Here is a 52,822-nt window from a genome sequence, read left to right on the forward strand (position 1 = left end):
TTCTTTGCTATATGGCACAGTTCTTTTATAGTTTTGTAGTCTTCCTTTGAAAGATGCTTTACTTGTTGTTTTACGGTAAGATGCATACAGCTTTCCCCTTTCTAAAGACTAGGAAACAGGATTTCCTGTATGTATATTATATCATATCCCTAACCGCCATTCATCCCACGGCCCAAGGGCACGTGGGTTTTCTGTCGGGAACTTTATAAAAATAATCTATAGAAAAGTGAAATATATCGATTATATCAATATATTTCACTTTTTTCTTTTGTAACTGTAAAGCATCAAAATGATAAATAAGGAAAAAGAGGTCTGCATAGCAGACCTCAAATATAAAGACAAATCTTTTTATTATCTTGTTAAATCGACATAGAGATCACGATACTGTCTTGCACTAGATTCCCAGCTTACATCCTTGTCCATGTTACGCTGTACCATCTCATCCCAGCACCATCTATTTGTGAAATAGAGTGTCTTCGCTCTGTTAATAGCATCCAACAATAATCCAGATTCATAACGGTCAAATGTGAAGCCATTGCCCCAGTTTGTAAATTCATTGTAAGGTTCAACAGTATCCTTTAAACCACCAGTTTCTCTGACAATAGGAATATCTCCATAGTGCATTGCAATTAACTGTGTTAATCCACATGGTTCAAAGCGAGAAGGCACTAGTAATGCATCTGCTCCTGCATAGATATGGTGTGCTCTTGTTTCATCATACATGATATTTGAACATACTTGTCCTTTATAAGCATTTTCATAATATCTAAAGCTATCTTCGTACTGAGCATCACCTGTACCAAGGATAACAATCTGTGTATTACCATCAATAAGCTGAGGTAAGATTTCATTGACTAAGTCCAAGCCTTTCTGGTTAGTCAATCTTGAAACAAGACCAATCACAAACTTACCATCATCAACTTCTAAGCCTAATTCTTCCTGTAAAGCTTTCTTATTTTTACGTTTTTCTGTTAAGACATTACCTAAATCATAGTTATTCGCAAGTCTAGGATCAGTTGCCGGATTCCAGATATCATAGTCAATACCATTGACTATACCTCTTAACTTGCCTGAATGATATCTTAAGTGTGCATCAAGATCTTCACCATATTCAGGTGTCTGAATTTCCCATGCATATGTGCCAGATACTGTTGTAATTGCATCTGCATAAGTAAGACCACCCTTAAGCATATTAGCATCCAACCATTTTACAGTTAAGGCATCTTTATTGAAGACATAGTCAGGAAGTCCAGTCCAGTAAGAAATCATCTTCTTGTCATAAACACCCTGGAAACGCAAGTTATGAATTGTTAGAACTGTTTTTGCTCTACCAATAGGTGTATCTTTAAACATTGTATCAAGATATACAGGAACCAGTGCAGCCTGCCAGTCATGGCAATGGATGATATCTGGTTCCCAATCCATATAGTTCAATGCAGCTAAAGCAGCTTTTGAGAAATAACAGAACTTTGGAATATCATCAATTAAGTTCGTATATGGATTACCATTTGTAAAGAATTCCTGGTTATCAATGAAGTCATAAACAACGCCATCCCATACATATTCCATAATTCCGACATAGAATGAACGACCATCACTACATAAGTTCATATCAAATGATCCACGATAAACCATCTTATTCTGATATTTTTCAGGAATACAAGCATAACGAGGTAAGATAACCTTAACATCACAATTTTGCTTAGCTAATTCCTTAGGCAATGCATACATAACATCCCCTAATCCACCAGTCTTCACAAATGGATAACATTCAGAACCAATGAATGCCACACTTCTTCTTGGCTGTGGTAATTCTCTTACAGGTTCTTCTTTCTTCTCTTCAACAGGCTTTGTTTCTACCTTAGTTTCAGCTTTCTTTGCAGCTGGCTTTTCTTCCACCTTAGCTTCAGCTTTCTTTTCAGCTGGTTTCACTTCTGCCTTAGTCTCAGCTTTCTTTTCAGCTGGTTTTGCTTCAACCTTAGTTTCAGCTTTCTTTTCAGCTGGTTTTGCTTCTACCTTAGCTTCAGCTTTCTTTGCAGCTGGTTTTACTTCCGCCTTAGTTTCAGCCTTCTTTGCAGCCGCTTTTGCTTCTGCCTTAGCTTCAGCTTTCTTTGCAGCTGGTTTTGCTTCAACCTTAGTTTCAGCTTTCTTTTCAGCTGGTTTTGCTTCTACCTTAGCTTCAGCTTTCTTTGCAGCTGGTTTTACTTCCGCCTTAGTTTCAGCCTTCTTTGCAGCCGCTTTTGCTTCTGCCTTAGCTTCAGCTTTCTTTGCAGCTGGTTTTGCTTCAACCTTAGTTTCAGCTTTCTTTTCAGCTGGTTTTGCTTCTACCTTAGCTTCAGCTTTCTTTGCAGCTGGTTTTACTTCCGCCTTAGTTTCAGCCTTCTTTGCAGCCGCTTTTGCTTCTGCCTTAGCTTCAGCTTTCTTTGCAGCTGGTTTTGCTTCAACCTTAGTTTCAGCTTTCTTTTCAGCTGGTTTTACTTCTGCCTTAGCTTCGGCTTTCTTTTCAGCCGGTTTCACTTCTGCCTTAGTTTCAGCCTTCTTTTCAGCTGTTTTTTCTTCTGCCTTAGTTTCAGCTTTCTTTGCAGCTGGTTTCACTTCAACCTTAGTTTCAGCTTTCTTTGCAGCTGGTTTTACTTCCACCTTAGCTTCAGCTTTCTTTGCAGCTGGTTTTGCTTCTACCTTAGTTTCAGTTTTCTTTTCTGCTGTTTTAACTTCAGTCGCAGTTTTTACTGTTGTTTTTATATCATCGGCTGCTTTAACAGGACTAGCAGTCGCAACTTTTGTATCATTTTTCACAGACTTTACAGCTTTTCTCACTGCACGTGTCTTCTTTTTTCTCGTAGATTTTGCTGGCATAATATTCTCCTCCATTTAATCATCGAAGACATTATATCACATTATCAATCATGAAAAAATCCCAGTTCAAATTCTCTTATAAAAAACAATCATCTTTCATATTTTGAAAATAAAAGAACCAGGTGCAATAAGTATCCTGGTTCAAAATATTCTAATTATTACAACTATTTGTGGCATTCATTTTTGTTGGAGCAGGAGAATCCCAAATAGCATATAAGTCATATACCTTACAATCATCACGATTATAGACTGGACTCATATCCGTTGGAAGATATGTCTTACCTGTACCATCCTGCTTCGTATTCCAATATAAGAAAGTATGACCTTCACGAACCGGTTTATAAGCAGATAGTTTTGATGCCTTCCATCCACAGATATCAAATTCCGATACAGTATAATCGAATGGATCATCATACTTACTTCCAGTTCTACTATATGTATATGTTCCACCATTCATATGCAATCTTACAATAGAGCCCATTTGATATGATTGACCATTAATAATGCCTGTAAACTTATTGAATACAGGGATAGGATATTGGAATGATGTATACTGGAACATTGCATTATTATCATTGTCTTTAAATAGCTCAACAGGTAAATTCCTGTTCTTAATACCAGAGATATCTTTAAGATAATATGCTCCAGTCAACATTCTCCAACAACTCTTTACATTATGGACATCCCAATTTTTTAAAGCATCCAGGTTACGCAAACTTAGACATCCTATTTTTGGTGTGTCTACTCCCCATTGATTTGGTGTCCAGTTCGCACCACCAAATAGCCAATTGAGGTTTGTGACTTTTGAAGTATTCCATTTTGCAATAGGAGATATATTCGATAAAGATGGACAAGAATAGAATAACTCACTAAATGATGTTGTTCTGCTTGTATCCATGTCTGCAAGCCCACTTATATCCTTTAGTTTCCATAGACAACTAAACATTGAACCAGCATCCGTATTCATATAAGTAGGTTCACCATCAGCAGTTGCTTCACTCCACCAATATAGCGTACCTTCTCCATTAGGCTTATCTTCAACAAACCATGCATAGATTTTATAATCAGAGTCTTGTGTTGAAACAAGATTTGTGCTTGTCTTATATTTTTCTGGTATTTGTGATGCATGTTTAATGGCTTCAATGTTTGTATTGACCATTCTATAGCTACCCGCACTAAAACTGTTCCCTTTTGCGTTATGTGATAGACTTAGAATCTTATCATGGAAAGCTGGACCATCTATAAATGTTGCTTCTTTCTTCTTCCACACTGCATAAACATCAATATCATCAGTTATCTTTGCAGTATTTATATCAAAAGTTTTACCTGTACCATCAGGAGTGTAGTTCCAGCTCATCAAGCGATATGTTTTTCTACTAGGATCTTGATACTCATATCCTTTGGCAACATCATTTTTATTCGTTTTATCATTTTGTATATAGCCAACAATATGAGTATCTTTGCCTCCTGCAAATACTGCGTCTTTCGCGTTCGCATGATATGTAACAACTGGTGGGCGGAAGCTATAAGTATAAGTAATATCTTTTGTTATTTCAGTGGATGTATCCGGTATTGCTGGACTCCAGCTTCCATGAGCTGTATAGCCAGCAGCAGGCTTCATATTTGTTGGAATTTGATTTAGAGATAACGTTTTTCCATAAGGCACACTAAATGTAATAGGATCTGTTGATCCATCTTCAAATGTACCATACTCAACAGTAAAAGTTACTGTCATATTCTTTCTCGCAATATATGTTATATCTTGCGTATTAGAGCGGGTTGTAGAATATGCAAATACACTGACTTCACAAAGAAGCATCATCACAAAAATAGCAGCAAGAGATGCAAGAAAACGTGTTATTTTTTTCATTACTATTCCTCCCCTCTGTGATTTTTAAACAAACGCATCATTTCATAAATAATAGCACCACTAGAAGCAACTAATATCAAGACATAAAGAGCTATTTGTGTATTGTCACCAGTTTTAAGCAATTTCGTCTTCTTTGCTGGCTGATGCGTATTCTTCATGTTTGTTGATGAGCCATTTGTTTTTGCAGCTTTAGTAATGACTTGTGCTTTATCTTTCCATGGTTCATCTTTTGAGTAATCAGCTTTATCAACTTCACTTGCATTAACAGCTTCAGCATAGGCACTTATTTTAACCTTTGATAATGAAACATCACTATTTTTCAATGTAACATCAACAAACATTGGCGTTGAAATATTCTTTGATGCAAGTGCAGGTTCAAAATAATAATATTCCCCACACTTCTTCCAGTTTTCACCTTTAACATGAACGTCATAAGAAGCACCTGTTTTTAAATCCGAAACAGTGGCAGAAATACGTACATATGATATGTCACTGCCATTGTTCTTAACACTCAGCTTATATTGTTGCGTCTTCCCAAACTCTGTCTCAACGACCTCTTGTGCAGGTTCCTCCAACAAGGAAATAGCTGATCCAGATGCGTAGACAGGCGCACTAGAAAAAGCTAGGATGCCTGCCATAGCCAGCATTAGACAACATATCTAGTATAGCTTTCTAAATGTAGACATAAATTTCAATCTCCCTTCATAGTATTATCCCAAATGATATATCTACATCTTTATTTTATTTTTTTATAACATTTCAAGTTAAATAGAATACACATAACATGAATTTATATAATGTATACTTAATATTCGTCACATAATCACAATATCATCAACATAATGGTATATATATCACTAACGTTTTATTCTAGATTTTTATAGCCAAAACAACTTGTCCTATGTAAAATCCGCATTAAAAAAAGCCACGAAGATTTCTTCGTGACTCTAAAAACTACCATGCAGTAGCGATATCTAATTGTGTTGGATTACGTAATGCGAATGATCCCGTATCAACGACAATACCCATACCTAATGATGTAGGAAGGATAGTGCCCTTTGGACGAATGGATAAGTTAGCTGCCACCATGACATAGTCACCAAGCATCTTTACACCATCTTCTCTTACCCAATATCTTGCATTGTTGCCTCTAGCGCGCATAGCACTGACAACGTTATTCATATTCATATTATAAAAAGATTCTTTACCACTTGGGCCATTGAATACACCGGCACTTCTTGTAAGTCTGCCACCACGACTAACGTAGCGTGTTGTTTGTACCTGTGCTTTTGCCTGAGATGCTGCTTTTGCCTTTGCTTTAGCTTCTGCTTCAGCCTTAGCTTTTGCTTCAGCTTCTGCTCTTGCTTTTTCTTCAGCGGTTTTTCTTGCTGCTTCTTCAGCTGCTTTCTGGGCATCAATTTCTGCCTGAATCTTTGCAGCTGTTTCTTTTACAACATTGGCTGTCTCTTCATGAGCAACCTGTAAGCTATCTTTTGTTGAAGCTGCCTGTGATGCAACATCAATGGTAATTAATTCTTGTTTTGTTTCCTTAATATTTTCAGCGTTAACTTTTGACACTTGTACGCTAGAGATTAAAGCTAAGCTTAATACTAACGCACTTAATTTCTTTCAATTCATCATAAATTTACCTCGCTTTTTAAGTTCTGTTTTACTATACACAACTTAAGAATTTTTGTCAAATATTTTATTGATAAAATCAACATTTTTTGAGTTTCTTAATTATTTCTTAAGCAATTTCTTAAGAAATTAAGAATCTTAAGAAATAGAAAAAACGCCCATTATATGGACGTTTTTTGAATTTAAATTAATTGTTCTAGAGAGACCATTTTTACGACTGTCGCAAAGACTTCAGCAGCTAATTTTATTTCATCAAGTGGCGGTAATGTAGGTGCAATACGAATATTTGCATCATCTGGATCCTTGCCATATGGGTATGTTGCGCCTGCTCCTGTCATCACAACACCAGCTTCTTTCATCTTACCAACAATTGCCTTTGCAGTGTTCTTATTGCCAGTAAAGGAAATGAAATAGCCACCTCTAGGTTTGCTCCAGCTGCCAACACCTAAGCCTGTTAATTCACGATCAAGTATTTCTTCAACAGCTTCAAACTTAGGTCTGATAATATCCGCATGTTTTTTCATATGTTCCTTTAAGCCATTGATATCTTTAAAGTAAAGTACATGTCTTAATTGATTAAGCTTATCATGACCAATCGTCTGATGTTTCATCTGGTTAAGGATATCTTTCTTGTTGTCCTGTGATGTTGCTAGGGCTGCAATACCAGCGCCAGGGAATGTAATCTTGCTTGTTGAACCAAATTTATAGACAAGATTAGGATGTCCTGCTTTTTTACATTCTTCTAAGATATCATGAATATTGATTTCTTCATAGAGATGATGTACACAATAGGCATTATCCCAATAAATTCTAAAGTCCTTGGCAGCTGGTTCTAGTGCTGCTAGGCGTTGAATCACTTCATCACTGTATACGACTCCACCTGGATTAGAATACTTTGGTACACACCAGATACCTTTAACTGTAGGATCTTTGACATATTCTTCAACCATATCCATATTTGGACCATAATCATCCATCGGAATATTAATCATCTCAAAGCCAAAGAACTCCGTAATACCGAAGTGTCGATCATAGCCAGGTACTGGGCATAGCCACTTAATTTTGCCCTGCTTACAAAATGGCATTTCACCCATCACACCAAAACTATAGCTACGAGAAATCTGGTCATACATGATATTCAATGAGGAATTACCATAAATAATCATATCTTCAGGCTTACTATCCATCATATCAGCCATGAGCTTCTTAGCTTCCATCAAGCCATCAAGACAGCCATAGTTTCTTGCATCCGTGCCATCCGATGCTGTTAAATCAGATTCTGCATTAATGACATCCAACATACCTCTTGACAAATCAAGCTGATCACTTCCTGGCTTACCCCTTGCCATATTAAGTGATAAATTCATATCAAGATATTTCTGATATTGAGCTTTTAAACGAGATAATTCTTCTTGTCTTTTTTCTTTTGATAAATCTTTATAAGCTTTCATCTATTCTCTCCTTTTTGCATTTATTATACACATGAAATAATTATCTCACAAGATTATAAGAGCACTTCAAAGGTAATCACATTGTCTTTCCAGCTGACACTGATTTTTCCTTTGCATGCTGCAACGATCGATTCAGCCATCGACAAGCCAATCCCATAGCCACCCTTACCAATATGCGTATGGGAACTATCTTCACGATAGAAGCGCTCAAAGAAACGTGAATAATCGATATTGGCACCATTACGATAATCATTGGAGACAGTTAATCTTACACGTCTGCCCTTACTTAAGGTAACTAGGACAGTACCATTCTCATCACAATATTTAATCGCATTATCAACAAGAATATTGGCAAGTTCATGTAGACGCTTTTTATCCGCCTTGACAAAAACAAGATCTTCAATATCCGTTTTCAGCGTTAAGTTCTCACCAGCAGCCACTGACTTGAAATCCTGAGCGACACTCTTGACTGTTTCTGAATAATCAAAGTGTTCCAGCATAATATCTTCACGTTCATCAAGACGTGCAATCGTGACAAGCTCTGAAACCAAACCTGATAAGCGCTTGACCTGCTTCATCGTACTCTCCGTCCATTCATTCTTGCCATTCATCATTTCCATGACTTCAGTATTAGCACTAATTACGGCAAGAGGAGTTTTGAGTTCATGACCGGCATTGGTAATGAATTGTTTTTGTTGCTGCTGGGAGCGTATGATGGGTTTAATAGCCTTGCCTGAAAGCAAGCATAATAAGCCAAAGAATACGACAAAGGAACCAAAACCAAGCCATAAGCTCATTGACAACATCGAAGAGGCAAAGCTTGACTGATTTGTTCCATCGATAAAGACAATCATCCTGCTGCCATCTTTCTTATTTACCACTTTATAAAAATACGTGAGATCCGCATATTTTATATGTCCTCTATCATTATCCACCTGCCTCGTTAAAGCAATGGCATCTTCTTTTGTAATTGCAGCAACCTTGTCCATGGAAGCCTTGGCAAGCGTACCATCTTTATTGAAAACAATGGTGAAATAACGTGTCTCATAGGATGTCTCCGGTGTAAAGTACTCATTGTCATCACTTTGACCTTTGACTTTAGGCAAATAGCCATTATGCGCAACGATATAATCCAGGGTTGTATAAATACGGTTGTAGGCACGTTCATGGATGGCTGAATTAATAATGCCAATAATAGTAACAAGAACAACAAGCAAAGCTACTGAAGCTGAACCAATAAATCGCCACCTTAATCTTCTAATCATAAACTCACCACCTTATTTCTGCACTAAATGATAATTTGCACCTTCTTCACCTTCAATGACAATACTTGCTCCAATCGCACTAAGCTTGCTGTTGAGATAGGAAACATAGACATAAACAAGATCAATTGAAGCATCCTCATCGTCCTTCCAGACATGATTGAAGATATTTTCTGTCGAAAGCATCTTCCCCTTGTTCAACATAAAATATTCCATCAATTTAGCTTCCTTACCACCAAGTCTTACAGCATTCTCACATTTTATTTCCTGTTCATCAATATCCATAATGACATTGCCAGCTTCAAGCACTTTAGGTGTATATGTTTCTAGACGCCTTGTCAGACTCTTAATACGGGCTATCAGCTCACCGATTGCAAACGGCTTAGTCAGATAATCGTCCGCCCCAGCATCAAGGCCATTAATGCGATCCTCGACTTCAGCTTTGGCTGTTAGAAAGATAACGGGTGTTCGATCACCAGCTTCACGTATTTTACTTAAGGCATCCATGCCATTCATGACAGGCATCATGATATCAAGCACCATGCAGTCATAAGCATTCATTGAAGCAAACTTTACAGCCTCAGCCCCATTTTCCACCGCATCAACATCATATCCACTATGCGTCAGCACAGCGACCAAGGCTCTTTTTAAATCATGTTCATCCTCAGCTAATAATATTCTCATACAAATCAACTCCTATTAATAAGATCTCTGATTGTCTGCATCGAAAGATCACAGCTCGCAAGTTCATCCGTAACTCTCTTTAATTCAGATGAAATGAGTTCGCGATTTTTTATATTCTTCTTATAGCTCATCTGATGTTCCAAAGCAGCCCATGAATCCATGGCAATTGTTCTAATTTGAATTTCCACATAGAAGGATCCAGGCTGATGTCCTAGAACATCTTTTTGATGACTTGTGACTTGAATAATCATATGGTAGGAACGATAGCCATTTTCTTTCGCATGGGAGATATAGTCTTTCTCTTCTACAACGTTGACAAATTCCAAACCTTTTATAAGACGCACGACTTCAAAGACATCATCTACAAATGTTGTGACAATACGTAAGCCAATGGCATCCTTTAATGTCACCAAGGCATTATAGGTTGTTGCTTCTAGATGTTTTCTCTCAAGTTTCTCAAGCATGGACTCCTCACTCTTAATACGATAATTTAAATGTTCATAGAGCGGTTCTCCATGTTCTTTTTGATAAGCTTCATTAAAACTTTCTATTCTACCTACAATTCTCTCCATCACTTCTTTTAGAGCAGGCAAGTATTCACCATAAATAGACATTTTTTAACACCTCAAAAATATTCTAACACAGAAGTATGACGGAATTGTTTCATTTTACAATTTCAAACAAGAAAAAGAGCTTGCTTACACAAACTCTTTTCCAACATATTTCTGCATCATTTCCACAAGCTTTTCAAGAGTAACAGGTTTTTCAAGAAAATCGTTCATCCCAGCTTGCTGACATTTTTCCATGTCCTCTTTAGAAGTATTCGCACTAAGAGTGATGATAGGTTTACGATAGCCCATTCGTCTTAGCTCTTTGGTCGTCTGCAAGCCATCAAGACGGGGCATCTGCATATCCATCAAAATCATATCATAACTATGCGCTGTAGCTTTTTGTAAGCCCACGAGCCCATCTTCAGCAATGTCCGCTTCTACATTCTGACTTTCCAGCATTGACTTGACAATCATGGCATTAATGGCCACATCCTCACAAATAAGCACACGTCTGCCTGACAAATCCTGCATTTTCTTTTCTTTCTTTTGTTCCTCACCATACCCAAAAGGAATGCGTAAGATAAATGTTGTCCCAACACCAAGCTCTGAATGGCAGGTAATGCTTCCCCCAAATAAATCAACAGCCTTCTTCACAATCGAAAGCCCTAATCCATTGGATGTACGGGACTTCGTCAAGGGATTATGTTCCTGCGTGAATGGTTCATAGAGCTTTGTTTCTACAAAGTCTTTTGAAATACCAACTCCATTATCGCGAATTTCATGTTCCATGATCATCTGACCATTTTCTTCAAAGATATTCTCATGCCACTCAATTCTTCCTCCATCATACGTATATTTAATGGCATTATTTAAGATATTGATAAGAATCTGCATCAGCCATTTACGATCAATAAGAATCTTACCAACATCCTTCTTGACATCAAATACAAATGTATGTTTGTTGCGATCAGCAGAAGGCTTAACAATATTATAGATTGAAGACATGATAGCATCATGATCCCATATATCTGCATAGAGTTTCATCTTGCCGCTATCAAACTTCTCACTTGAAAGTACATCATTGATTAATTCCAATAAATAACGAGAGGCATCCATAATCTTGGACATCGTTTCTTTATCTTGATATTTATCTGATTTTAATGCCAATTCACTCAGGCCAATGATTGTCGTTAGAGGCGTACGCATATCATGGGACATTCTTGCCATGAATTCACTCTTTGCCTTATTCGCCTTTTCTTCATTCTTCAAAGCTGTCTGAAGGGCACCATTGAGCTTCTGTATTTCTTTTTGTTGGCGATATTCTGAACTTACGTCTTCAAAGCTCCCTACCAATCCAGCAATCTCGCCATCAATATAGAGTGGTGCCTTTGAGGCAACAATATCGCATTCACGTCCACGAATGACACATTTACCATGAATACGATGGGTGCTTTCACCATATTTGATAACACGTTCCTCATCATTTTTGAATGGGCCAGGATCATTATGCCAGCCCATATCTTCATCCGTCTTGCCAAGAATGTCATCAAGTGAAGTAAAGCCATAATATTGGAGAAAGGCTTTGTTGGCACCAAGGAATCTTCTTTCATTGTCTTTCCAGAAGATATTTGTCTGGGTTGTATCAAGAATCTTTTCAAGCAAGGCATGTGATTGTACTGAACTTTTGATTGCACTACGCAATTCCCTTTGTTCATTTTCAATATTATGCAATTCAATCATCAGATAGCTATCTTCCTGATTATTGAGATACTGGCCATAACTCATAAACCAGACATACGGATCTTCTTGTCGTAAATGAAAGCGAAAGCGCACACGCATCTCTTCATTACGATGATCATAAATGTAGCGTAATCCCATTCTCATGGCATAAAGATCTTCATCATAGATAAAATATTCAGGATAGAGCTTAAAACGTTCAATATAGTTCTCAATATCATCATCACAAAGTCCCATATAATCCTTGAGTCCTTTAGAGAGAAGTACAACTCGTATTTTACGATGAGTTGTATCAAGAACGACAAAAGGACATAGTGAACTTTCAATAAACGCTCTGCTCTCTTCAAAATGACGCATATCACTCACCATCCTTTTGTATAAGTATATCGCATTTTAAGCTTTCATCCACCTTAGAAAAGATATTCATTAGAAAAAAAGTTAGAGAAATCTCTCTAACTTCGAATAGAATTACTTAATGTGATATATAATTCTTCAGGATCTAGTGGTTTTGTGATATAGCCATCCATTCCAGCATCAGTACTGCTCTGATAATCTGCTTCATAGACATCGGCTGTCATGGCAATAATAGGAATGATGCTTGACTCTGGATGAGTTGAATAACGAATCTTCTTACAAGCTTCAATACCATCCATAACTGGCATACGAATATCCATCAAGATGGCATCATAAGTATGGGGCATGGCATGGGTGAACATCGCAACACCTTCAGCACCATCTTTCGCATAATCCATCATCATGCCTTCCTTTTCAAGAATGGCTCTGGTAATTTCTGCATTCATCTCATTATCTTCTACAACAAGAATGTTCTTTCCGCGAAGAATGGAGAAGTCACGTTTTGTTGAAGCATAGCTGTTTTTATGACAATAAGCCCAGTTAAACTTTACAACAAATTCACTGCCTTCATTCTCCTTGGATGTGCATGTAATTGTGCCTTTCATCTGATTAACGAGCGAAGCAACAATTGCCAGTCCTAATTCATAATGCCCTTCATTGAATTTCTGGTTAGGATCTTTCTTGAAGAGATTATTGAGCTTGCGCTTACTTATACCCTGACCATCATCCTTGACAGTAATGGTAAGATCTAGTGTATTGCCTTCGCCGCTTGCTCCTTCGACCTTGAATAGAATATGTCCGCCTTCTGGTGTATATTTATTGGCATTTGTCAATAAATTCATCACGACCTGTTGTACTCTTGGAGCGTCAACAAGAACATAACGAAATTTATCAATATTGATATATTCGACATCAAAGACCTGGTTCTTAGCTGCAAAGCGTTCACTGACAAGTTCAACAATCGGACCAAAGACATTCTCAATTGTAGTTGGATTTTCTTTAAGAACAATTTCCTGATCAGAAACATGATATGTTGCCATCAAATCATCCACTACCGTCATTAAATAGAGACCGGCATTATTGATTTTTGAAAGGCTATTCAACATTTCCTGAGGATTATAGTTTTCAGTGAGTTCAGGAGATGAGAAGTTGAGAATGGAATTCATCAAGGTACGGATATCCCTGCTCGCTCTTGAAAAAGCGACATTCTGCATATTCGTTACCCGGGCATTATAGTCCACATGCTTCGATAGATAATAGGCTATACAAAGAATAAATAATTCTTGAATAACCCCCATACCAATGACAACATAAATGGCTGTCATTGGTACATGAGGCAAACTGAACATAATCGCTATCGCAATAGCCATTATTGCTAAAGTTCCAGTTGCCAGACATACCAGCAAAGACTTCATTTTTCCTTTCACCATACCATCATCTCCTAAACATTAGTGAATATTATGCTTGATTAAGCCATCCATAAACCATGAAGGTTGCAGTATTCATAGACATGAACAACTTCTTCACCTTCAGCTAAAACAAACTGAGCTGCTGGTTTTTCACCAGGTTTTAAGTATTTAATCTGAGCTCCCTTATTTGTTTCAACGGCAATCCACTGGATTGAATGTTCTTCAAGCATTGGATGTTCAACACTACCAACGACAACATTAACAACATTTCCTTCTACGTTGCATACTGGTACATGTTTTTCATTTGCAGCATCAGTTGTATTTGGCGCTAAGACTTCCATCTGTTCACCACAACATGATGGGATGCATGTTTTTTCATCAATATAAGTAACAATATTTCCACAGTGATTACATCTTAAGAATTTCATTTTCTTAATCCTCCTTAATTATTTTATATAAATAAATTCTAACACATTTTTGTTTAGTCTTATACGAAATTGCTTGAAAATTTTAAATCTTTAATAAGCCCTTACAAAAAAGTATATAAAAAAAGTCTCCTACCCAATTTCAACGCTCAGAGACTCTTTTTATTCTTCAGTATCATCTTGTATCAATTGTCCAAATAAAGGACTCGTAAAGAATTCTTCTAGCGATAGATTCAACCCATGACATACCTTTGAGATAGAAACAATACTCATATTTCTTGTTCCAGCTTCCAAAGTAGTAATATAGGTACGATCAACACCACTTCTCAACGCAAGAGCTTCCTGGGACATTCCCTGTTTCTTACGCAACTCTCGAATTCTCATACCAACCAACACCTGCTGATACTCAACTGTGAATTCTTTCTTCATTTTTTCAATCACCTAGCACTAGTTTAGTTTTTTAGAAGATGATAAACAACTGATTATAAGTCACATTTATTATTCAATTAGTATTATTTATAGCTTTCAACAATTTCAAATATATAGCGATGATGGGCTGTTGTAAGATAGATATAGCCATTTTGATCTTGCGTAATACTCCCCGGTGTCGTTTTAATATAATGGTATGGTTTTGTCGCCCCTTTAAAGACGGCAAAGACTTTTGTATAGTTTGATGTCCGGCTATATAAGATTTCTACAAGACCATAAAGACCGATATATTCTGATTGGCGAGTGAAAGAGGTTTTTGATTTTGAAGTGATATCTTTGATGATACCAGAGAATTTCATGTACGTTCTTTCCATATTCGCCTAAACAACCCTTCTTTTTTTCCTAGTACACAAATTATAATACAAATAGATATGTTTGTACACGTAGAAGAATATGCTATAATGTCGTAAAAACAGGAGGGAATTATGTTAGCTGCAATTAATGATTTATCTTATTCGATTGGTGAAAGAACGCTCTTCTCCCATCTTCAATTCATTATCGAAGAAACGGATCATCTGGCCTTGATTGGTGTCAATGGCACAGGTAAGAGCACCCTGTTAAAAATGATTGCAACACGTCAGGGTGATATCAGCTTTAAAAAAGATACACGAATTGCCTATCTTCCTCAAACGCCGGAACTTGATGACAACTTAACAATACTCCAGCAAGCTTCAAAGCTCTCCCCTCATGCCAAAGAGTTCGAACTCAAAGCTTCACTTAATCGGTTTGGCATAGAAAATTATGATGCTCTTGTTGGTCCATTATCAGGTGGTCAGAAGAAACGTTTAGCCCTTTCTTGTGTGATGCTGAATGATTGTGACTTGTTGATTCTTGATGAACCAACAAACCATCTTGATACAACAATGATTGAATACTTGGAAAAAACACTCAAGAAATTCAATAAAGCCATTCTCATGGTTACCCATGACCGCTACTTCCTAGAACGCATTACCAACCGCATGCTGGAGCTTGACCGTGGTAAGCTGTATAGCTATGAAGGCAACTATGAGTCCTTCTTAAAACAGAAAGCCGAGCGCGAGTCAACTGATCTATCCGTCCAGCATAAACGTGAGCAGTTCTTGAAAAAGGAACTGGAATGGGTTCGAGCTGGGGCACAGGCAAGAAGCACAAAGCAGAAGGGACGCCTGCAGCGTTTTGAAAAGCTCTCACAAATTGAATCCATTAAAGAAGTCAACAATGTTGAAATGATCAATACGGCAAGTCGCCTTGGCAGCAAGACTATTGAACTTAAGAATGTCTCCAAGTCCTTTGGTGATCATTTACTTTTTAAGCCTCTCAGCTATTTATTCAAGCGTTATGATCGAATTGGTATTCTTGGTGTTAATGGCTGTGGGAAGAGTACATTGATGAATATGATTGCCGGGGAAATAAATGATTATGATGGTGAGATTGACAGAGGCAGCACCATCAAGATTGGTTATTTCAAGCAAGGTGTTGGTGAGATGGATGAAAGCATGCGTGTCATCGATTATGTTCGTGAAACAAGTGATGCTCTAGAAACAGCTGATGGCGTTCTAACGGCAAGAAATATGTGCGAGCGTTTCCTCTTTGATGATCATGCCCAATATACTCTTATTGGCCGCTTATCTGGTGGAGAGAAAAGACGTTTGTATTTACTTAAGGTCCTAATGGAAGGTCCTAATGTCTTGCTTCTTGATGAACCAACCAATGACTTAGACATTGAAACAATCAGTATTCTTGAAGATTATCTTGATAGCTTTAAGGGAATTGTCATCACTGTCAGTCATGACCGTTATTTTCTTGATCGTATTGCTGATGGACTATTTGTCTTTAAGAATCAGACAATCACTTATCATAATGGGGGCTATAGTGACACCATCTCTATCGAAGAAGACAAAGAGACAAAAGTTTCTCATAAAGAAGCCTACAAAGAAGCCAATAAAGCAACCCGTAAAAAGAAACTCAGTTTTACTGAAAAGAAAGAACTTGAAGAACTTTCCAAGTCCATTCCTGAAGACGAGCAGAGAATCAAGGATATTGATGAGAAAATGAATGGTCTAACGGACTTTAATGAAATCGCTAGCCTGACAAAAGAACGTGATGCTCTTGAAGAAGGCTTGGAAGAAAAAAATCTACGTTATTTAGAATTACTTGAAATTGAGGAAGGTTAAGATCTTCCTCTTTTCTTGTAACGTTTTAAGAGTTGGGATGTTAGTAAGGTGAAGGAGGTAAGAAATGAAAGACGAAGAACTTGTAGCCTATTACCACGATATCTATGTCTATGCCTACAGTTTATCGAAATCCCCACATGAAGCTGAGGATATCGCCCAAGAAACCATGCTGAAAGCCATCAGCAACATCTCTTCGTTTGATGGACGTAAGGATATTCGTGCCTGGCTTTTTACGATTGCCCGCAAATCTTTTACAACAAGAAGCGCAAAGACAAACGTATCATATTGGAAGACTTTAGTGCTTCACCCATTCAAGATAGCGGAATACATTTTCAAGAAACCCTCGTCCAACACGAACAAGCTAAGCAGATTCATCAATACTTGCATAATATGAAAGAGCCCTACAAAGAAGTCTTTACCTTAAGAGTATTTGGTGAACTTTTTGGGACGAGTGAAAACTGGGTACGGGTGATATTTTATCGGTCGAAGAATGAAATCAAACATTATATGGAGGATAATTATGAATAAAGAATGTGAAATTACGAGAGACCTGATTCCCTTATATATCGACCATATTTCTAGTGATGCTTCTAAAGACTATGTTGAAGAACATGTTGCGCATTGTCCTGAATGCCAAAAAATCCTAAACGATATGCAATCGCATATCACACTTCCCATTGACTATAGCGAGCGGCTTGAAGAAGCAAAGCCCATTACCAAGCTTAAAAAGACGATCAACCGTAAAATAATCATTACAGCTACAATTTGTGTATTGATTGTTCTCACTTTTGTCTCATCAACTTATATTTCAACAAAAATCACTTATGACATTCCTTCAAGCGATGTCACTTTCTATGAAGCCAATGGTAAGCTGTTGATGAAATATAAAGGTCATGGCGCCTTGCTTTATAGTGCCTATGCCTCCCATATCGAGAACAGTCCAACAAAAGAATGGCATATAAGCTTTACCCAAACATTCTTTGATCGTTACGTCCAGCCCCTCTACAAAAAAGATAAACCACAAGTCCTTGATTCGACAAAAGAAGTTAAAGCTGTCTATGATCAAGATGGTCATATCTTGTGGCAAAACAAAAGCTTACCCAATAATGAGTAAGCTTTTTTCTTATTCCTCAAATAAACTCATGATTTCATCATTAGTCATTGTTGTAATAACGCCTTCATTACCTTCAACAAAGGCATCGGCAAGATTCTTCTTTTGTTCCTGGATGTTCTGGATCTTTTCTTCAATAGAATCCTTCATGATGAGCTTATAGACAAAGACGGTATTCTTCTGACCGATACGATGAGCTCTGTCCGTTGCCTGTGACTGGGCGGACATGTTCCACCATGGGTCAAAGTGAATAACACCTTCAGCAGCTGTAAGATTCAAGCCCGTACCTCCTGCCTTTAAGGAAATGAGGAAGACAGTTGAATCATCATTCTGGAAAGCATCCACTCTTTGTTTTCTCTTTTGTTTTGTCGTTGAGCCTGTCAACATATAATACTTAATACCACGTTCATGTAATTCCCTAGCCATCAAATCCAATACCTGGGAGAAGGATGAGAAGACAATACATTTCTTATTGTTTTCATGATAGGTATCAATCAAATCAAGAGCTGCTTCCATCTTGGATGAGATATGTTTGACATCATCAATGATTAATCTTGGTTCACAACAAATCTGTCTGAGTCTTGTCAGCATGGCAAGAATTTCAATACGGTCTTTCTTGCTGTCCATGCTTGCAAGTTCCTTGTTAGCTTCAACAAGATTGGCATAATAGAGCTTGCGTTCATCTTCTTCAAAGTCAATAGTCAGTGTTTTTTCAACCTTATCAGGCAATTCCTTTAAGACTTCTTTCTTTGTACGACGCAGGATGAATGGTGAGATAAGTTTCTTTAATTCATTGCTTTTCTCTTCATCATGCGATCTAACAATAGGTGCTTCATAAGCCTTTTTGAAATAGTTATAGTTAAAGAGATAGCCTTTATTTAAGAAATCAAAGATACTCCATAATTCAGCAAGAGAGTTTTCAATTGGTGTACCTGTTAAGGCAAACTTCTGCTTACCATCAAGTTCTTTAACTGACTGGGCATTCTTTGTTTGTTGGTTCTTAATATATTGGGCTTCATCAAGAATCACAAAATCAAACTTCAAGCCTTTATATAAATCAATATCTCTTCTGATATAGTCATAGCTTGTTACTAAAACATCATAGTCTTTCGCATGTTCAATGATTTCTTTACGTTTGTCAGCTGAACCCATGACACAGACATTACGTAAATGCGATGAGAATTTATCAAACTCATCATTCCAGTTGAGAACAAGCGAACTTGGACATACAACAATACTAAAGTGCTCAGGCTGATTTTCCAACAAGGCAATCATCTGTAAAGTCTTACCTAGTCCCATATCATCCGCAAGAATGCCACCAAAATGTAAATCGGTCATCGTACTAAGCCATTGGTAGCCATCTTTCTGATAATCACGTAAGATATGTCCAAACTGATCATTAATCTCATGCTGGTGAGCTTTATAGTTTGTGAGTTCATCAATGATATCTTTGAATGCTTCAGAACGAGCAACTTCAATATGACTCATTTCATTAGCTGTCATATCTAATGAATAAGCACGATTGAGATTCATATCAACATGGCCATCTTTTAAGTCTTTAGGCAACAAGTGATAACGATCCATCATCTCATTCACTTCAGCTAATTCATCACTCTCAATATAAATCATTTCGCCATTCTTCAGCTTATGATACTTCTTTTTCTTCTTAAAGCTGTTCATTACAGCGGCAAGTTCTTCTTTTGGAATACCGATAGAATCAATATCAACAGAAAGTAAGTTATTAGATACAGTAATACCTACCTTTACTTTCATCTTAGCCTTTGTACCAATCTTCTTAAGATTATCAGATACATAGATATCAGCATAATTCTGCAAGAAGGCAATACCACGATCTAAGAAATCCATAGACTCATCAACTCTTGTATCAAAATAATAATAGTTTTCATCATTACCTGTTGAATGGTCTTCAAGATATTTTAAAACAAGATCAGCTGTAGCTGAGTGTGGTGTATCAGGCTTTTCTATAAGATTAATCTTTTCTTCACTATAAATGCCTAGGACATTGAAGTATGCTTCTTCTTCTGTATTGATATCGCCATAGATTTCTAGACGGTCTTCTTCTTGGAGATTGATATCACCCTGGAATTCTATAACATCCTTGATGGGTGAAATGAGATAGCGGTAGAAGTCATTTTCTTTGTTTAATGGGACATAGATCGTATCATTATTTTGATTGAAGGCTTCTAAGAGCTTTACAAAAATGCCTCTTTCATCACCTTTAATATAATGAATAATACAATGATAATTTCTTCCATAGGTTAAATAGTAGAGATTGTTTTTGCCAGCAAAATAATTATGGACATCTTGATGTTTAATATCGAGACGATAAATAACATCACGATCATTGCGAGTTGTACTAATGGTCATCTTTTCATTATCTTCAACCATAGTAAGATCTTTGACAGCCTGGGGATTTTCTTCTAGCAAGTGACATAAAGCATCCACCATATAGCCAGAAAACCCAACGGCCTGATTGCCATAGTAGTAGTCAGTGTTGCGGCGTTGCTGTGCGCGCATAAAGTCATAGATTTTTTTACTCTTTTCATCAAGATCTTGATAATTATGAACCCAGGCAAAATTCTTACCATAGTTATAAAATTCATGATTATCCATACGGCTGATAAACTGCGCAATATCCTTAATGATATAATAGCGTTCACGGCCGACCTTGAAGCGAATTGTTGAATAGTTGCGATAATCATGATAGGCAATTATATGTACTGGTTCATGGCTTTCGGAAAATGTTTGATACATCTGATTACGAAAATCATTTGTAAGTGTCTCAGATACACTTTCTAGTGCACTAATACGACGATCTTCCCATTCACGTCTTAATTTTTCTTGATATGTCAGTGCTGCTTCTTCCTTACGCTTTCGTGCTGCAGTCACATCCGCTTCATAATCAAACGGGAAATGATTTGGAGCAAGGTCTTGAACAGCGAGAATGACAGCGCCGGCATGGGCACAGGCTGTATAGGCATCATAGAATTCACAGTCACAGCTTGTTTCAATAATCTTGGAGTACTTGGTAACATATATATGTGGTGTATAAATTGTATCATTAACGAATACTGTGCCGACAATTTCATAACGATCATGAACAAATTCAATATGAATACGTGTAACAGCACCAGATTCATAAAGCTTACGTGCTAAGTATTGATTTCTTTTTTGTGAGACAGTACGCAAGAATTCTCCATCAGTAATAAAAAGCATTTCTCTTCATTCCCCTTTTTTCATTCATATTATTATATCATGCCTTACATATTATTGACTACAAAAACAGCAATAAAAAAAGCAGTCCCCTGCAATCAGGACTGCTCTTATTCGTTAATGATGGAACAAACGTACATGTGTGAAAGCAAGTACCATATTATACTTATCAGCAACTTCAATAACGTTATCATCACGTACTGAGCCACCTGCTTCACCAACATAGACTACACCAGAACGATGTGCTCTTTCCATGTTGTCACCAAATGGGAAGAAGGCATCTGAACCTAAAACAACATTCTTATTTGTCTTAAGCCATTCTTTCTGTGCCTGTCTTGTGAAGACTTCTGGACGTACTTTGAATGTATCCTGCCAGTTGTCATCACCATTGACATCCTCCCAGTCTTCTGATAGATAGACATCAATCGCATTATCACGTTCTGCACGTTTTAAAGTATCAACGAATTGAAGATTTAATACTTGCGGTGACTGTCTTAAATACCATTTATCAGCTTTATCACCAGCTAAACGTGTACAATGAATACGGCTCTGCTGGCCAGCACCAATACCAATTGCCTGTCCATCTTTGACATAACATACAGAGTTAGACTGCGTATATTTTAAAGTAATCATTGAGATAATAAGATCTCTAATCGCAAAGTCAGGTAAGTCTTTGTTTTTTGAAACAATATCAGTAAATAAGTCCGGTGTAATTTCGATATTATTTCTACCCTGTTCAAAAGTTACACCAAAGACCTGTTTTCTCTCTATTTCAGCAGGTACATAATTAGGATCAATCTGAATAACACAATAGTTACCACGTTTCTTTGTCTTTAAGATTTCTAATGCTTCATCAGTATATCCAGGAGCAATAATACCATCGCTGACTTCTCTCTTAATCAGCTTAGCAGTTACAGCATCACAGACATCACTTAATGCACAGAAATCACCATAGCTGCTCATACGGTCACTACCCCTAGCCTTGATATAAGCATTTGCGACTGGCGATAATTCTTCATTAGATTCTTTTACGAAATACATTTGTCTTTCAACTTCACTTAATGGTGTACCCACTGCTACCCCTGCAGGAGATACATGCTTAAAGCTTGCCGCACAGACTTCACCTGTTGCCTTCTTGACTTCTTTGACAAGCTGCCAGCTGTTAAGAGCATCAAGTAAGTTAATATAACCTGGCTTACCATTCAACACCGTGAAAGGAAGATCCCCATCTTCCATGAAAACGCGTGCTGGCTTTTGATTAGGATTACAGCCATACTTCAATTCAAGTTCCTTCATCTTATCCTCCTATTCAATTTTACGAAAAAAGAGCCTACTACCCCTGGCGCTTCTTCCTGCCCAGACGGTCGGCTCTACAACGATTATACTTCATGTGGTTAATTCCACTTCCGCCAGTCGTATAACTACCTATAATATATTATGTTTTCTTCTTTCAATCAAGAATATTTCTAGAAATTTCAAAAACCACTTCCATCAACATTGAATATCTTTCTTCTCCATCGTTATTATCCTATTTTCTTTCTAATAAAAAGAATCACTCCAGACGAGTGATTCATAATTTTATTTGTAGAATTGTTGAATTATGTCTTGAGTAAGCTTACCCTCTTTCGCAATTGCACCATAGAACTTGCCACTTTTCTTAAGTGTACGTTTATAAGTTTCATGATCATAAGTAGCCAAGCCAAATTTAGGCATATATGACCCCCACTCCCAGTTGTCCAACAAGCTCCAATGAAAATAGCCGAGCACTTTTACTCCTTCGTCCATCGCTTGATGAATAGCCTGAAGCATTGAAGCTATATAGATTATACGATAGCGATCATGTCTTGTGGCGATGCCATTTTCGGTGATAAGTATAGCGTTATAGATTACTTCAGGACAAATCTCATCACTAAAGAACGGTTCATCAGAAGAATGAAAGTGAGTGGCATTATAGTGATCAAAACGGAAGAGCTTTTTTCGGCTGTTGATCAGCTGACGAGTATAAACATTAATTGCCCAGAAGTCTACAGAATCCTTAAGTTCAGGTATCATCAATGCATCATGTTCAGGCACAATGATTTCCCCCGTACGAATCGCATTGATAAAGAAGCCTTGTTCCATATAATCAATATACTGTGCCATGATCTGATCAGCTTCATCATATGCACGCATCGGCTGTTTTTGTGCATAGTTAAGAGGAAGTGAAACTGGCTTTGTAGAATATTGTTTAATAAGCTGGTATGCTTTGGCATGATATTGTAGAAGATTGATGCCTTCGTCTCTTGAATATTCAAAGACGATATTAATTTCATTTAATGTTAGATAATAATCCACATATTGATCATATTCCTGAACAGCTAACTTTACATAACGCAGCCAATAATCAAGGTTATCCATGATACGAAAAGCTTTCTTCTTTTCAAACCAGACAGGATGAGAATTATGATGTAGCGTTAATGCAACTTGAATGCCTTCCCTCTTAAGCGAACTTAAAACCTTATGATAGTGTTCAATGGCTTCTTGATTAAATTCACCCTCAACTGGTTCAATACGACTCCATTCCAAAGACATACGGTATGTATTAAGATGCATAGCTTTAATAAGTTTAACGTCTTCTTCATACATATTATAGCTGTTACATGCCTTACCAGCCATTACATAACCTGGCTTTTTAGGAGCTGTTTCTTCATCGTCATAGAAAGAGTTGTTGTTGCCTTCTATTTGTTGGCCAGCAGTTGATACGCCCCAAAGAAAATCTGATGGAAAAACAACGTCTTCATAATCCTTAATATTAATCATTTGATTATAATACCTACCTTTCGTTCTTAAAAGCTTCATTATCTAGTATCTTAAAAACAGATACCAGTTAGACAGTTCATTAACGCCACAAACCGTTTGTAAATGCCTGTACTCAAAGAGCCATTGATAACAGATGGAATACTTATATCAATAGCAATCACAACAAAAAGCTATAACATCAAGCACATTAGCAGATAAAGGTCCTTAATATATCGCCTTCAGGAAGTGATATCATTGCCGCAGCAGAAAGAAAATGATATAAATTATTCACCACTCAGACTATTAACGAACGATATGCTTCTTTAAGCAATAAGCCATTTCAATTTATGTAATCCAAAGCATCACATGAAGTTATGAATATATAGGATAATCTAGAGAATGGTTATGTAATTGAATGCCTAACTCTAGACATGTGATACTATAGTTCTTGAAAATCTTTATATGTCACCAACTCAACATTATGTTCATCAAACCAATTTTTTACTTCAGCAGAAGTCATAGCTTCTAAGTCCTTAATCCGATATAAATTAAAACTTGAAAATTTAAACAATTGGCTGTCTGCATACCCACAATGACAAACTAATACACCATATTCATGATGTAAATAATCATTTTTATCTTCGATAATATAGTCTTTTAGACTCGACTGTAATTGATGATCTAATGTTGGCGGAAATTTGTACCAACCCATATCTGATGGTGCCATTTTTTCGTTTTCAATTATATCGATAGAATAAGGAACATTATATTTCTTTGCTAAATCTCGGCTGGCTTGCGTGATTGTTTTTGTAACATATGCATGTGCGTGTAAATAGTCCGGTTTTTTACCAACCAGTTGAATATATTTTTGAATTTGTGCTTCAAACTCCTTATAGACCTCTTCATAAACAACATGATCAAAATGATTTTCCTCATTATCAAGCTTTCTATTCATAGAACTAGAAAGAAAAGTACCATCATTTTGTACGAGACCTGGTATTTCACAAGAATCTAAAAGTGCTGGCCCTGTTGAGATATTTAAATCAACACCAAAGGCAATATTATTCAGGAATGGCTTTATAAGTCCAACAACTTCCTCGGTCCATGGCATATTCGCAAACAAGCCTGTATTTCTCACAATGCCAAATTTAATTGCTTCAATTATTCCAAGAGAAACAGCTTTTGTGATTCCATAATCATCTGATTGTACTAATAATTTCATGAATATCCTCCTAAGAGTTTTCTATTTCGGATTCTTCTTTTTCTAAACATTGCTTATCGTAGATTTTCATAAATGGCAAATAAACACAAACTGCCAGTACAAAGAAAACTAATCCGGCAATGCAGCCTTGCCATTGGTATGTCATAAGATTGATCAGGAAAAATGGTGTACTTCCAAAGATCTGAGCACCATTACAATATGGAACTAGCTTCAGCAATTGCAAGAAATATGTTCCAAATACTTGTAAAGCTGGTACAACAATAACCCAAGGTATAAAGAAAATTGGATTTAAAATCATTGGCAAACCAAAATACGCAGGTTCATCTACTCCAAAAAAGGCTGGAATGAGAGCTAATTTAATAATTGATCGGTTTGATTTAGACTTACATACAATTAAGCCAGCTACTAATAATGCGAGTGATCCAGTTCCAACACTTATATGTGTTCCAACAAATGCATGTGGCAATGCTTGTCCAGCTTGATAAGCAGCCAGATTCTCCAATTGTAATGGCATAAAAATCATCATAATGATTGGTCCAACAGTCATCCCACCATGGATGCCAAAGAACCATAATAAATACATAAACATAATTATGAAGTAATATCCAACAACTGATTTCCCTACAAAGCTCAATGGAATTCTCACTAATGCATACACTGCATCTTGAACATTTCCAAATGGCGTTAGGCCAAATAGGAAATCCACAATAGCAAAGAATGTAATCGTAATTACCCCAGGAATTAATGCTGAAAATTGATTTGAAACTTCTTGAGGCACTGCTTCTGGTAATTTAATTCTAATATCCTTATCAATACAGAATTTAAAAATGATACCAACCAAAAAGCCAACAACAATTGCTAAGAACATGCCTGATGCTCCTAACCAGCTAAAAGGTAAATTTAATGGAGAAAATGTCTTTTTATCAGCTACTGTATATGGTGTAACAATTAAGAAAGAAACAACACTTAGAATGCCTATAGTGATAGCTTGCTTATTAATATTTTTACGATTCGCATATTGATATCCAACACTAAATGTAATAAAGATTGCCATAAAGCCAGTCGTAAATTGATAAATAGTTGCTAAAGCTTTATAAAAGGCAATACCAGAGCTCATAAGCCATTTTTGGTATCCACCAATATCAATGCCCTTCAATAATGCTGCGATAGACCCAATAATAATGACTGGTAAAATCATCATAAATGAGGAACTAATAATATTTAATGTAACACTTTGAGCAAATAATTCAGAAACTTTCGTTAAGATTTGTTTTGCTTTTTCATTAAACTTTGTCATTTTTGATTTCCTTTCTCATAAAGTAAAATTGATATTTGTCGATGAGTAATAATCTATTTTCATCATAAATAATTCAACAGCTTAGATATATCTAGATTCTTATCATATGAATTCTCTTGTCTTTGGATCAATTATAATTTATTTCTATGATATGCACCCATTTTTAATCACATTCTGATACCAGTAAAAACTGTCTTTCTTGATTCTCTTGCAATCCATTGGATCAGTATTTGTCCGGTTGACATAAACTAAGCCATAACGCTTACCAAAGCCTTCATGCGTGCTGACAAGATCCACAAAAGACCATGGGCAATATCCTAATACTGGGTACCCCTCGTCAACTAAGCGCGCTACTTGAACCAAATGTTTCTCTAAATAATCAATACGGTAAACATCATGAATATGACCATCTTCCAGCATATCACTATAAGCCATACCATTTTCGGTAATGATCATTGGTAAGTGATAGCGATCATAGATAGCTCTCATTCCCATATAGAGCCCTTCTGGGTCGATACCAAAATGCATCCATTCGGTTGGCTTAAGTTTCGTATTTCTCACCACATAGAACTGATCAGAAATAAAGAATGGAGGCATATGACTTGTATCATCATCTTTTCTCTTTGCCCTTACTGTTAATGAGGAATAATAATTAACCCCAATAAAGTCAGGATGTTCTCTTAAATACTTTTGATCTTCCTCCAACATTTCTGGATACCAGCCATGTTTCTTAAGATAGCTTGTAAAATGGTGAGAATATGAGCCTTGAATTGATAAATCTAAGAAACTCCACATCAGTTCATCCTGGGCATTCATTGCCGCCTGGACATCTAAAGGATCACTTGTTGCAGGATAGACACTCTGCATGGCAACGACATGACCAATATGTCCATCCGCAATCATTTTATGAAAGAGTCCAATTGTAATCTTTTCCGCCAAGGTCATATGATAGCTCATTTGGTAAAGAACTTGATGTCTCTTGTCATCATCTTTTTCTAGATTACCATTCATGTCATCAGGTGTTGTGGCACACATCTGTTCATTAATGGTTATCCAGTTTTTCACCTTCTTGCCAAATCTTTCAAAGCAAACTTTGGCATAAGCAACATAGGCATCAACACAGCGACGATCACGCCAGCCCCCAAATTCCTCAATTAAATGATAGGGCATTTCAAAATGATAGAGTGTTGGTAAAGGTTCTATACCTTGATTGATAAGCTCATCAATCAATTGATCATAGAAATGTAATCCTTCTTCATTGACTTTATGACCATCAGGCATAATTCGACTCCATAAGAAAGAGAAACGATAGACCTTTAAGCCAAGTTCCTTCATCAATGCCACATCTTCCTTAAAATGATGATAATGATTTGAAGCAATCTTGAAATCAGCTTGACCTTCTGGAATAAAACGCATATCGCTATTGGCAATACCACGTCCCCCTTCTCCATAGCCACCTTCTACCTGAAATGCACTTGTTGAAGCACCCCATAAAAAGTTCTTAGGAAATTGTTTCATATAAGTTTTCCTCCTCGCATGCTTATCGTATCACGTTGGATTCCATTTCTAGCCATCAAGAAAAAGCCCGTAATTGCAGAATTACGAGCTGAGTTTCACTTTATGAAATTCTATTTGAGCCATAACGAATATAGTAGTTCATAATCAGTAGTTCTAGGAAATACATGATTGTGATTCTACCTTCCGTAGAATTATTCATCTTATTAATATGAATAACTTCATCCGAGAACTGCAAGACTTTCCCCACACGCAACATTGTGATTGAAACAATCTTACATCGATTCTTAACAAGTGTATTCATAATGTCTTCATGATGATAAAAGAAACTGCCTTCTAATGAGACAACAATGGCTAGTGAGTCCTGACTTAGACTTTGTGCTAGTTCTAACTGCTTTTCATCACTTGTCCCGATTTGAACAAAGCGATTAAAGGAAGACATCTTGTTTTGAAAATGCAAGCCTGCATAGTTCGCATATTCTAAGCCAAAGAAGGCAATAGAAGAGGCATCATGAAGCATTTCTGCAATGCGTTTCATTTGTCTATAATCTATATTTTCATAAGTAAATTGAATATTCTCAATGACGTTTTGAGTATATGTCTGAAAGATGGATTGGAGATCTGTTTCTTTCGCATTGACAACCTTTTTATCATAATCAACATCAATTGCAAGCGTCGAAGCAATCTCATCTTTAAAATCCTTATAGCTTGCATAACCAAGTTTCCTTACAAATCTTGTAATGGTACTCGCTGAAACAAAGCATAAATCTGCAAGTTCATAGATTGTCAGCTGTGGAATTTCATGATAATGCTTCACTATCATTCTTGCGACATCATATTCCGATGCCTTACCCTCTCCAAAATTCACAAAATTCAGCAATCTTGCCATGATAGAAATACCCTTAATCATCTTCTCCACACTCCTATATCCCATAGTATACCAAATTATTGCACAACAACCATACCATTCCTTCTAAAGCACACTGTATTTAGCACTCTTTAAAAGAAAGTGCTTATTTTTAGCACTTATTAGTTGACACTGCTAAATCGGAAGAGTAAAGTAATAGATGTAAAAGATAAAGAAACACAAAAGGAGTGGATATATATGTATTTTAACTTATTCGATGATTTATTTAATGATGATTACTTTGCCCCTGCTAAGAAAGTAAGTTCAATGAAAACTGATATTTATGAACAGGGTGATAACTATGTTTTAGCTATTGAATTACCAGGTATCAATAAGGAACAGGTAAAGCTTAATTTGAAAGATGGTTATTTGACTGTTTCAGTAACTGCCTCAGAAGTGAAAGAAGGCAATATGATTCGTAGCGAACGTTATCATGGCGATGCTAGCCGTAGCTTCTATGTCGGTGAGGAATTCAAGCCTGAAGACATCAAAGCACGCTTTGAAAATGGTGAATTGTTTATTACTTTACCTAAAGAAGCACCTAAGAAAATTGAAGAAACTCATTATATTAATATTGACTAACAGAAATTACCCCCTGTTATTCATATAAATTTGGCATCCATCTGGATGCCTTTTTTACGTTTATTGAGATTATGCTAAAGTCAAGAGTTTTGTTGACTTTAAAGGGGCTAGAGAATATAATTTTCGTAGGTGAAACCCTCACCTTTTAGTCTGACTTTTTGGACGAAGTCAGAAACGCGTCATAGGAGAAAGGAGTAAAAAATGATTTATTCAAACGAAGTTGAAGAAATGTATTGCGTTAAACAGGGCGGCAATCATGGTTGTGCCCCTATTCCTGAAGAAGGAAAATGGGTTTATTCAAAAGAGATTAAGGATATCTCTGGATACACTCATGGTATCGGCTGGTGTGCACCTCAGCAGGGTACTGCTAAATTATCTCTAAATGTTAAGGAAGGTATCATCGAAGAATGTTTAATTGAAACAGTTGGATGTTCTGGTATGACACATTCTGCAGCAATGGCTGCTGAAGCTATTGTTGGCCGTACAGTACTTGAAGCATTAAATACTGACTTAGTATGTGATGCCATCAACACTGCCATGAGAGAATTATTCTTACAGATTGTTTACGGTCGTTCACAGTCTGCATTCTCTGAAGGTGGTTTAGTAATCGGTGCTGGCCTTGAAGACTTAGGTAAAGGCTTAAGATCAATGGTTGGTACTACTTACGCAACTAAAGCTAAAGGTCCTCGTTACCTTGAATTAACTGAAGGTTATATCACAAGAGTTGCCTTAGATAATGATGATCAGATCTGCGGATATGAATTCGTTAACTTAGGCAGAATGATGGATATGATTAAGGCTGGAGAAGATGCTAACGAAGCTGTTAAGAAAGCTACTGGTCACTATGGTAGATTCGAAAATGCTGCTAAGTACATCGATCCAAGAAAGGAATAAGGAGGATTACATAATGGCTATCGAATTCGAAGGTTATGAAAGAAGAATTAAACAGATCAACGCTAAGTTAAATGAATATGGCATTAAAGACTTAGAAGAAGCAAAGAAGATCTGTGACGATGCAGGCGTAGATGCTTATGGTATCGTTCAGTCTACTCAGCCAATCTGCTTCGAAAACGCTAAATGGGCTTACACTGTAGGTGCTGCTTTAGCTATCAAGCATGGTGATAAGAAAGCAAAAGATGCTGCTAAGACTATTGGTGAAGGTTTACAGTCATTCTGTATCCCTGGTTCAGTTGCTGATGACCGTAAAGTTGGTTTAGGTCATGGTAACTTAGGTGCAAGATTACTTGATGAAGAAACTAAGTGTTTCGCATTCTTAGCTGGTCATGAATCTTTCGCTGCTGCTGAAGGTGCAATCAAGATTGCATTAAACGCAAATACAGTAAGACAGCAGCCATTAAGAGTTATCTTAAATGGTTTAGGTAAAGATGCTGCTAAGATCATCTCAAGAGTTAATGGTTTCACTTATGTTGAAACACAGTTCGATTATTTCACTGGTAAAGTAAATGTTCTTTCAAGAACTCCTTACTCTGATGGTGACAGAGCTAAAGTTAACTGCTATGGTGCAGATGACGTACGTGAAGGCGTAGCAATCATGTGGTTAGAAGATGTTGATGTATCTATCACAGGTAACTCAACTAACCCAACTCGTTTCCAGCATCCAGTAGCTGGTACTTATAAGAAAGAAAGAATCGAAGCTGGTAGACCTTACTTCTCAGTTGCTTCTGGTGGAGGAACTGGTCGTACATTACATCCAGATAACATGGCTGCAGGACCTGCTTCATATGGTATGACTGATACTATGGGTCGTATGCATTCAGATGCACAGTTCGCTGGTTCTTCATCAGTACCTGCTCACGTAGAAATGATGGGCTTAATCGGTATGGGTAACAACCCAATGGTTGGTGCTACTGTTGCCGTTGCTGTTGCAGTTGAAAAAGCTGCTGCTGAAGGCAAATTCTAAAATCATTCAACTTTAATAATAAAAGGAAGGTCTTCTCCTATGAACCTTCCTTTTTCTTTGCATGGGATTGTATTATTTTTCATGAACCATTACAAGCCTGAATAATCATTGATTATTAGTTTTACTAGCCTTTAAAAGAAAGCCAGTCACAATGAGATGCTATAAGAAACAATCCTGATGACAAAATGTGTATGAAAGACGCAACTCTAAAGTACATTTGTGAATGTTTTTAGAAAAAATATTTGATAAAGAAATATGTATTGGAAGAATTTCTTTAAAGGCAGGGAATAAGCTTGTAGCCCCTTTCTACACTACACAACAAGATATCATTCAAAATAACAATAAACTTTGCTATAATATTGCCCGTAGGAATAAGATAAGCTATCAATTTTAACCAAAAACATAGCGATAACGAAAGGAGAAATAATGCAATATTATAATAAAAACAATCTACCCATAACAATCGGTCAAGCCATTGATGCCTATGGATCTACAGATATAAAAGAAATAAAGCTTTATGGTGAAATAGATGAAACACATGGTTTTATGGTAACAGATCAGGGGTTCTATTATTGTGTTAATAAGCCAGGCTTTTTCCCGTTTGAAAACTTAAGTGATATTATCATTCATAAAGAGCATGGCAAGAGTGATCAGCTCATTCTTAAGGGTGAGAAGACTGCACGTTTTAATGGTAATGAAACGTTTTGCAAGATGATTGCTGAAGCTATTGGTCAACTGACAAATCTTGAAGTACATTATGAGATGAGCGATGTTGATGCAATTTACTATTATGGCGGTATTATTCTAAATGACATTAAAAATGATGCTTATGAAGATACAGCACTCACACCACTTCAAGAAGAAAGCTTAAATGCCTATCTTGAAGAACTTGAAGAAAACAAAGATACTGAACTTCAGACTTATATGATGAATATGAGTTTACTTGGTGATAAGATTATGAATCTTGTTGAGGAATTAGAACTTGACAGTGATGAAATTGATGCCCTCGAGAAGGCTGTCGCAAAGGATCGTGAAAAACAGAATTCCATGTTCGAACAGGCTAGAGAGATGTACAATAAGAATCCTGATCTTATTAAAAGTATGACAGGCATTGACCCAGAAAGCATTAAGGATAAATCTCCAGAGGAGCTGAATCAAATGCTAGATGACTTATGTGATCGTTTCAATATCTCTAAAGACCAGCTTATGCAATTAGCTTCTAAATTTAAAAAATAATATCTATAAAAAGCATTCTCTTTTAATGAGAATGCTTTTTCAATAACGAATAAAAAAGATGAACTGAGCATTCATCTTTCTAGACAAGTAGCGGTAAGAACATTGTTGCTAGACCTAGGAAAAAGAAGAATCCTAGACAGTCAGTAACAGTCGTGACAAATACACCACTAGCAAGCGCTGGGTCAATGTGCATTTTCTTAAGAATGACTGGTACGAGGTAACCCGCAAAGTTAGCAGCAATCATATTCAACAACATTGCGAGCGCGGCAACAACGCCAAACCAAGGATTATGAGCAAAGATTGTTGAACCAATACCGACAATAATACCAATGACAATACCAGTCAGTACCCCTACACCTAATTCTTTTAAGAAAATACGTAAGGCATTATCCTTCGTAACTTCATTCAGTGATAAACCACGAACAAGAATTGTAAGAGACTGGGTTCCGGCATTCCCACCCATGCCTGTTACAATACTCATAACAGCGGATAAGGAGACAACTTTCTCAATTGTTCCTGAGAAATTATTGACAACGGCTGCTGCTAAAACTGCTGTTGCCAAATTCACAACAAGCCAAGGAATACGTGACTTGAATGATTCTGAGAGTGTTGAATCAACATCTTCTTCTGAATCCATACCAGCCATCAAGTTCATATCTTCGGTTGTTTCTTCTTCCATGACATCTAAGATATCATCAATTTCAATGATACCAAGCATCTTATTATCATCATCAACAACAGGCATTAAAGAATAACCATACTTTTTAAATGTATTGGCAACTTCTTCCTGGTCTTCCTTATAGTTAATGGCAATGACATTATCATTAATAATATCCATCATCTTAGTATCAAATGAACTTCTGACAATATCACGTAAAGCTACGACGCCTTTTAGATGGTCTAAGGCATCTACGACATACAGATATGACTTAATTTCCTCTTCATCTTCAACTGACTGCAAATATTTCAAAGTATCCGCAACAGTATTCTTTGCGAAGATATAGACATATTCGGTTGTCATGATACCACCGGCAGTTTCTGGGTCATAGCTTAATAACTGCTTGACTTGCTGCTGGTCATCTGGTTCTAGTTCGCTTAAGACTTCACGTCCTTCTTCTTCATCAAGTTCCCCAACTAAGTCGGTTAACTCATCGTCACTCATCTCATCCAAGATTTCTTTACGACGATTCTTTGGGAACATATGCAAGAACTCATACTGGTCGTCTTCATCGTCCATTTCTTCGACGATGTCGGCAACAATATCATCAGGGATATCATTCAAGAGTTCTCGACGCTGATCTTCATCTTCTGTTTCTTCTAATAATTCAAGTAAGTCAGCTGGATGAATATCATCGATTTCTTCCTGTATTTCTTCTCTTGTATGATTTAAGAGAAGGTCTTTTAATCTATTCTTTTCCATATCGATCCTCCATTATTTTTCTTTTTTTAGAGGCGATACGTCATACAATATGCGAATCCTTAATACAGACATGCTCTTAAAAGGAGTGTATTGTATGAGGATCGCGGCACGCTATCGGTTTTGTCCATCTACTTACATCTCCTTTCATTCTGTTTCAAATTCTAGCATAATCCCTATCAAAAAACCACTTGTAAAGGGTTATAAAAATGGAAAAATTTCGTTAAATAAAGGAATGATCAAACTGTAGTATACAGATGATTTCCGGGTTATCCACTTTCATTTTTTCTTCAATCTTTTGACGAATGATTTCTTCATCAACCTTGTCATCATTAGGGATAAGAATATCACATATGAGTTGAGGTTGTTCTCCCTTGACAAGATGAAAATCATGAATCGAATAATTCTTGTTGATATCATGGACAATCTTTTCCATTTTATCTTTGAGTAATTGTGTTGTTTGATCATGGGTTTCAATAGGATCATAGTGTATGGTTGTCATGATATTGTATTTCTTCAAGATATTTCTTTCGATGCCATCGATAAGATGGTGAGCATCAATCAATGTCATATCGTTATCTACTTCTGCATGTAGCACGCAAAAACGTGAACCTGGGCCATAGTCATGAAACATCATATCATGAATGCCTAATATGTCTGGCTGACTGAGGACATATTGCTTAATCTCATCTACAAGCTCTGGATCAGGTGTACAGCCTAAGATTGAGTCAATCATCGTAGAGATTGTTTCTACCCCACCCTTTATGACAATAATTGATACGACAAGACCGACAGCACCATCAACAGGCCAGCTTGTAAAAGCCCCGCCCAATAAGCCAATAATAGAGGCAATATTGGAAAGAACATCATTCTTAGAATCAATAGCCGCTGCTTTAAGCGTCTTGGAGTCAATTGTATCACCAATCGCATTATTAAAATAAAACATCCAGCCCTTAATCCCAATTGTAAAAATCAAAGCAATAATAATAACCACATTCACCTTAAGTTCAACCGGCTTGATAATATGCATGATGGCTTCATATCCTGAAAGAATACCAACGATAAAAATCAAACAGCCAATCACTAAGCCCATGAGATATTCATAACGGCCATGGCCATAGGGATGTTCCATGTCAGGATGTTTTTGTGCTAACGCGAAGCCAAGCAGGCTGGCAATATTGCTGCCAACATCAGAGAAGTTGTTTAAGCCATCGGCAATAACTGAAGAAGAGTGGGCAATAAAGCCAAGCACGAGCTTGAAAGATGCACAGATGATATTGAGGAAGATTGCGACAATGGATGCAAGCATACCATATTGTACACGTACTTTTGCATTGGTTGTATCGCTGTAGTCTTTGACAAATTTCTTGATAAGAAAATGAATCATTATTTATCCCCTCCCTTATAAAAAAAGCAGGAAAGCCCTGCTTTAAAAAATATCTACAATTCTTTTTAAATAAACATTGCGTCCCTGTCTTTCAACAAGGCCTGCTTCTTCCAATTCATTCAAGTAGCCAGCAATCTTTTCTTTGTCTACCTTCTTATTGGCAATCTTTTTCAGTGTTTCAATAATCATTGGAGAATCATCCTTAATATAAGCATTATTCTCATTATCAAACATTGGTGATTTCAGCATCACATTAAGGCAAGCTACATAAGCCCATTTCACTTCTAGACGAACAAGCTTATACTGCATACCATCAAATAGTTCAGCTGGTACATAATATTTATCCTTATTGTCATTAACTAAATCATGAATATCTGTTTTATTAAAAGGTTCCATGCCCTACCTCCATTACATCTAGCCCCATTATAACATTCTTCCTAGCTTCTTGCATTCTTTTTAACGAAAAAGAAAGACAGCCTAGCTATCTTTCTTGCGCTTTGTAAAGGTTGTGACATCTTCAAAGCCAATCTTTTGATAAGCCTTTAAGACATCTTCGACATGGCTGCCAACTGTTTCTACGACATGGCTATCACTGCCCACAGTGACAATTCTGCCGCCTAATTCATAATAACGTTTGATGATATCAAAGTTAGGAAAACCACATGTCTTATTCACTTTATAGCCCGATGTATTGACTTCAATGCCTTTACCTTTTTTAATTAACGTTAAAAGTATTTCATCAATGATATCTTGATAGGCTTGATGATCCACACTTTTATCAGTATATGGACCATAGCGCATTATATAATCAAGATGTCCAAGGATATTGAAACAATCAAAGGTCTGTACACATTTGAGTGTTTCAAGGAAGAACTCTTTGTGGGCTTCTTCCTTTGTTTTATTTTTGAAATATTCACCATAATAGAATTCCGTATGATGGATGACATGGATGCTGCCAATGACAAAGTCAAATGGTGCACTAGCTACAAAATCATTAATTTCCTGAATATGATCTGTGTCCAATCCCATTTCTACACCAATCTTTACTTTGATCTGATTGGCATATTGATCTCTTAAAGCTTCCATTGTAGGAAAATAGCTTGATAGATCAAGTTCAAAGGGATCGATGGGATAGTCAAAGTCACGATGATCTGTAAAACAGATTTCATCAAAGCCATCTTTAATAGCTTTTTGAATATAGCTTTCTGGATTTGCCTCAGAATCAAAAGAGAATCTTGTATGCAGATGATAGTCAATCTTACGCATGTTCATCACCTACAAAAGTAATCTTTTTGACTTCTGGTAAGACTTCATTGAAGAAGCATGAATAGCTACCTGTATGGCAGGCTACACCAACCTGTTCCACCTCAATCAACAATGTGTCTGCATCGCAATCAAGATACATGCTTTTGATATATTGCAGATGTCCGCTTGTCTCACCTTTATGCCATAACTCCTGACGGGAACGGCTATAGAAATAGGTTTCATGTGTCTTTAACATCATGTCATAAGCTTCTTCATTGACATAAGCTAACATCAAGACTTGTTTTGTATTGACATCCTGAACAATTGCCGGAATCATATTCTGCATTTTCTTAAAATCAGGTCTCATCGATTTCTCCTTACTGGAATATGGCGTTTCGCACATATCTCCTTCACTTCATCAACGGTAGCTTCCTGGTAGTGGAAAAGACTTGCGGCTAAAGCAGCATCACAATTTGTCTTCTCGAAGACATCAGCAATATCTTCCTTGCCACCACATCCCCCACTGGCAATAACAGGAATATGTACAGCTTCTACAACAGTTTTCAACATTTCAATATCAAAGCCTTCTCTTGTCCCATCAGCATCCATGCTTGTCAGCAATATTTCACCAGCACCTAATGCTTCACACTTCTTGACCCATTCAAGAAGATCAATGCCGGTATTTTCTCTTCCCCCGGCAATATAGACATCCCAGCCGGAATGATCTTCACGCATTTTAGCATCAACAGCAACAACAACACACTGTACGCCAAATTCATCACTTGCTTCTTTGATCAATTGTGGATTCTTGATGGCAGCTGAGTTTACTGACACTTTATCCGCCCCCACCGAAAGAATCATGCGAAAATCTTCAAGTGAGCGAATCCCGCCACCAACACATAGTGGAATGGAAAGCTCATTGGCAGCACGCTGAATGACATCTTTGATGATTCCGCGATCTTCATAGGTTGCCGTAATATCAAGAAAGACAACTTCATCAGCACACTGACGATCATATTCTTTAGCAAGCTCAACAGGATCGCCAACATCCTTCAAGCCCACAAAATTTACCCCTTTAACAACCTTGCCATCCTTAATATCAAGACAAGGAATAATACGTTTAGCCAACATTCTTGATCACCTCTTCTAGATGAATACGTCCTTCATAATAAGCTTTGCCGACAATACATGCATAATAGCCTAGCTTATTGACTTCATAGACATCGTCATCATCTTTGACACCACCACTTACGACAAACTGGATCTTGGAGTGCTGGGCAATATTCTTATAGACAGGAAAACTTGGGCCTGTTAATGTGCCATCTTTGGAAATATCTGTACAGACAATCGTCTTGACGCCAATCTTTTCCAATTCATCAATAAAATCAAGATAATACACCTGACTTGTTTCTAGCCAGCCACTTGTCGAAACATAGCCATCACGTATATCCACCCCAACAACAATCCTTTCCGATCCATAGTCCTCTATGCAGGCTTTCACAAACTCAGGATTCTCTAAGGCCACCGTACCAAGAATAACACGATTAATACCAACATTATTTAAATAGAAATCAACTGTTTCCTTATCCCTTATGCCACCGCCAAGTTCCATCGGAATAGAGATGGCCTCACGCATCTTTTTGATAGTTTCCTTATTGGATGCCTTGGCATCCTTAGCACCATCTAAATCGACGACATGAAGATACTTTGCTCCCATGTCTTCAAACGTCTTGGCAAGTTCTTCAGGATGGGAAGAATAGACTGTTTTTTGTTTATAATCACCTTTATAAAGACGGACAGCTTCACCGCCTTGCAGGTCTATTGCAGGAATGACTAACATGATACCAACTCCTTGAATGCCAATAAGATTTTCTTGCCGACTTCACCACTTTTTTCAGGATGGAACTGACAGCCGATAACATTATCCTTAATAACCACAGCTGGTACTTTCACACCGCCATATGAAGCATAGGCAATCAGTTCATCATCAGTCGTATGGGCACGATACGAATGAACGAAGTAGACATAGTCTCCTTCCTGAACATATTTTAACAAGGGATGGGGATGATTGATGACAAGCTGATTCCATCCCATATGAGGAATCTTGGCCTTGACATCATCCATGTACTTCACTTCACCATCGAGAAAACCTAAGCCCTTTGTTTCTTCGACTTCATAGCCCTTTTCAAATAAAACCTGCATGCCTAGGCAGATGCCCATGATGGGTGTTTTTTTTGCTTTGACTTCGTTGAGGACCTCAATAAGATGTTCATTTTCTAAATTCTTCATTGCCACAGGGAATGTTCCAACACCCGGCAAGATCACTCCATCAGCCTGAAGAATGACTTCAGGATCACTTGTAACTTCAACATCCATATCTAGACGTCTTAAGGCATTTGTGACTGAACCCAAATTACCTACATGATAATCAATGACAGCAATCATCTACAACACCCCTTTAGAAGATACAATTTCATCACGATATTTCTCATTAATCGTTACGGCTTCTTTAAGAGCTCTTGCAAAGCTCTTAAAACATGCTTCAATGACATGATGCATATTCTTGCCATAGGCTTCATTGAAATGCAGGGTCATGCCACTATTGAAGGCAAAGGCTCTAAAGAATTCTTCGGTCATTTCTGTCTGATAATTGCCAAGCAAGACATTATCGAGCGTGACATTGAAGACAAGGAAAGGACGGCCTGATAAGTCAAGATTGCAGGCAACTAAGGCTTCATCCATAGGAATGGTGAAGGCGCCATAGCGTGTAATGCCCTTCTTGTCACCTAATGCCTGGCTGAGACATTGTCCTAAGACAATGCCTAGATCTTCAATCGTATGATGACTATCGACCTGTAAGTCACCATCAACTCTGACATAGAGGTCAAACTTGCCATGAAAGGCCAGCAGTTCCAACATATGGTCCATAAAGCCCACACCTGTAGAAACATCTACCTGGCCACTTCCATCCAAATTCAAATCAACCTTGACCTTAGTCTCTTTGGTATCTCTTGCAATATGTGCTTCTCGCATAGACTAATCCTCCTCGAATCTCACTTTTAAGCTATTCGCATGAGCATCCAAGCCTTCCTTATGCGCGAATGTCATCACATCATCCTTAAATGTCGCTAAGACTTCTTTTGGATAATAAGAATAAGCAGAATGTTTAATAAAATCATATACGCCTAAAGCACTATAGAACTTCGCTGTACCACCTGTTGGTAAGACATGGTTTGTCCCTGACATATAGTCACCAAGAGGTTCTGGGGAATATTCTCCCAAGAAGATACTTCCAGCATTTGTGATCAGAGGAAGTGCTTCGATAGGATTAGCAGTTAAGACTTCAAGATGCTCTGGTGCTAGGTCATTTGAGACTTCAAAGGCATGTTTCAAGTCATCAGCAAGAACAGCCCCACCATAATTCTTAATTGATTCACGAATAATGTCCTCTCTAGGCAAGCTGACAACCTGTCTTTCAAGTTCCTGATCCACTTCATCAATCAGTTTTTCACTTGTCGTAATCAGGATAGCTGATGCAAGACGATCATGTTCAGCCTGACTCATCAAGTCAGCAGCAACATATTTAGGATTAGCAGTTTCATCAGCTACAATAAGTATTTCTGATGGTCCAGCAATCATATCAATATCAACAACGCCATAACATAACTTCTTAGCCGTGGCGACAAAGATATTCCCTGGTCCAACAATCTTATCCGCTTTCTTGATGGTTTTAGTGCCATAGGCAGCAGCAGCTACACCTTGTGCCCCACCTGCTTTATAGATTGTTTCAATACCAGCGACATAAGCTGCAGCTAATATAACATCCGATACCTTGCCATCAGCCTTGACTGGCGTAATGATATAGAGGTGTTTGACACCAGCTAGTTTAGCAGGAATGGCATTCATCATGACGGTTGAAGGATATGTTGCGGTTCCACCTGGTACATAGAGCGCAACGGTATCAATTGGTGTGACCTTGCTGCCAAGAATAACACCATCTTCCTTATAAATAGCCCAGCTTTTTTCAATCTGGTTTTTATGATATGTGATCAGCTGCTCTTTTGTTCGTTCAAGAATACGAATGAAATCTGGACCGATACGTGTAACAGCATCCATGATTTCCTGCTTCGTTACAATAAGATCTGCTGTACTTTCTGGTTTAAAGCCATCAAACTTGGCACAATATTCCAAGAGTGCCTTATCTCCCCCATTAGCGACATTGGTAATAATGTCAAGAACACTCTTGTTGACTTCGGCTGAAATTTCAGTCTTACGGCCATGTAATTTTGTTTCTATTTCTTTAAGATTCCCCTTAAATGTCATTCTTTTCAACATCGTTATTCGTCCCCCTTTAATGCATTGATGAGTTTAAAGATCTCATCACGTTTATATTTATAGCTGACTTTATTGACAACCATGCGGGTTGATACATCAGCAACCTTATCAATCACTTCAAGACCATTAGCCTTAAGTGTTGAACCTGTTTCAACAATATCAACAATCGCATCACTCAGTCCGACAACCGGTCCTAGTTCAACAGAACCTTCTAACTTAATGATTTCGACATCTTCTCTTTGGTTCGCAAAGTATTGTTTGGCGACCTTAGTATACTTTGATGCAATTTTCTTACGGCGTTCAAAATGCTTTTCTTTATATTCTGGATAGGCACATAGTGCGAAGTAGCACTTGCCAATCTCAAGATCCAGCATTTCATAATAATCATCATAATCTGATTCCATTAAGGTATCCGATCCGACAAATCCCACATCAACAATGCCATGTTCAAGAAATGTCAGCACATCATTGCTTTTCGCAAAGATCATCTGGATGCCATCCTTTGTCTCAATAAGTAGTTCACGATCTTTATTGAAGATGGGATCCATGTCAAAGCCTTGTTTAGCGAGCAGTTGACAAACCTGCTTTTCAATACGTCCTTTCGTAATCGCAATTTTAATCATTGGCTTCATCCTCCTTGCTTAATGCTTCAAGTAATGTATTTAAGTGATAGGAGAAGCCAATGGCTGGCACTTCCTTATCAAAATAGCTTAAGAGCTTATCATAGCGTCCACCAGAGAGAATAGCATAGGCTGAATAGTAACTATAGCCCTTGATCATGATGCCCGTATAGTAATTCTGAGTAGGCACCATGCAGAGATCAAAGACCATATTTTCTTTCATAGTACTGATGTCATACATGGCCATCATTTCATCAATCGCTTCAATCAATATCTCATCATCGATGATTTCTCTCATCTTCTTTAAATCATTGATATCACCAAATGAATAAGGCAGCTTCAATAAGAGTTCTTTAAGTGAACCCGTAAAGCCTTTTTCTTCCACAAAGCTTTTCATCAGTGAGTTTGCTTTCTTATCAAGAATATAACGCAAACGTTCATCTTGTACGAGCGTCTCTAAGCGATGGAAGAATTTTGCATGACCAAGTTCAAGCTTGCAATTGGTGATGCCAATGGATTGCAAAGATGCTTCAACAAGTTCTAAGCACTCAGCATCGCCCTCATAACCACCTTTACCAAGAAGTTCCATACCACCCTGATAGAGTTCACTGCTTCTTCCCTTATGACGTTCCTGAATACGATAGACCTTACCAAAATAGCTATAACGTCTTGTCTCACTTGTATGGGCATTATTGTAAAGACGGGCAATCGGAACGGTAAAGTCAGCACGTAAGGTAATCAGCTTGCCTTCCCCATTGACGAATTCAAACATGCTTTCTTCATTATCATTACGGATTTCCTGATAAAGGTTGGCATATTCAAATGTCGGTAACATCAGTTCTTCATAACCATGGGCTTGAAAGAGATTTCTCAGCTGGCTTTCGATTGAACGCAATTTTGAAGCATCAAGACTTGCCGCATCCGTACTTTCTTCCGGTATTAAATATTTAAATTCTTCCATAACTTCCTCTCCTTAAAGAAAAAAGCGGGTTACTAATAACCCACTTAGAAATATTGAGTATTAGATCACAGTCCTTATTTATATGTCAAAGGGGACTGTATCCTGATGATACAACCCTAGGTTCTGTGATGATGGCGATGTAATTTTGAATAGTTTCTTGTGTTTTTCATAAATATCTACCTCGCTTGTTGTAATAATAGCACAAGAGCGTATGAAAAAAAAGAACTAATTTCATAAATTAGTTCTACAAGCCAACGGCTAGACTATAGACCATATTTAATAATGGCATTGTGAATAAGCAGAAGATGACCGTCATCGCATTAATCAGCGAGCTTTCTTTTTCTTCATTATGATAGATGGAAGCAAACTGTGTCACAGTGGAAGCACTTGGACCACTTGCCGCAAGTAAAGAAATCATCAAGACCTTATCCGCTCCCACAAAGAGATTGTGGATATGGAATAAGACAATGATGGCAAGAAAGAGAGCTGGCAGTAAGATTAAACGGAAGAAACTGATGATATAGACACGTTTATTGGTAAAGGCTTCTTTCATATTCATTTCCGAAAGCAACATGCCCACTACAAGCATGGATAAGGGTCCCATGGGATTTTGTGCGGAATTGAGCGCACTATAAAGCATGGTTGGTAAATGGATATGTGTAATACAGAGAATAATCCCTAACGCAATCGCAACCATATTGACATTAAGGAGGATATGCCTGATTTCAAAGTGTGCATCACCACTCATAATGGTCTTACAATGCGTCCAAAGCAGGATTGTCTGAACCATCATATAGCCTGAGGCATAAAAGACCATCTTCTGACCTAGGACAAGTGTCACTAAAGGCAGGATCAGATTGCCACAATTACTATAAATCATACTGGCTTTTTCCATGGCATTATAATGCCAGAAATGATCCAATAAGCCAACCACACCAAAATAAAGGATATGCACGCCTACAGCTGCCCCCAGGGCTAAAAGAAAGCCCTGCATACGACTAGGTGTCAGTTCAATCTGGAATGCAATAATAATGGCTGCTGGTGCGCACATATAGAGCACGAGTTTAGAAAGTATTGAAGCGTCACGCGCCTTTAAAACCCCCGTCTTGACAAGCACATAACCAACAACTACCAATAAAAACAAAGCCCCAATCTGGGTCGCTAAAGAAATACTCAATGCCATAATTCCACCTCTGCTTACATCTTAAAACAAAAAGAAAAAGCAGTTTGTGCTTTTTCTCAAATTGAAATTATTTCTTTCTCTTTTTCTTATTCTTGTTTTTCTTGTCATCAAAGGCGGCCTTAAGCATCTGATAGTCAGCATTCGCTTTAGCAGCATTAAAGACATAGAGATTTGTCGTACGATTAAGATAGCCTACTTTAATACGATGCTTGCTTACAACTTCAAAGCTTCTAATATCCTTATATTCCACAAGCACAGGAATCAACATAATGACTTTCCATTCATAAGTCACCAGATAGCTATCATCAAAAGTGACATTATAGCTAAATATAAGTAAGCTAACAGCTAGCACACAAATCACATAGCCAATAGCTCCTCTTGTGAAATCCTTTGACACAACCATCGTATAATTCGTTAAAATAAAAAGCAATGCAGCCATCGTTCCAATAATAATTGTAAAACGCATATCTTTGTATTTCTTCATATCATCACCCTGCTCACAATATATCACATATTTAACCTGTTTGACAAAGATATTTACCATGTTACAATAGGTGCCGGAGGAGATTATATGAAAAATGTAAACTTAAGAGCTTATTTAGCTGAGTTTGTCGGAACACTGATTCTTGTTTTCATGGGAACTGGTTGTGCAACAGTCTATAGTAGTTCTGTTGCCGGAATTCTAGGCACTTCTTTAGCTTTTGGTTTAGCTCTTGCTTCAATTTATTATGGATTTGGTAAGATTTCAGGAGGTCATGTCAATCCAGCAGTATCGATTGCGATGTATTTTGATGGCCGTTTGTCTTTAAAAGATCTCGTTTTCTATATCATCAGTCAGATTTTAGGTGCCCTTGCCGGTAGTGGTTTATTGTATGCCATTTTAAAGAGTGTCCCAAAAGCCACAATTACAACTCTTGGCTTAGGCCAGAATGGCTATGATGCCGCTAGCACTATTAATGTTGGTGTGACTGGTGCCATTATTACAGAAATCGTTCTTACATGCATCTTTGTCTTAACTGTTCTAGGTGCAACAAAGAATGAACGTTATAAGAATGTCGCTGGTATTGCGATTGGTGGAGCCTTAACACTTGTCCATTTACTTGGCTATTCGATTACAGGGACATCCGTTAACCCTGCCCGTTCTTTAGCTCCAGCATTGATCTTAAAGATGCTTGGTGTAAGCACAGCCCTTAATCAGGTCTGGGTCTTTATTGCCGGTCCAGTTCTTGGCAGCTTGATTGCCGTATTCTTATTTAAAGTCTTCACTTCTAAGAAAGAAGCCTAACTTTGAGCAGTCTTGTACTGCTCTTTTTTCTTATTCATTATTTCTTATATTCATAAATATATGTATTAATTTTACTACATTTATACAAATTTAATAACATATTACTCTTTTGATAAAAATTTACTTTGTCTTTTAGAAAATATTAGCTATAATGATTTTACATACGAGGAGGATATCTTGATGGGATACGTAGAAAGAGTATTAGAAGAATTAGAAAAGAAAAATCCTGGTCAGCCAGAGTTCTTAGAAGCAGTTACAGGTGTCTTAAATAGCTTAAAGCCAGTTATTGAAGCACATCCTGAATATGAAAAAGCTGCTTTATTAGAAAGACTAGTTGAACCAGAAAGACAGATTATGTTTAAAGTACCATGGGTTGATGACAATGGTCAGGTACATGTCAACAGAGGTTTCCGTATACAGTTCAACTCTGCCATTGGTCCATATAAAGGTGGTTTAAGATTCCACCCATCTGTTAACCTTTCTATTATCAAATTCTTAGGTTTTGAACAGATTTTCAAAAACTCACTCACAACTTTACCAATCGGTGGTGCTAAGGGTGGATCTGACTTTGATCCACAGGGCAAGAGTGACGCTGAAGTTATGCGTTTCTGCCAGAGCTTCATGACTGAACTTTATCGCCATATTGGTCCTGATGTTGACGTACCAGCTGGTGATATCGGTGTTGGTGGAAGAGAAATTGGTTACTTATATGGTCAGTACAAGAGAATCACTAATTCTTGGAATAATGGTGTCTTAACTGGTAAAGGTATGTCATTTGGTGGTTCATTAATTCGTCCAGAAGCAACTGGTTTTGGTTGTGTTTACTATGGTGATGAAGTCTTAAAGCACTTCAATGAATCATATGAAGGCAAAACAATTGTGATGTCTGGTTATGGTAATGTTGCCTGGGGTATTGCTCAGAAGGCTACTGAATATGGTGCTAAGGTTGTTACAATCTCTGGTAGAGATGGTTATGTTTATGATGCAAATGGCATTAATACAAAAGAAAAATGGGACTTCTTAGTAGAAATCCGTACAAAGAACGAAGTGAAGTTAAAAGACTATGCAGAGAAGTTTGGTGCTGAGTTCCATCCAGGTGAAAAGCCATGGGGCAAAGTGAAAGCTGATATTGCTTTCCCATCAGCAACACAGAATGAAATCGATGAAGCTGATGCAAAGGCATTAATTGAATCTGGTGTGAAATATGTATTTGAAGGTGCTAATATGCCTACAACTCCAGGTGCTCAGAAAGTCTTCAGAGAAGCTCAGGTTGTTGAATCTCCAGCTAAGGCATCTAACGCCGGTGGTGTTGCTGTATCTGCCTTAGAAATGGCTCAGAACTCTATGCGTTATAACTGGACTGCTGAAGAAGTCGACAACAAGTTAAAGACAATCATGAAAGATATCGTTGCCAACTCAGTAGCAGCAGCTAAGAAATATAACTTAGGCTATGATTTAATTGCCGGTGGTAATATTGCTGGTTTTGAAAAAGTAGCTGAAGCTATGATGGCTCAGGGATTATATTAATAAGAAGGGAACAGCTGTTCCCTTTTTTAGTAGGAGGATTTATGCGTTATAAAATTGTTGAGATATTGGAACCTGATTTTGGCTGTGAAGGCAGAACTGATGGCTATGTACAAGTGGATGATGTTGTGGTAGAAGATACTTTAGGAACACGGCATATTCTCAAGATGGAAGATGCTAAGCTTTATGATTTAGAGCTTGATGTAGGAAGTTATTTAGAGATAGAAAAGGTGGACGATTAGTCCACCTCTTTGTTTATTTATTCAATTTATGCATGATTGATGCCCCTAAGATATGAGGACCAGTATGACAGACAATGATTTCACTCAGTGGGACAACAGTAATAGGATAATCCATACGGTTAGGAAAAGCTTCAGCAATCTCATTTGCAAAAACTTCTCCTTCTTCCCTATTTCCAGCATACGCCACCCCAAAATAGCAATCCCTTCCTTCAGGATCGTTGAACTTTTCAATTGCGTCATGCTTTAATGCCTTAATGATTTCTCTCTTAATGCCTTTTTTCGTACGTGCTCTAGTGAATGTATCAAGATGGCCTCCCTCAACAATCGTAAGCACAGGCTTAATCTTCAATATTGATCCAATTGCCGCAACAGCTGGCGTTAAACGCCCACCGGCTTTTAAGAAATCAAGTGTCTCTAAGCCAATATAGATGGTATTGTCGTCACGATTTGCTTCAAGCAGTTCTTTGATTTCACTTGCCGTTTTGCCTTCATCAATAAGCTTCAAGGCTTGAAGGACACTGATCTTTTGAGAAAAGGAAACCTTACGATTATCAACAACCTGTATTCTTTCTTCATTAAGATCACTTGCAAGCATGATGGCGGACTGACAAGTACTTGATAGACCACTTGTAAGTGGAATATGGACAATCGCATCATATTCTTTTAATAATTCCTGCCATATTTCTTCAATTGTATAGAGTTCTGGCTGGGATGTATGGATTGTTGCACTAGGTTTTAGTGTTTCATAAAAGGCGTCTTCCGCAATATTCACATCCTCAAAATACGTCTTTTCATCAATACTGAAGGGCATAGAAATCACGGTAATGCCTAATTCTTTTGCCTCTTGTTGGCTGATGCCACTTCCTGAGTCTGTTGTTACTGCAATCTTCATGATCAATCACCTCAAAAGATAATTATAATGACTACATTATTTATCATCAAGGTATTATTTATATGAAATAGGTGTTAGAGTTCAGGAAGTTTATGCATGATAGCTGCCCCAAGAATACCTGGTCCCGTATGACATACGACAATCTCGCTAAGTGGCTCTACAGCGATAGGCACATCCATGCGTGATGGGAATGCTTCCGCAATCTCACTCGCAAAAGCCTCTGCTTCATCACGATTACCGGCATAAGCCACCCCAAAATAGCACTCCCTGCCTTCTGGATCATCGAACTTCTCTAAAGCATCCTTCTTTAAGGCATTGATGATTTCACGTTTAATGCCTTTTTTACTTCGTGCCTTAGAGTAAGTATCTAGACGGCCTCCTTCCACGATTGTAAGAACTGGCTTAATCTTCAACAATGAACCAACAGTCGCTACAGCCGGTGTAATACGTCCTCCTGCTTTAAGAAAAACTAATGTGTCTAAGCCAATATAAATCATATTATCCGCACTATGTTCTTCTAGAATATTCTTGATTTCCATAGCATTTTTGCCTCTTTTCACTAATTCACACGCTTCAAGAACACTTCGTCTTTGCGTCAACGCAACCTTTCGATTATCAACAACCTGAATTCTCTCTTCATCAACTTCACTTGCCACAAGTAATGCTGACTGACAAGTGCCAGAAAGGCCACTAGAGATTGGAATATGAACAATATAATCATATTCCTTTAATAACTTTTCCCACACTTCTTCCAATGTATAAACAGCTGGCTGTGATGTATGTATTGGCAAATGAGCATTAAGCGCCTGATAAAACTCAGATTCTGTGATATTTATACCTTCAAAGTATGTTTCATTATCAATCATGAATGGCATTGGTATAACAGTTATACCTAAACGTTTTGCTTCCTGCTGGCTAATACCGCTGCCTGAATCTGTTGTAATCGCAATCTTCATTACTGAATCCCCCTATTCATTTGGATTATATACTGTATTATTTTGAATTTCAATATTTATATTTTGATATTCATATTGTATAAGTGATATATACTTTAGCGATATATATAGCATATAAATTTGATTTCTATTTTTTGTGGAATACTTTTTAGTAATGGGGCATTTCATATCTTTTTGCTTTCGCATGCAAAAAAGAGACCCAGTATTAACTGAATCTCTCTAAATAACTATTCTTCATCTGGTAACTTCTTAAGTTCTTCTTCACCAGTGATATATCTAAGAATGGCAAGTGCTGCGTCCTTAGGGCCATTATGTTCATTACCCTTAATACCAAGTCTTGTATGTAACTGGCCGACTTTAACACCCTGCTTAAACATCTTATCAAAATAATCTTTTAAGATAGGGTCTGTCTGTTCCTGACGCTGTACTGGACCAAATGGATTAGCAAAATATGAACCGACTAAGCCATATTCTGTTGTTGTACCCTTAGCCATACGCTGGCCTGCTCTGAAGACTTTTAATGCCTGTTCTTCATTATCAAAGAATTCCAAAGGTTCTCCTGTTTCTTCATAGTTATTCGCATATAAGAACATATCAACATCATGCTTAGCAACAACATCCTTATAGTCAGTAATTGGAATAACAATACGAGCATTCTTCTTGTCTGGGTTCATGAAGATTGAGCGATCAAGTTCTTTGAATGAATAACCAGCATCCAAGTCATCAAGACGGACGAAGGCACCTGTTTCTGTACCTGATGTTTTGACTCTGCGTGATTCAGCATCATAGCTTAATACACCCATGTCATCATAGATTGTCTTAATATCTTCAATGTAGGCTGCACCAAGAGCTTTAATTTGTTCAATTGTTTCACTCTTACCTGCTCCTGAATCACCCATTACTACGATATTCTTTGATGTACCATCATGGAGTTTCATAACAACCATTGCCCCATGAATTGGAAGGTTACCATGGTTGATCTGTCTAATATTATGTAATGTTAGACACATTTTCTTCATATAGCCGAAGTAATCGAATTCATCATTAGCTGAAAGTAATGCAACCATCATATCATTCTTATCATCCTGATAGAATGCCTGATTCTTTTCATTATCTTCATAGCCATAAACATAGATTAAGTCTGGTTTACGGCCACGATATTCAGATTCATCCGCTAAATCAAAGAGGTTACATAATGTAATACCCTGGGCCATATACTTAATATTGAAATAAACGAATGCAAGCTGATCACCAACTTTAGCTGGATAACAGAACCATTCATCAGGATCAAACTTATGATCTTCAATTGGGTTATAGTTGATTTCAGGGAATACACCATCACGTTTATTACGACGTGAATACATAATAAATGGTGGATGGATGACAACTTTTTCTATAAATGGGATATCATCTAAGCATCTATATTCATATGGTAATGATGTACGTAAACTTGTAATCTCTAAGCCAGCATTCACACCTGCAGTGATCTGACGTAAGACTTTTTCTGTCTTATGTGTTGCCTGATAGCTAATTGTGCGATATGTACGTAAGATAAGTTTTTCGAATTCTTCCTGGGCATCCGCAAAACCAACGTTCTGATAACCTTCACGTTTTTCATCGTTGATGACTAAAGCATAACGTTGTAATTTACGCCAGAATAAATAAAGCTGTTCTATGAGTTCTTCAAGCATATCACTATCTCTGAAATATGGCTTGAATTCTGGACGTGTGCCACCAATTTCACTTGGTCCCATAATTAATAATAATCTAAAGATATCTTTTAACTGGTGTGCTAAAGCGATATCGTCTGATTCAATCTTGTGTAAGTAAGTGTATAATGTTGTCTCACGACGGGCATTATCCTTAATAAATTTACGTAGTACTCTGAAAAAAGATTCACTTTCAATCAGTTCACAACGACTCTGACAGAATTCTTCAGAGAAGTTTAATATTGCATTACCTCTTGTAATTTCAAATTTGAAAGCCATTCAACTACCTCCTATTCAAACTGATTATATACCAAAGTATTCATAATGCAAAAAGAATATTTTTTGATAGCGCTTTTATTTTCACCATTTTATAAATATCCAATATATACATCAAATATTTTGAAATATTAGTAATATTGCATCAAAAAAGAGTGTTATAAAACACTCTAGAAAAGATGGAAGAAGACCTTACCAACAATATGCTGTTTAAAATCAAGGGCCCCAAGCACTCTAGAATCAGAAGAATTATTACGATTATCCCCCATCACAAAGAGCTTTCCATCAGCCACATGATAACTCCAGCTTTCCTTAGCCATATCTTCCATAATATAACCTTCATCAAGTTTCTTGCCATTACGATACATTACACCATCCTTACAGCTAATCGTATCACCTGGCTTACCAATAACTCTCTTAATGATCTGTTCATCACCATCACCAAAATTCACTTCAGCCACAACAACATCTCCATATTTTACATCACTTAGCTTATAGAAACGTTTATTGACTAAGACGACTTCACCATTGTGATATGTTGGATCCATGGAATGTCCAACAACACGACTGACCTGTACGAAAAAGAGCAAACTATATGTCAAGATTACTGTCACTATGACAACTTTCACATATTCCCAAATTGTACTTTTTAAACTTTGTTTTTTCTCCATATTATTCACCTGGGGATATTATACTCTAACTAAGAGTTTATGGCAATTAAGCATATGACGACTATTTTAAAGTTCATGAATTTGTGCTAAGGTTTACTTGTATAAGAGCTGAAAGGAATAGGACATGAAACGATTTTTACTTACATTAACACTCTGTGCACTTGTTTTATCTGGCTGTAGTAAAAAGAAAACAGAAAACTTCGCTTTACTTACTGGTATGAACAAAACACAGGTAGAACATATTCAAAAACACTACACAACACTCATTGTAAAAGGAACCTTTACAAAAGACACAACGACAATAATCAAAAAGCATACAACGATCCTTTATGGTCAGATCAATATGACTGCCAACAAGAATCAAAATTATCAAAATAGTAATATCACACATAAAAATACAACCTATGCCAATATCACCTTAGATGCATGGCAAAAACATATCAAAGATCAAATCAATACCATGAAAACAAATGGCTATGATGGTCTTTATGTCCGTGGTTTCAATCTCTATGAATATTCCCATAAAGATATAAATACATACAATGTTATGATGCATTTTCTTGACTATGCCCACAAGCTAGATATGAAAGTCATTATTCAGGATGGTCATATCTTTATTGATGATTTCATCACCCACAAAGAAAACAAAGATCTCATCACTGGTGTATTAAAAGAAGATGTCTATACAAAGTATAATAAAAAGAATCGTACACTTGGACAGGATAAGAAAGTCAGTGATGAAAAGAAAGCTTTTCTTAATCGTGTTGTCAAATATGGCATGAAAGCTTATGTCGTTGAATATACAAAGGCGAGTGACTGGAAAGCTGTTATTGAACATGATGCGAAGAAACGTGGCTATAACTATGTCATTATCAAGCATCACAATAAGACAAAAGAGTGAACTACCACCCACCTAAAGGTAGGTGGCTTCTAAGAACCTGACGGTTCTATTTAAGAAGTTTGATATTTAAGTTTCCACCTGACAAGTCAGGCAATCCTTATTCTTACAGGCATGTCCACTTCGCCTCTACCGTATAGGATGTTGACATCCACAACGCTACTTTTACGCATGATGTTCAGTGCTCCGTTGACATCTGCATTGATTGTTTTCCCATTTGCGGTTTTATACTGCCCTCTGTGTACTCTTTTGCCGCTAAACTGATATCCTCTTGGATTATCAGCATTGTAAACAGGGATGTCATCCTGATCCCAGAATGATGATTTTGATGTATAGGACTCTTCCTGCTTTACAAATACAATGCCATTCAGCCTGCAGAGATATTCAAGCTTGCTGCGGAGCTGACCGTATGGGATGTTTACAAAGTTCTGATTATTCCGCTTCCCTATATGGCTGTTAAGCTGAAACGTTTCGTTGTAACCGACTACGAGAGCGCCTATATCATTAGCGATACAGTAGTTTATTACTTTGCGGGCAGC

50 protein-coding genes and 1 riboswitch are annotated in these 52,822 nt (G+C 37.3%); of the genes, 11 read left to right on the top strand and 39 right to left on the bottom strand.

Annotated features, from left to right (window positions below; genetic code table 11):
* Positions 1 to 351 precede the first annotated feature (351 nt).
* The 13 genes from T529_RS0103945 to T529_RS0104005 all read right to left on the bottom strand — a co-directional run bounded on the left by T529_RS0103945 (position 352) and on the right by T529_RS0104005 (position 15,040).
* Entirely contained in the window at positions 352 to 2,856 is a 2,505-nt protein-coding gene (locus T529_RS0103945; protein WP_033162322.1) for a glycogen synthase, read from the bottom strand.
* 151 nt (positions 2,857 to 3,007) lie between these two features.
* On the bottom strand, positions 3,008 to 4,726 hold the full coding sequence (locus T529_RS0103950; RefSeq protein ID WP_033162323.1) for a BspA family leucine-rich repeat surface protein: 1,719 nt from the start codon (positions 4,724 to 4,726) through the stop codon (positions 3,008 to 3,010).
* Between the two features lie 2 nt (positions 4,727 to 4,728).
* Positions 4,729 to 5,373, bottom strand: coding sequence for a hypothetical protein (locus T529_RS0103955; protein ID WP_033162324.1), 645 nt, complete (start codon positions 5,371 to 5,373; stop codon positions 4,729 to 4,731).
* Between the two features lie 307 nt (positions 5,374 to 5,680).
* Entirely contained in the window at positions 5,681 to 6,304 is a 624-nt protein-coding gene (locus T529_RS0103960) for a hypothetical protein (RefSeq protein ID WP_033162325.1), read from the bottom strand.
* Between the two features lie 242 nt (positions 6,305 to 6,546).
* Positions 6,547 to 7,815 carry an aspartate aminotransferase type Ic gene (locus tag T529_RS0103965; protein WP_033162326.1) on the bottom strand — a complete coding sequence of 423 codons (1,269 nt, stop codon included), beginning with the start codon at positions 7,813 to 7,815 and terminating at the stop codon, positions 6,547 to 6,549.
* Between the two features lie 53 nt (positions 7,816 to 7,868).
* Positions 7,869 to 9,080 carry a sensor histidine kinase gene (locus T529_RS0103970; RefSeq protein ID WP_033162327.1) on the bottom strand — a complete coding sequence of 404 codons (1,212 nt, stop codon included), beginning with the start codon at positions 9,078 to 9,080 and terminating at the stop codon, positions 7,869 to 7,871.
* A 12-nt stretch (positions 9,081 to 9,092) separates the two neighbouring features.
* Positions 9,093 to 9,761 (bottom strand): response regulator transcription factor, encoded by a 669-nt coding sequence (locus T529_RS0103975; RefSeq protein WP_033162328.1) that lies wholly within the window; start codon positions 9,759 to 9,761, stop codon positions 9,093 to 9,095.
* A 5-nt stretch (positions 9,762 to 9,766) separates the two neighbouring features.
* Positions 9,767 to 10,375 carry a GTP pyrophosphokinase gene (locus tag T529_RS0103980; protein ID WP_033162329.1) on the bottom strand — a complete coding sequence of 203 codons (609 nt, stop codon included), beginning with the start codon at positions 10,373 to 10,375 and terminating at the stop codon, positions 9,767 to 9,769.
* Positions 10,376 to 10,459: 84 nt separating this feature from the next.
* Positions 10,460 to 12,406: a PAS domain-containing hybrid sensor histidine kinase/response regulator gene (locus T529_RS0103985; protein WP_033162330.1), complete on the bottom strand. Its 1,947-nt coding sequence runs from the start codon at positions 12,404 to 12,406 to the stop codon at positions 10,460 to 10,462.
* A 95-nt stretch (positions 12,407 to 12,501) separates the two neighbouring features.
* A complete protein-coding gene (locus tag T529_RS0103990) occupies positions 12,502 to 13,833 on the bottom strand; it encodes a response regulator (RefSeq protein WP_033162331.1) in 1,332 nt (443 codons plus the stop codon).
* Positions 13,834 to 13,871: 38 nt separating this feature from the next.
* Positions 13,872 to 14,240: a desulfoferrodoxin family protein gene (locus tag T529_RS0103995; protein ID WP_033162332.1), complete on the bottom strand. Its 369-nt coding sequence runs from the start codon at positions 14,238 to 14,240 to the stop codon at positions 13,872 to 13,874.
* A gap of 159 nt (positions 14,241 to 14,399) precedes the next feature.
* Positions 14,400 to 14,666: a helix-turn-helix domain-containing protein gene (locus T529_RS0104000; RefSeq protein WP_033162333.1), complete on the bottom strand. Its 267-nt coding sequence runs from the start codon at positions 14,664 to 14,666 to the stop codon at positions 14,400 to 14,402.
* 83 nt (positions 14,667 to 14,749) lie between these two features.
* Entirely contained in the window at positions 14,750 to 15,040 is a 291-nt protein-coding gene (locus T529_RS0104005) for a hypothetical protein (RefSeq protein WP_074732487.1), read from the bottom strand.
* A gap of 111 nt (positions 15,041 to 15,151) precedes the next feature.
* Between T529_RS0104005 and T529_RS0104010 the strand changes: the two genes are divergently transcribed.
* The 3 genes from T529_RS0104010 (at position 15,152) to T529_RS0104020 (ending at position 17,993) form a co-directional block, all read left to right on the top strand.
* Entirely contained in the window at positions 15,152 to 16,879 is a 1,728-nt protein-coding gene (locus tag T529_RS0104010) for an ABC-F family ATP-binding cassette domain-containing protein (protein WP_033162335.1), read from the top strand.
* A gap of 64 nt (positions 16,880 to 16,943) precedes the next feature.
* The gene (locus tag T529_RS12285; RefSeq protein WP_051646843.1) at positions 16,944 to 17,273 is read left to right on the top strand and encodes an RNA polymerase sigma factor; all 330 of its coding nucleotides are present in this window, start codon (positions 16,944 to 16,946) and stop codon (positions 17,271 to 17,273) included.
* A gap of 126 nt (positions 17,274 to 17,399) precedes the next feature.
* On the top strand, positions 17,400 to 17,993 hold the full coding sequence (locus tag T529_RS0104020; RefSeq protein WP_033162336.1) for a zf-HC2 domain-containing protein: 594 nt from the start codon (positions 17,400 to 17,402) through the stop codon (positions 17,991 to 17,993).
* 9 nt (positions 17,994 to 18,002) lie between these two features.
* On the opposite strand, the gene T529_RS0104025 is transcribed toward T529_RS0104020, so the two are convergent.
* From T529_RS0104025 to T529_RS0104055, 7 genes are all read right to left on the bottom strand, one after another.
* The gene (locus T529_RS0104025) at positions 18,003 to 21,227 is read right to left on the bottom strand and encodes a DEAD/DEAH box helicase (RefSeq protein WP_033162337.1); all 3,225 of its coding nucleotides are present in this window, start codon (positions 21,225 to 21,227) and stop codon (positions 18,003 to 18,005) included.
* Positions 21,228 to 21,341: 114 nt separating this feature from the next.
* The gene (locus T529_RS0104030) at positions 21,342 to 22,520 is read right to left on the bottom strand and encodes a phosphoribosylaminoimidazolecarboxamide formyltransferase (RefSeq protein ID WP_033162338.1); all 1,179 of its coding nucleotides are present in this window, start codon (positions 22,518 to 22,520) and stop codon (positions 21,342 to 21,344) included.
* Between the two features lie 51 nt (positions 22,521 to 22,571).
* A riboswitch (ZMP/ZTP riboswitch) is annotated at positions 22,572 to 22,651 on the bottom strand.
* A gap of 151 nt (positions 22,652 to 22,802) precedes the next feature.
* Complete coding sequence (locus T529_RS0104035; protein ID WP_033162339.1) at positions 22,803 to 24,023, bottom strand: glycoside hydrolase family 1 protein; 1,221 nt, start codon at positions 24,021 to 24,023, stop codon at positions 22,803 to 22,805.
* Positions 24,024 to 24,441: 418 nt separating this feature from the next.
* The gene (locus T529_RS0104040; protein ID WP_033162340.1) at positions 24,442 to 25,224 is read right to left on the bottom strand and encodes a ChbG/HpnK family deacetylase; all 783 of its coding nucleotides are present in this window, start codon (positions 25,222 to 25,224) and stop codon (positions 24,442 to 24,444) included.
* 10 nt (positions 25,225 to 25,234) lie between these two features.
* Complete coding sequence (locus tag T529_RS0104045) at positions 25,235 to 26,521, bottom strand: PTS sugar transporter subunit IIC (RefSeq protein ID WP_033162341.1); 1,287 nt, start codon at positions 26,519 to 26,521, stop codon at positions 25,235 to 25,237.
* Positions 26,522 to 26,665: 144 nt separating this feature from the next.
* A complete protein-coding gene (locus tag T529_RS0104050; protein ID WP_033162342.1) occupies positions 26,666 to 28,039 on the bottom strand; it encodes a glycoside hydrolase family 1 protein in 1,374 nt (457 codons plus the stop codon).
* Between the two features lie 100 nt (positions 28,040 to 28,139).
* Positions 28,140 to 28,946, bottom strand: coding sequence for a MurR/RpiR family transcriptional regulator (locus tag T529_RS0104055; protein WP_033162343.1), 807 nt, complete (start codon positions 28,944 to 28,946; stop codon positions 28,140 to 28,142).
* A gap of 195 nt (positions 28,947 to 29,141) precedes the next feature.
* On the opposite strand from T529_RS0104055, the gene T529_RS0104060 reads away from it, so the two are divergent.
* From T529_RS0104060 to T529_RS0104075, 4 genes are all read left to right on the top strand, one after another.
* Entirely contained in the window at positions 29,142 to 29,525 is a 384-nt protein-coding gene (locus T529_RS0104060; RefSeq protein WP_033162344.1) for an Hsp20/alpha crystallin family protein, read from the top strand.
* Between the two features lie 201 nt (positions 29,526 to 29,726).
* The gene (locus T529_RS0104065) at positions 29,727 to 30,419 is read left to right on the top strand and encodes an iron-sulfur cluster assembly scaffold protein (protein WP_033162345.1); all 693 of its coding nucleotides are present in this window, start codon (positions 29,727 to 29,729) and stop codon (positions 30,417 to 30,419) included.
* Between the two features lie 13 nt (positions 30,420 to 30,432).
* Positions 30,433 to 31,446, top strand: a complete 1,014-nt coding sequence (locus T529_RS0104070; RefSeq protein WP_033162346.1) for a GGGtGRT protein — start codon at positions 30,433 to 30,435, stop codon at positions 31,444 to 31,446.
* A 426-nt stretch (positions 31,447 to 31,872) separates the two neighbouring features.
* Positions 31,873 to 32,682: a hypothetical protein gene (locus tag T529_RS0104075; RefSeq protein WP_033162347.1), complete on the top strand. Its 810-nt coding sequence runs from the start codon at positions 31,873 to 31,875 to the stop codon at positions 32,680 to 32,682.
* Between the two features lie 79 nt (positions 32,683 to 32,761).
* On the opposite strand, the gene mgtE is transcribed toward T529_RS0104075, so the two are convergent.
* From mgtE to T529_RS0104145, 14 genes are all read right to left on the bottom strand, one after another.
* A complete protein-coding gene (gene mgtE, locus T529_RS0104080; protein WP_033162348.1) occupies positions 32,762 to 34,102 on the bottom strand; it encodes a magnesium transporter in 1,341 nt (446 codons plus the stop codon).
* Positions 34,103 to 34,322: 220 nt separating this feature from the next.
* The gene (locus T529_RS0104085; protein WP_033162349.1) at positions 34,323 to 35,486 is read right to left on the bottom strand and encodes a cation diffusion facilitator family transporter; all 1,164 of its coding nucleotides are present in this window, start codon (positions 35,484 to 35,486) and stop codon (positions 34,323 to 34,325) included.
* Positions 35,487 to 35,528: 42 nt separating this feature from the next.
* Positions 35,529 to 35,882, bottom strand: coding sequence for a hypothetical protein (locus T529_RS0104090; protein WP_033162350.1), 354 nt, complete (start codon positions 35,880 to 35,882; stop codon positions 35,529 to 35,531).
* A gap of 81 nt (positions 35,883 to 35,963) precedes the next feature.
* Positions 35,964 to 36,752, bottom strand: coding sequence for a histidinol-phosphatase HisJ family protein (locus T529_RS0104095; RefSeq protein ID WP_033162351.1), 789 nt, complete (start codon positions 36,750 to 36,752; stop codon positions 35,964 to 35,966).
* Positions 36,745 to 37,098 (bottom strand): phosphoribosyl-AMP cyclohydrolase, encoded by a 354-nt coding sequence (gene hisI, locus T529_RS0104100; protein WP_033162352.1) that lies wholly within the window; start codon positions 37,096 to 37,098, stop codon positions 36,745 to 36,747. The genes T529_RS0104095 and hisI overlap by 8 nt, the downstream gene beginning before the upstream one ends.
* Positions 37,095 to 37,862 carry an imidazole glycerol phosphate synthase subunit HisF gene (gene hisF / locus T529_RS0104105; protein ID WP_033162353.1) on the bottom strand — a complete coding sequence of 256 codons (768 nt, stop codon included), beginning with the start codon at positions 37,860 to 37,862 and terminating at the stop codon, positions 37,095 to 37,097. The genes hisI and hisF overlap by 4 nt, the downstream gene beginning before the upstream one ends.
* Entirely contained in the window at positions 37,852 to 38,571 is a 720-nt protein-coding gene (hisA, locus tag T529_RS0104110) for a 1-(5-phosphoribosyl)-5-[(5-phosphoribosylamino)methylideneamino]imidazole-4-carboxamide isomerase (RefSeq protein ID WP_033162354.1), read from the bottom strand. Before hisA ends, hisF begins: the two co-directional genes overlap by 11 nt.
* Entirely contained in the window at positions 38,565 to 39,176 is a 612-nt protein-coding gene (hisH, locus tag T529_RS0104115; RefSeq protein ID WP_033162355.1) for an imidazole glycerol phosphate synthase subunit HisH, read from the bottom strand. Before hisH ends, hisA begins: the two co-directional genes overlap by 7 nt.
* Positions 39,177 to 39,764: an imidazoleglycerol-phosphate dehydratase HisB gene (gene hisB, locus T529_RS0104120; RefSeq protein ID WP_033162356.1), complete on the bottom strand. Its 588-nt coding sequence runs from the start codon at positions 39,762 to 39,764 to the stop codon at positions 39,177 to 39,179.
* Between the two features lie 3 nt (positions 39,765 to 39,767).
* Entirely contained in the window at positions 39,768 to 41,066 is a 1,299-nt protein-coding gene (gene hisD, locus T529_RS0104125) for a histidinol dehydrogenase (RefSeq protein WP_033162357.1), read from the bottom strand.
* Positions 41,067 to 41,068: 2 nt separating this feature from the next.
* Positions 41,069 to 41,689 (bottom strand): ATP phosphoribosyltransferase, encoded by a 621-nt coding sequence (hisG, locus tag T529_RS0104130; protein WP_033162358.1) that lies wholly within the window; start codon positions 41,687 to 41,689, stop codon positions 41,069 to 41,071.
* Complete coding sequence (locus T529_RS0104135) at positions 41,682 to 42,647, bottom strand: ATP phosphoribosyltransferase regulatory subunit (RefSeq protein ID WP_033162359.1); 966 nt, start codon at positions 42,645 to 42,647, stop codon at positions 41,682 to 41,684. Before T529_RS0104135 ends, hisG begins: the two co-directional genes overlap by 8 nt.
* A 244-nt stretch (positions 42,648 to 42,891) precedes the next feature.
* Positions 42,892 to 43,830, bottom strand: a complete 939-nt coding sequence (locus T529_RS0104140) for an AEC family transporter (RefSeq protein ID WP_033162360.1) — start codon at positions 43,828 to 43,830, stop codon at positions 42,892 to 42,894.
* Between the two features lie 67 nt (positions 43,831 to 43,897).
* Positions 43,898 to 44,314 (bottom strand): hypothetical protein, encoded by a 417-nt coding sequence (locus tag T529_RS0104145; protein WP_033162361.1) that lies wholly within the window; start codon positions 44,312 to 44,314, stop codon positions 43,898 to 43,900.
* Positions 44,315 to 44,401: 87 nt separating this feature from the next.
* On the opposite strand from T529_RS0104145, the gene T529_RS0104150 reads away from it, so the two are divergent.
* The 3 genes from T529_RS0104150 to T529_RS0104160 all read left to right on the top strand — a co-directional run bounded on the left by T529_RS0104150 (position 44,402) and on the right by T529_RS0104160 (position 46,881).
* A complete protein-coding gene (locus tag T529_RS0104150; protein WP_033162362.1) occupies positions 44,402 to 45,115 on the top strand; it encodes an MIP/aquaporin family protein in 714 nt (237 codons plus the stop codon).
* A gap of 180 nt (positions 45,116 to 45,295) precedes the next feature.
* Positions 45,296 to 46,642 (top strand): NADP-specific glutamate dehydrogenase, encoded by a 1,347-nt coding sequence (gene gdhA, locus T529_RS0104155; protein ID WP_033162363.1) that lies wholly within the window; start codon positions 45,296 to 45,298, stop codon positions 46,640 to 46,642.
* A gap of 41 nt (positions 46,643 to 46,683) precedes the next feature.
* Positions 46,684 to 46,881, top strand: coding sequence for a hypothetical protein (locus tag T529_RS0104160; RefSeq protein WP_033162364.1), 198 nt, complete (start codon positions 46,684 to 46,686; stop codon positions 46,879 to 46,881).
* Between the two features lie 13 nt (positions 46,882 to 46,894).
* Here T529_RS0104160 and T529_RS0104165 read toward each other — a convergent pair whose 3' ends face one another.
* The 4 genes from T529_RS0104165 to lepB all read right to left on the bottom strand — a co-directional run bounded on the left by T529_RS0104165 (position 46,895) and on the right by lepB (position 51,385).
* A complete protein-coding gene (locus tag T529_RS0104165; RefSeq protein ID WP_033162365.1) occupies positions 46,895 to 47,773 on the bottom strand; it encodes a DegV family protein in 879 nt (292 codons plus the stop codon).
* Between the two features lie 74 nt (positions 47,774 to 47,847).
* Entirely contained in the window at positions 47,848 to 48,729 is an 882-nt protein-coding gene (locus T529_RS0104170) for a DegV family protein (protein WP_033162366.1), read from the bottom strand.
* 227 nt (positions 48,730 to 48,956) lie between these two features.
* Positions 48,957 to 50,717, bottom strand: coding sequence for a P-loop NTPase family protein (locus tag T529_RS0104175; RefSeq protein WP_033162367.1), 1,761 nt, complete (start codon positions 50,715 to 50,717; stop codon positions 48,957 to 48,959).
* Between the two features lie 167 nt (positions 50,718 to 50,884).
* On the bottom strand, positions 50,885 to 51,385 hold the full coding sequence (gene lepB / locus T529_RS0104180; protein WP_033162368.1) for a signal peptidase I: 501 nt from the start codon (positions 51,383 to 51,385) through the stop codon (positions 50,885 to 50,887).
* A 124-nt stretch (positions 51,386 to 51,509) separates the two neighbouring features.
* Here lepB and T529_RS0104185 point away from each other — a divergent pair, with 124 nt between their 5' ends.
* Positions 51,510 to 52,286, top strand: a complete 777-nt coding sequence (locus tag T529_RS0104185; protein WP_033162369.1) for a hypothetical protein — start codon at positions 51,510 to 51,512, stop codon at positions 52,284 to 52,286.
* A gap of 86 nt (positions 52,287 to 52,372) precedes the next feature.
* Here the strand turns inward: T529_RS0104185 and T529_RS13450 are convergent.
* A partial coding sequence (locus T529_RS13450) for a zinc ribbon domain-containing protein (RefSeq protein WP_033162370.1) occupies positions 52,373 to 52,822 on the bottom strand: 450 nt, incomplete at its 5' end.

This window comes from Sharpea azabuensis DSM 18934, assembly GCF_000702165.1.
GTDB classification, from domain to species: domain Bacteria; phylum Bacillota_I; class Bacilli_A; order Erysipelotrichales; family Coprobacillaceae; genus Sharpea; species Sharpea azabuensis.

Bases quoted from the DNA above. Each gene is read 5' to 3' on its own strand.
- T529_RS0103945 (WP_033162322.1), bottom strand. From the start codon at position 2,856: ATGCCAGCAAAATCTACGAGAAAAAAGAAGACACGTGCAGTGAGAAAA.
- T529_RS0103950 (WP_033162323.1), bottom strand. From the start codon at position 4,726: ATGAAAAAAATAACACGTTTTCTTGCATCTCTTGCTGCTATTTTTGTG.
- T529_RS0103955 (WP_033162324.1), bottom strand. From the start codon at position 5,373: ATGCTGGCTATGGCAGGCATCCTAGCTTTTTCTAGTGCGCCTGTCTAC.
- T529_RS0103965 (WP_033162326.1), bottom strand. From the start codon at position 7,815: ATGAAAGCTTATAAAGATTTATCAAAAGAAAAAAGACAAGAAGAATTA.
- T529_RS0103970 (WP_033162327.1), bottom strand. From the start codon at position 9,080: ATGATTAGAAGATTAAGGTGGCGATTTATTGGTTCAGCTTCAGTAGCT.
- T529_RS0103975 (WP_033162328.1), bottom strand. From the start codon at position 9,761: ATGAGAATATTATTAGCTGAGGATGAACATGATTTAAAAAGAGCCTTG.
- T529_RS0103980 (WP_033162329.1), bottom strand. From the start codon at position 10,375: ATGTCTATTTATGGTGAATACTTGCCTGCTCTAAAAGAAGTGATGGAG.
- T529_RS0103985 (WP_033162330.1), bottom strand. From the start codon at position 12,406: ATGCGTCATTTTGAAGAGAGCAGAGCGTTTATTGAAAGTTCACTATGT.
- T529_RS0103990 (WP_033162331.1), bottom strand. From the start codon at position 13,833: ATGGTGAAAGGAAAAATGAAGTCTTTGCTGGTATGTCTGGCAACTGGA.
- T529_RS0103995 (WP_033162332.1), bottom strand. From the start codon at position 14,240: ATGAAATTCTTAAGATGTAATCACTGTGGAAATATTGTTACTTATATT.
- T529_RS0104000 (WP_033162333.1), bottom strand. From the start codon at position 14,666: ATGAAGAAAGAATTCACAGTTGAGTATCAGCAGGTGTTGGTTGGTATG.
- T529_RS0104005 (WP_074732487.1), bottom strand. From the start codon at position 15,040: ATGGAAAGAACGTACATGAAATTCTCTGGTATCATCAAAGATATCACT.
- T529_RS0104010 (WP_033162335.1), top strand. From the start codon at position 15,152: ATGTTAGCTGCAATTAATGATTTATCTTATTCGATTGGTGAAAGAACG.
- T529_RS12285 (WP_051646843.1), top strand. From the start codon at position 16,944: ATGAAAGACGAAGAACTTGTAGCCTATTACCACGATATCTATGTCTAT.
- T529_RS0104020 (WP_033162336.1), top strand. From the start codon at position 17,400: ATGAATAAAGAATGTGAAATTACGAGAGACCTGATTCCCTTATATATC.
- T529_RS0104025 (WP_033162337.1), bottom strand. From the start codon at position 21,227: ATGCTTTTTATTACTGATGGAGAATTCTTGCGTACTGTCTCACAAAAA.
- T529_RS0104030 (WP_033162338.1), bottom strand. From the start codon at position 22,520: ATGAAGGAACTTGAATTGAAGTATGGCTGTAATCCTAATCAAAAGCCA.
- T529_RS0104035 (WP_033162339.1), bottom strand. From the start codon at position 24,023: ATGATTAATATTAAGGATTATGAAGACGTTGTTTTTCCATCAGATTTT.
- T529_RS0104040 (WP_033162340.1), bottom strand. From the start codon at position 25,224: ATGAAATTATTAGTACAATCAGATGATTATGGAATCACAAAAGCTGTT.
- T529_RS0104045 (WP_033162341.1), bottom strand. From the start codon at position 26,521: ATGACAAAGTTTAATGAAAAAGCAAAACAAATCTTAACGAAAGTTTCT.
- T529_RS0104050 (WP_033162342.1), bottom strand. From the start codon at position 28,039: ATGAAACAATTTCCTAAGAACTTTTTATGGGGTGCTTCAACAAGTGCA.
- T529_RS0104055 (WP_033162343.1), bottom strand. From the start codon at position 28,946: ATGATTAAGGGTATTTCTATCATGGCAAGATTGCTGAATTTTGTGAAT.
- T529_RS0104060 (WP_033162344.1), top strand. From the start codon at position 29,142: ATGTATTTTAACTTATTCGATGATTTATTTAATGATGATTACTTTGCC.
- T529_RS0104065 (WP_033162345.1), top strand. From the start codon at position 29,727: ATGATTTATTCAAACGAAGTTGAAGAAATGTATTGCGTTAAACAGGGC.
- T529_RS0104070 (WP_033162346.1), top strand. From the start codon at position 30,433: ATGGCTATCGAATTCGAAGGTTATGAAAGAAGAATTAAACAGATCAAC.
- T529_RS0104075 (WP_033162347.1), top strand. From the start codon at position 31,873: ATGCAATATTATAATAAAAACAATCTACCCATAACAATCGGTCAAGCC.
- mgtE (WP_033162348.1), bottom strand. From the start codon at position 34,102: ATGGAAAAGAATAGATTAAAAGACCTTCTCTTAAATCATACAAGAGAA.
- T529_RS0104085 (WP_033162349.1), bottom strand. From the start codon at position 35,486: ATGATTCATTTTCTTATCAAGAAATTTGTCAAAGACTACAGCGATACA.
- T529_RS0104090 (WP_033162350.1), bottom strand. From the start codon at position 35,882: ATGGAACCTTTTAATAAAACAGATATTCATGATTTAGTTAATGACAAT.
- T529_RS0104095 (WP_033162351.1), bottom strand. From the start codon at position 36,752: ATGCGTAAGATTGACTATCATCTGCATACAAGATTCTCTTTTGATTCT.
- hisI (WP_033162352.1), bottom strand. From the start codon at position 37,098: ATGAGACCTGATTTTAAGAAAATGCAGAATATGATTCCGGCAATTGTT.
- hisF (WP_033162353.1), bottom strand. From the start codon at position 37,862: ATGTTGGCTAAACGTATTATTCCTTGTCTTGATATTAAGGATGGCAAG.
- hisA (WP_033162354.1), bottom strand. From the start codon at position 38,571: ATGTTAGTCATTCCTGCAATAGACCTGCAAGGCGGTGAAGCTGTCCGT.
- hisH (WP_033162355.1), bottom strand. From the start codon at position 39,176: ATGATTGCTGTCATTGATTATCATGTAGGTAATTTGGGTTCAGTCACA.
- hisB (WP_033162356.1), bottom strand. From the start codon at position 39,764: ATGCGAGAAGCACATATTGCAAGAGATACCAAAGAGACTAAGGTCAAG.
- hisD (WP_033162357.1), bottom strand. From the start codon at position 41,066: ATGTTGAAAAGAATGACATTTAAGGGGAATCTTAAAGAAATAGAAACA.
- hisG (WP_033162358.1), bottom strand. From the start codon at position 41,689: ATGATTAAAATTGCGATTACGAAAGGACGTATTGAAAAGCAGGTTTGT.
- T529_RS0104135 (WP_033162359.1), bottom strand. From the start codon at position 42,647: ATGGAAGAATTTAAATATTTAATACCGGAAGAAAGTACGGATGCGGCA.
- T529_RS0104140 (WP_033162360.1), bottom strand. From the start codon at position 43,830: ATGGCATTGAGTATTTCTTTAGCGACCCAGATTGGGGCTTTGTTTTTA.
- T529_RS0104145 (WP_033162361.1), bottom strand. From the start codon at position 44,314: ATGAAGAAATACAAAGATATGCGTTTTACAATTATTATTGGAACGATG.
- T529_RS0104150 (WP_033162362.1), top strand. From the start codon at position 44,402: ATGAAAAATGTAAACTTAAGAGCTTATTTAGCTGAGTTTGTCGGAACA.
- gdhA (WP_033162363.1), top strand. From the start codon at position 45,296: ATGGGATACGTAGAAAGAGTATTAGAAGAATTAGAAAAGAAAAATCCT.
- T529_RS0104160 (WP_033162364.1), top strand. From the start codon at position 46,684: ATGCGTTATAAAATTGTTGAGATATTGGAACCTGATTTTGGCTGTGAA.
- T529_RS0104165 (WP_033162365.1), bottom strand. From the start codon at position 47,773: ATGAAGATTGCAGTAACAACAGACTCAGGAAGTGGCATCAGCCAACAA.
- T529_RS0104170 (WP_033162366.1), bottom strand. From the start codon at position 48,729: ATGAAGATTGCGATTACAACAGATTCAGGCAGCGGTATTAGCCAGCAG.
- T529_RS0104175 (WP_033162367.1), bottom strand. From the start codon at position 50,717: ATGGCTTTCAAATTTGAAATTACAAGAGGTAATGCAATATTAAACTTC.
- lepB (WP_033162368.1), bottom strand. From the start codon at position 51,385: ATGGAGAAAAAACAAAGTTTAAAAAGTACAATTTGGGAATATGTGAAA.
- T529_RS0104185 (WP_033162369.1), top strand. From the start codon at position 51,510: ATGAAACGATTTTTACTTACATTAACACTCTGTGCACTTGTTTTATCT.